This is a genomic window from Micromonospora marina, from assembly GCF_900091565.1.
GTDB classification, from domain to species: Bacteria; Actinomycetota; Actinomycetes; order Mycobacteriales; family Micromonosporaceae; genus Micromonospora; species Micromonospora marina.
This window is the reverse complement of sequence record NZ_FMCV01000002.1, coordinates 1-53,757: the sequence shown is the minus strand read 5'-3', so window position 1 is coordinate 53,757 and position 53,757 is coordinate 1. Positions and strand designations below refer to the sequence as shown.

Sequence of the window (53,757 nt, the reverse complement as noted above, 5' to 3'; positions counted from 1 at the left end):
TCGTCTGCTTGGCCTTAGCACGGCCGCGCCCCATGGCTCGACCCCCTCGCACAGAATGCGGGGCAGCCCGAAGGCGGGCCCCGATGACGTCAGGCATCTCTCGTGGCTCTTACGGTACATGGGGATGCCATCGTTCGGCACCTCGGGTCACCGTCGACCGGACCTGCGCGTCGCAGTGGTCCAGCCGTCACAAAGTGTACCGGGTAAGGGGTGAGACCCGGGGCTGGCCGTGACACCGGACAAACCGGCACGAAAAATCCCGAGGCTCAGCTTAACGCGTACCGCCTCCGAGGGAGGAGCGTCGCCCCGCCCCCGGAGGTGAGGTTCACCGCAGGTGGATGGCGCGCAGCCGGCCGACCTCGGCCATCCGCCGCTCGGCGAGCCGGTCCGCGGCGACCGCCGGAGGCACGCCCTCGTCGTCGGCGAGCCGGAGGATCTGCCGGGTGGTGTCGAAGATCCGGGTGGCGCGCAGCTTGGCGCGGTCGAAGTTGAAGCCCTCGATCTCGTCGGCCACCTGGATCACGCCACCGGCGTTCACCACGTAGTCCGGCGTGTAGAGGATGCCCCGGTCGGCGAGCACCTTCTCGATGCCCGGGTGGGCGAGCTGGTTGTTCGCCGCCCCGGTGACCACCTTCGCCCGCAGCAGCGGCACGGTGTCGTCGTTCAGCGCGCCGCCGAGCGCGCACGGGGCGTACACGTCGATGTCGGCGGCCACCAGCGCCTCGGTGTCGTCGACCAGGGTGACCTGCGGGTGGGTGGTGCGCGCCCACTCCCGGGCGCGCGGGTTGACGTCGGTCGCCACGACCTCGGCGCCGTCGTCGAGCAGGTGGGCGGTCAGGTACTTGCCGACCTTGCCCAGCCCTGACACGCCGACCCGGCGGCCGGACAGCGTCGGGCTGCCCCAGACGTGCTCGGCGGCGGCCCGCATCCCCTGGAACACGCCCCAGGCGGTGAGGATCGAGGAGTCGCCCGCGCCCCCGTGCTCCACGCTGCGGCCGGTCACGTAGCGGGTCTCCCGGGCGATCACGTCCATGTCCGCCACGTACGTGCCCACGTCGCAGGCGGTGTAGTAGCGGCCGTTGAGCGACTCGACGAAGCGGCCGTACGCGCGCAGCAGCGCCTCGCTCTTGATCTGCTCGGGGTCACCCCAGATGACCGCCTTGCCGCCACCGAGGTCGAGGTTCGCCAGAGCGTTCTTGTAGGCCATGCCGCGCGAGAGGTCGAGCACGTCGGCGAGGGCGTCGGCCTCGCTGGCGTACGGGTAGAACCGGGTGCCGCCGAGGGCGGGGCCCAGCGCGGTCGAGTAGATCCCGATGATCGCCTTCAGGCCGGACTGCTTGTCCTGGCAGAACACGACCTGCTCATGCCCCGTGGAGACGGGGTCGTCGGTACTGGCGAATACGCCCATGGCTGACTCCTGTGTCGGTGCGCCCTTGTGAGGCGCGGAACCCGGGTGGCACGCCGGCGGGATGCTGCCGGTGTCGTTGAGCCTAATATCGGCCCGAACCGTACTGTCGCGCATGTCACGCCACCGGCCCGAGGGCGGCGACGGGCGGTCCCGTCTCGTGGGAGGATCGCGCAGTGCCGTCGCTCTTCGCTTCATACCTGCGCGTGTACGAGCCGCTCACCGCCTTCGACCGGGACCGGCAGTCGTACTGGCGCCGGTACGTCAGCGAGGGCCGCGCGATCGCCCCGCTGGAAGGGCCGGTGCGGCAGCGGACGGCGGTGATCGAGGCGCTCGGCGCCGGCTGGACCCGGCTGCCCGACCTGCCCGACGAGGCGTACGTCCTGGAGTCCGACGACGCGTTGCTGGTCTGCCCCTGGAACCTGCGTATCCGGGTCGCCGAGGCGGCGCTGAGCGCCCGCGACGGCGTGCCGTCGGTGCTGGCCGACGCGTTCGTGCCGCCGGTGCTCGCCGGGCAGGCGAAGGCCGTGGTGGAGGACTGGCGCAGCGGCGCCCGCGTGCTGGAGCACGGGGTGCCCCGGGTGCACGAGCAGATCGCCACCTGGGGCGTGCCGTTGCGCTGGTTCGTGCTGTTCGAGGCCGGCGAGCGGCACCTGGTCACCGACCCGCAGCGGCGGGCGTTGCGCTACCGCACCGAGATCTCCAAGGCGCGCCGCCGGGCGTCCCGGGCGCTGTCGGTGCTGCGCAAGTCGATCGGCGAGGCGCCGATCACCGAGGCGGTCGAGGAGGCGGCCCGGTGGCTGGAGGAGTTCCACCCGCGTTCGGTGGTCGAGCTGGACTACGGCGGCCTGGTGCAACTGCTGCCGGACGAGACGCTCGAAGCCGACGACTCGACCGAGCTGGTGGCCACCGGACTGGCCGGACTGGGCCGGGGCGAGGCCGAGGAGGCGTCCGCCGCGTACGACAAGCTGGTCGCTCGCTGGCGCGCGGTGCAGCTGCTGGAGCGGTGCAACTGATGCCCGGTTTGACCCGCTAAGTGGTCTTGGACACGAGAGTGTCTCGTAGTTGATGCGTCACGAACCGTGATCATGAGTCCTAATAAGGTACTTTCTGCGGCATAAAAGTCGTAAAAATCGGGCATGGTTCATCCGTCCGTCTAGGGACCTTCAGCCGTTCGGCCCATGTCGGACATCGGGGACTAGCCGGACCATGGGAGACGCGTCGGCCGGCGGGACCCCGGCCGATGTCTATACATGTGGAGGAGTGACCCCGATGGCATCGCGAACGCACGAACCTGAGCCGCTGCTCACACCGGCCGAGGTGGCGTCGATGTTCCGTGTCGACCCGAAGACGGTGACCCGGTGGGCGAAGGCTGGCAAGCTCAGTGCCATCCGGACCCTCGGCGGCCACCGCCGCTACCGCGAGTCGGAGGTTCGGGCCCTGCTGCAGGGGCAGATCCCCCAGCAGCGCCAGGGAGACTGACGAACCGGCGTTCTCCGGCGTTCCGATCAAGGGCGGTGCCGTCGCGGCGCCGCCCTTAATCGCGTCCGGGGCCCGATCCGTCCAGCACGATCCGCAGCCCCACCGTGCCGCCCTCACCCCGGCGCAGCCGGCTGCCCAGCAGGCTCAGCCGCCCGATCAGCCGGTACTTCTGCTTGAGCAGCCCCCGGACCCGGTTCGTGCTCTCCGGGTCGGCGATCGTCGCGTGGCCCGGCACCGCCTCGCCGTGCGGCCGCCCGCGCACGTCGCACGGGGCCACCGTCACCCGGCCGTCGCGCCGGATGCGCTTCACCTTGCCGGAGTCGGCCACCGTCCACACCGCCAGCCCGTCGCCGTCGCGTACCGCCCACACCGGTGTCGCCACTGCCCGGCCGTCCTTACGGAACGTGGTGAGCAGGACGTACTTCTCCGCCGCCAAGCGGTCCAGGTCGGTCACGCCGCCAAGGATACGGCGGCGACGGCACCGCCGACCCCCGGATAGCGTGCTCACATGACCGGGGAACCCGAGATCGGCGACGTGTTCGGCGAGATGATCCGCGACGCGTACGCGGTCGCCACCGGGATCGGTCCGCGCCCGATGGCCGGCGGTCGCCTGCCCCGCCCGGTCATCGAGATCATCGAGCGCGACGACGGGCTGGTCAACGGCGCGCCCGCCGGGCACTACCTGGACCCGCCGCAGCGGTGGCAGCCGCACGACCACCGGGCCGTGGACCGGGTACGCGGGCACGTACTCGACGTCGGCGTGGGCGCGGGCCGGATCGCGCTGGAACTCCAGGAACGCGGTGTGCCGGTGACCGGGCTGGACACCTCCCTCGGCGCGCTGCGGGTCAGCCGCCACCGGGGCGTACGCGACCTCGTGCACGGCACCGTCGACGAGCACGCCGCCGACGGCCGCCGGTACGACACCTTCCTGCTGCTCGGCAACAACCTGGGACTGTTCGAGGGGCGGGAGCGCGCCCCGGCGATGCTCGCGGCGCTCGCCGCGCTGGCCCGCCCCGGCGCCCGGGTGATCGCCCACGGCACCGACCCGTACGGCACCACCGACCCGGTGCACACCGCCTACCACGAGCGCAACCGCCGGCGGGGCCGGTTCGGCGGGCAACTGCGGCTGCGGTTGCGCTACCGGCTGCTCGGGACCGAGTGGTTCGACTACCTGGTCTGCTCGCCCGGCGAACTCGCCGAGCTGGTCCACGGCTCACCGTGGCGACTGGCCGACGTGGACGACACCGACCACCCCTACTACCTCGCCACGCTGGAGCTGCGGCGTTAGGAAGGGCCCCTTTCAAGCGCCTACGCGTTATAAAGGGGCCCTTCCTTACATCTCAGACCTGGACGGTGGGGGTGGTCTGCTCCGGGGGCAGCCCGCCGTCGCCGTCGACCACCTCGTCCGGGGTGCCGTCCTCGTCGATGTCCACCATGGTGATGTCCACCTTGCCGTCACCGTCGGTGTCGAACTGGAACAGGTCGGCCTTGCCGTCGCCGTCGGTGTCCACGACCCAGACGTCGGTCTTGCCGTCGTTGTTGGTGTCCGCACGGAGCAGGTCCACCCGCTCGTCGCCGCGGGTCTCGACCGTCTCGGTGCTATCCGCGCTCTCCGGTGCCTGGCTCATCTCGTTCCTTCCTTCGGCGTCGAGGGCCGTTTTTACCCCGTCCGCTCCGCCCCCACGCATCCCCGCGGCCCGGCCATGCATAGGGTCGCATCCAGGAACGAGCGATGCGGACGGGCCCGGCGGCGGAGACCCCGCGCGCCCCCGCCGCGGCGAGGGGACGTCGATGAGTGGTCGTTTTGTGGTCGTCGGGGCCGGCACCATGGGCCTCGGCATCGCGTACGTGGCGGCCGGCGCCGGGTACGCGGTCGAACTGGTCGAGGTCGACCCCGCCCGGGGCGCCGAGGCCCTGCGCCGGCTCGGCGAGCTGTGGGACCGGGGCGTGCGGCGCGGCAAGCTGACCGAGGAGGCCGCCACCGCCAACCGCGAGCGCGTCACGCTCCGGGCCGGGCTCACCGAGGTGGCCGAGGGCGCCGACGTGATCGTGGAGGCGGTGCCCGAGCGGCTCGACCTCAAGCGCGCCGTCCTGCGCGAGGCGGAGAGCCGCCGGCCAGCGCTGCTGGGCAGCAACACCTCCAGCATCCCGATCGCCGACCTGGCCGCCGGGCTGGACCGGCCCGCCGAGTTCGTCGGGTTGCACTTCTTCAACCCGGTGTGGGCGATGGCGCTGCTCGAAGTCGTGGTCGGCCCGGCCACCGCCCCGCAGACCACCGAGGCGGCCGTCGCGCTCGCCGCCCGGCTGGGCAAGGACCCCGTCGTCGTACGCGACATGCCCGGCTTCGCCACGTCCCGGCTCGGCGTCACGCTCGGCCTGGAGGCGATCCGGATGGTCGCCGACGAGGTGGCGAGCCCGGCCGACATCGACAAGGCGATGGTCCTCGGCTACCGGCACCCGATCGGCCCGCTGGAGCTGACCGACCTGGTCGGGCTGGACGTGCGGCTCGACATCGCGCGCACGCTCCAGGCCGCGTACGGCGACCGGTTCGCGCCGCCGCCGCTGCTCGTCGAGATGGTGGCCGCCGGGAAGCTGGGCAAGAAGTCGGGTCAGGGTTTCTACACCTGGAAGGACGGCGTGAAGCAGTGAGCGCGAGGAGTGAGCTTGCGAGCCCCGCAGTCGCGAACGAAAGGCAGGCACGGTGAGCGCGAGGAGTGAGCTTGCGAGCCCCGCAGTCGCGAACGAAAGGCAGGCACGGTGAGCGCGAGGAGTGAGCTTGCGAGCCCCGCAGTCGCGAACGAAAGGCAGGCACGGTGAGCGCGAGGAGTGAGCTTGCGAGCCCCGCAGTCGCGAACGAAAGGCAGGCACAGTGACCGGGCTGCGGATCGAGGAACTGCCGGACCGGCTCGTGGTCACGCTGGACCGGCCGGAGAAGCGCAACGCCATCGACGCCGACCTGGTGGGCGAGCTGCACGCGGTCTGCGCCGACCTGGAGGCGCGTCCCCGGCTGCTGCTGCTCACCGGCGGGACGGCGGGCATCTTCGCCGGGGGCGCCGACATCGCCCAGCTCCGCGAGCGTGGCCGGCTGGACGCGTTGGCCGCCATCAACCAGGGCGTCTTCGCCCGCATCCGGGCGTTGCCGATGCCCACCGTGGCCGCCGTCGACGGGCCCGCGCTGGGCGGCGGCGCCGAGCTGGCGTACGCCTGCGACCTTCGGGTGTGCACGGACCGCGCGGTGTTCGGCCAGCCCGAGGTGCGGCTGGGCATCCTGGCCGGTGCGGGCGCGACCTACCGGCTGCCGGCGCTGATCGGCGAGGCCCGGGCCAAGGAGCTGCTGTTCACCGGCCGGCGGGTCGACGCCGGGGAGGCGCTGCGGATCGGGCTGGTGAACCGGGTGGTGACCGACCCGGCGGAGCTGCTGCCCACCGCGCACGGCCTGCTCGACGAAATGGCGAAGGGCTCCGCGCTGGCGCTGCGGCTGACCAAGATGGCGGTGGACGCCCCGGCCGCCGCGCACCCGCAGCTCGACCTGCTGAGCCAGGCGGTGCTCTTCGAGGACGAGGAGAAGCATCGACGGATGACCGAGTTCCTGGACCGGCGTCGGGCCCGCTGAGCCCGGGAGAGACGACGAGGGCCGCACCGGTGTTCCGGTGCGGCCCTTCGCGTCGGTACGGCTCAGCGCTTGATGTCGACTCCCGCGTCGTCCAGCGCGGTGATCGCCGGCGCGGACTCGGCGAAGCCGATGAGCAGCAGCGCCTCCGGCCCGAACGCCTTGATCTCCTTGGCGGTACCGCTGAAGTCGACGGGCGTCTTCGGATCGGCCGGCGGCTCATAGGTCAGCAGCTTGATCCGGTCCGCGCCGATCCCGGCCTTCTCCAGCTCCGAGCGGACGTTCTCCTGCAGGCCCTCGCCGTACGAGTCCTTACGGGCCAGGATCGCGATCTTGCGCGGCCCGTCCCGGAGCATCACGTCGGCCAGCGCCCGACCCTGGAGGCTGTCCGGCGGGGCGGTACGGAAGTAGAGGCCCTTGTCCTCCACCGCGCTCAGCCCCGCGTCGGTGTTCGACGGGGAGAACAGGATCCGGCCGGCGGCCACCACGTCCGGCAGCACGGCCCGGGAGATGCCGGAGCCACCCGCGCCGATGATGACCTGGACGCCCCTGCCGACGTGCGAGGCGACGGTGGCCTTGGCGACCTCCGGGTTGGTGCCGTCGTCACCCTCGATCCACTTCACCGGCTCGCCGAGCACACCACCGGCGGCGTTGACCTCACGGATCGCGAGCGCCGCACCGGCCGCCAGCGGCGGGTTCGCCAGCGCCAGGTCACCGGTCTTCGGCAGCAGCCCGCCGAGGACCAGCGGGGCGTCCTTCGCCTTCCCGTCGCGCAGCTTGCGGCCACGCGGTGGGGCCTTCGTGCTCGCCCCCGACTCCTCACCGGCGCCGACGAACTCGGTCTTACTGTCGTCGATCTTCTGGTTGTCGAAGTGCATGGTGCCGTAGCTCGCGGTGGCCGGCTCACCCGCGTCGGTGAACCCGGCGCGGGTCAGCGACACACCCCGGTACTCGATGTCCCGGCCCGCGCGGGCGAGCTGGAGGCAGGCCGTCACCTCGTCGCAGCGTTCACCGCCAGTGGTCACCCCGACGATCTGCTTGGCGATCTCGGCCGGAGCGGTGGTGCCGGCGAGCTGGGCGGCCAGCGCGCTGATCACCACCGCGTCGTACGACTCGGCGGAGTAGAGGAAGTCACCCAGCTTCGGGTCTACGGCGAGCAGTCGCTCCTTGAAGCTCTCGGCCAGCGGAGTGAGGGGCGTGGTGCCCTTCATCCCGTTCACCAGGTCCGCCCGGTCCTTGAGTTCCGCGGCGTACGAGTTGAGCATGTTGCCGTCGGTGCCGTAGAGGCGCACCTGGGTGGCAGGCGTCTCCTCCGGCTCGTCGCTCCCGCAGGCGCTCGTGGCGAGCAGGAGCGCCGCGCAGGCCATGGACAGGGCCGCGCGCGACGTGCGTGTTCTCAGCATGGTCGTCCTTCCTCCGGCGAAGGTCCGCTGCGCACCTTAGCGTGCTCGCGCCGCAGGCGGGACTGTGGAGTCGGCTCCGTCGGCACCCCGACTGCGGATATCACTCTGCGTGGTCGACGGGCTGTTTCCGGGTCACCGCTTGACCCCCGGCGATACTGTTCCGCGGGTGAACGACGAAGCACAGCAGACGCTCGACGACGCGACCGCCGTGCTCCGTTCCGCCCTCGCCGGTGACGGTGCCGGCGTGGTGGGCACGTTCGACGCGGTGGTGGACCGTTCCGGCCTCGCCGGAGCGTACGGAGTGGCGTGGTGCCTCGCCGCCACCATGCTCGGCGACGACACCCCGGGCGGCGGCGCCGCCCTCGACTTCCCCGGCATCGACCAGGCCGACTACGACACCCGCTGGGTGGCCCGCTTCGTCAGCGCGTGCGCCAACGACGACGCGGACACCGGCGAGGCGCTGTTCGGGGCGGCGGCCGCCGACGGGCTGCTGCCCGACTGTCTGCTCACGCTCGCCGGGTCGACCATCGCCACGCTGCGCAGCCGGTCGGACTGAGCCCGGCGCGCGGCCCCGCGCCCCGGCTGTGGTAGCTCTGGGTGCATGTCCGAGGCGATGCTCAGCAAGGTGCGCAAGCTGCTCGCCCAGGCCGAGGACCCGGCCTGCACGTCGGCCGAGTCGGCCGCGTTCATGGCCAAGGCCACCGAGCTGATCGCCCGCTACGGCGTCGACCGGGCGCTGCTCGCCGCCCGCGACCCGGCCGCCGACCCGGTCGGTGACCGGACCGTCGAGGTGGTCGCGCCGTACGCCCGGGACAAGGCCGGCCTGCTCGCGGCGGTCGCCGAACCGCTGCGGTGCCGATGCGTACGCCGCCGGGAGGGCGACGGCTTCGTCATGCACCTGTTCGGCTTCGCCAGCGACCTGGAACGGGTCGAACTGCTGTTCACCTCACTGCTGGTGCAGGCCGCGCACGGGCTCGCCGGTGCTGCCGTACCGGCCGGGGAGCATCCGGCGGCGTTCCGGCGTACCTGGCTGGCCGGGTTCGCGTACGTCGTCGCGGAACGGCTGCGTGCGGCCGAGAGCAAGGCGGTGGCGGAGTCGGGCGGGCCCTCCACCGCTCTGGTGCTCGCCGACCGCTCCGATCGCGTCCAGCGCCGGGTCGCCGAGGCGTACCCCCGGTTGCGCACCGCGCCGCGACGGCGGCTGGCGGGCGGTGGCTTCGGTTCCGGCGCGGACGCCGGCCGCCGGGCCGACCTGGGTGGCACCGGCGTGGCCGGGACCGGCGCGGCGCCCGGCATCACCGGCTGATCCTCGGTGTCCGGGCTGCCGACCGCGGCGCGTCCGCTCGGTGCGGGTCAGGCGGTGGTGCGGCCGACGGTCGCCAGGTAGCGGCAGAGCAGTTCGTGCCAGCCCGCGGTGAGCGCCTCGCGGTAGCCCTCGGCCGCACTGCCGTGCCGGTCGAAGTAGCGGTGCTCGACCTCCACCCGGGTCCGCTCCGGACCGTCGGCGTGGAACAGGACCTCCACCTCGCTGGCCCGTGCCGGATCCGGCACCGGCACCCGGTCCGCGCCGATCTGCCAGGTGAACACCAGGCGCCGGGGCGGATCCCAGGTCAGCACGCGGCCCCAGTCGTTGCGGAAGCCGTACGGCCCGATCTCGTAGAGCATGCCGCCGGCCCGTGGCTCGATGCCGATCGCGGCGAGCGCCTCCGGGCCGGACCAGGTGTATTCACGCACCCACCAGTCGGCGAGCGCGCCGGTGAAGACGGCGTACGCCCGCTCGGCCGACGCCGGGGCGGACAGTGTGCTGCGGAGGGAGAAGCGGTCGGATTCCTGCCGGACCTCATCCGGATCGTCGATCTCCTGTCCCATAGGTCCGGACCATACCGGCTCATGTCTCGGTGCGCAGCTTCCGTAGCGCCCGCTTCCGGACACCGGGAACTGCGCTTCCCGTCAGCGGCAGGCGGTGGGATCGGCGGTCCAGGGGAGACGCCGGCGACGCTCCCGTGACGTGCCGGCGGGTCGGGTGTCATCGATGGCCGGGGACGCGACGGATGCCGTACCGGAAAGCGGGTAACCGCGGGCGACCGATCGATGGGAGAGCGCGGAGCATGACCGACAGTCGAGCCACCGAACCAGTGCCGGACCCCGGCGACGAACCGACCGGCTCGCCGGCGGGTCCCGAGCCGGACGTCCTGCTCGACGTGCCGGAGCTGACCGTCGACGAGATCCGGCTCGCGGTGGACGGGCTCGACGCCGACCTGTCGCTGCGCGCCCGGCTGGCCAACCTGCTCCAGCTCGACGCCGGAGTCCGGGTGCACCTGGAGGGCGTCGAGCTGGACATCACGGGGGTGAGGGCCGAGGCGCTGCTCAAGGTGCGGCTGGAGAAGCTGGTGCAGATCCTGGACCGGGCGCTGACCACGATCGACCGCAACCCGGAGCTGATCGACGCGCTCGCCCGCTCGGCCGGTGCCACCCTGGACGACGTGCACCGGCTGGCCGCACCGGTGGTGGACCCGACCGGTCGTACGGTGGCGGCGCCCGGCGAGGTGGCCGAGCGCGCCACGGCGGTGGTCGACCGGGCGGGGCCGGCGGTGTCCGGTCCGATCGAGGCACCGGAGCCGCCCCGCAGCGCCCCGGAGCCGCCACCGGCTGCCGGTGGCGATCAACCGACGCCGCCACCGGCAGCCGGTGCCCGGCAGCCGAAGCCGTCCCCGGCGTCGGGTGCCGGGCGGGCGGAGCCGCCGCCCAGTTCCGGGCGGGCGGAGCCGTCCCCGGCGCCGGGCACCGGGCGGGAGGGCAAGACGGAGTCCGAGCGTGCCACCGGGTCGGGGCAGGATGCCGGGGCGGGACCGTCGGCGCAACGTCCCACCGGGAAGAAGCGCGGTCCGGAGCGCCCGGGCGAGACCGGCCAGCCGGCGAGCGCCGCCGCCGAGGCGGCGCAACTGGCGGGACAGGCCGGGCAGGCGCTCCGGCAGGCCGGCCGAAGCGTCTGGGAGGCGATCCAGGGCGGCCCCACCCAGAACCGCCGCCCTCCGAAGACCTGACCCACCCGCCGCCCGCCCCCACCCGCCGCCCGCCCCCACCCGCCCGCCCCCACCCGGCCGCCCCGCCCCGCCCCGCTCGGGTGATCAAGGGGTTTGTGTCCGGTTCACCGGCCCTGGAGGACACAAACCCCTTGATCACCGAGGTGAGGGCAGTGGGTGGGCGAAGGGGGGTCAGTCGGGACGGGTCTGCGGGTGATCGGGCGTGGCCTGCTGCTGGTGGTGGCGGCGGAGGAGTTCCTGGAGGGCGGCGATCTCGGCGTGCAGGGCCTGACGGCCCTCCCGGGTGATCCGGATCCACGTGCGCGGACGACGACCGTGGTAACCCTTCTCCACGTCGATCAGGCGTGCTTCCTCCAGCACGGTGAGGTGCCGGGACAGGTTGCCCGCGGTGAGTGCGAGGGCATCCCGGAGATAGGCGACCTCGACCCGTTCGCCTTCGGCGGCGATGGTCAGGATGCCGAGCCGGTGCCGCTGGTGGACGGTGTCGTCGAGGCCGTTCGTCGGGAATGGCCCGCTCGCGCGAGGGTCGTCCACGGTGCTCACGCGTACCCGGCGCGCAGCGGGGCCGGCTCCGCGGATTCGACGTACAGCGGTGCGGCCGCCGCGATGAGCACCCCGAAGAGCAGGAGCGGATGCCAGTACGCCTGACGGGCCGCCCGGGCCCGCCGGCGGAGGGTGGTCATGGAGGCGAGTAGGTCCCGGGCGTCGTCGTCGCGGGGTGACTCGGACGGCACGGTTCCTCCCGGCAGCCGAAGCGCTGTTACCCCAATAGATTTGCAGCACAAACCTATTGCCGCAAGGACTCGCCTGATGACGACTTGTTTCGACACCCGTCTAGGCTGACAGACTTCGAATCAAAGGGCAGAGTGGAGACTGCTTCGACAAACAGCTAAACAGGGAGTTGCCATGTCCCGCGTCCAGCTCGCCCTGCGCGTCTCCGACCTCGAAGGCTCCGTGGCCTTCTACCGCAAGCTGTTCGGCGTCGAGCCGGCCAAGCGCCGCCCCGGCTACGCCAACTTCGCGGTGGAGAACCCGCCGCTGAAGCTCGTACTCCTCGAAGGTGAGCCCGGCCTGCCGACGGTGATGGACCACCTCGGGGTCGAGGTGCCCACCACCGAGGAGGTCAACGCCGCGACCAGCCGCCTCACCGAGTCCGGCCTGATCACGCTGGAGGAGAACGACACCGAGTGCTGCTACGCGCTCCAGGACAAGGTCTGGGTACGCGGCCCGGGTGACGAGCCCTGGGAGGTCTACACGGTCAAGGCCGACTCGCCGGAGCGGGAGAAGGCGACCGAGAGCGCCTGCTGCACCTCGGACCCGGCGGCACAGCCCGCCGCGGTCTGAGCCGGATGCGGCACGGTCCCCACCGGCGAACACGCCGGTGGGGACCCCGTCGTGCACCGGCGACTACCGTGTTCCGGCGAATCTCAGCCGCTTGAAGTGTTCGACGTAGACGAACCGCTTGCCGTCCGGAGAAAAGCTCGGGTCGTACGCGCGGGCGCCGTCGGCGATCCTCGTCTTCTTCCCGGTGCCGACGTCGACCGACCAGACCCCGCCCGCGTGATCCGACGCGACGGCGGCGATCACCGACCGGCCGTCCGGCGACACCGCCAGGCCGGCGAGGCCGGGAAGCTCCGTGACGAACCTGGCCGTGGCCGATCCGACGTCCCATTCGGTCAGGTGCCAGGTGAGGTCGTCCGGGCTCACCTCGGGCGGCAGCGGCAACCTTCCGAGCGAATCGGGCGCGGTGATGAAGAACAGCCGTTCACCCAGCGCCGCGGGCGACCGCGCCAGCACCTTCGACTCGCAGGCCGTGTCACCGCCACTGAGGTTGAAGGTCGCCCCGCCCACCGTCACCGGAGAGCCGAACTCGTACGCCTTCCCGTCGGCGAGCAGCTGGATCCCTCCCGGACCGCACTCCCGGGGCGCCTCCACGAATCCCCCGCCGCCACCGTTTACGAGTACGGCGTCGACGAGGAAGCGGGCCGACGCCAGAGGCTCGAAGGTTTTGTCGGCCGGCGAGTAGCTCAGCAGTTCCGTCTCGTCCCAGCCGCATTCGAGGCCCATCCCGAGGTCGCCATCGGGGCCCGCGAAGAGAAAGCTGAACAAGCCCGCTCCGCAGGCGGACACCTGTGGGGCGCGCGCGAGGACGCGTTCCTCCTTGCTCCCATCGGGCCGTTGCCGCCACACCTCGGCCTGGCCCGAGCCCGAGGTCGAGGTCACCTCCCGCAGGTAGTAGACCCAGCCGTCGGCGGCCCAGACCGGATGGAACAGGGAGACATGGTCCAGGAGTCCCGAGATCCGGCCACACCCGCCGAGCAGGATCACGGCTAGTACGAGGACTGGCGTCAGAGCCGTACGCAGCGCACGCACACGTGGCCTTCCAGTGGGGCATCCTGTCCGCCACTCGGCGGGTCCGCTCACCCTAGACGCGGGACGCGTCGCGCGAGTGCCCGCTCCGCGTCGCGGTGCCGCCGTCGCGAGGCACCCGCAGAGGGAACCCCTGGGGCCGTCCGGACGTCGGTATCGGTGTGAAGCTGCGCGCCGCGACCCTGCTCGCCCTGCGAAGACTGCGGACGGGGCCCAAAGCAGAACGCCGACCCGCGTTTCCGCTGGTCGGCGCTCCTGTAGCCCGGCGAAAGGCTATGTGGCCAGGGGCGGGGTCGAACCGCCGACCTTCCGATTTTCAGTCGGACGCTCGTACCAACTGAGCTACCTGGCCGTGGTGCTCGACACATGCTACCGCACGGGCCGATACGCAGAACGCCGCGCATCGAGCTGCGCGGCGTCAGCGCTTGCGGTCCTGACGGGACTTGAACCCGCGACCTCCGCCTTGACAGGGCGGCGAGCACTCCAACTGCTCCACAGGACCTGGCTGGTGTTGCATCCGGCGCGAGCCGGACCGTGCCCCCAACGGGATTCGAACCCGTGCTACCGCCTTGAAAGGGCGGCGTCCTGGGCCGCTAGACGATGAGGGCGGCCCCGCCATCATTGCACACTCGCAACTTCAAGCGGACTTGCTCCCATCCGGCCCCGCCGGAGGCAGGAGAAGCATATGCCATGCCTGCGCGGACGGCCAAACCGGTATGGGCATGGCCGTGGGGCCGGACGTAACCGCAGGTCAGCGCGGTAGGGCGATGCCGTACCTCCGCTTGATGTCCGGGATCAGGTGCCGGCAGGCGGCCATCGTCTGAGCCCGGTCGCCGCCCGCGTCGTGCAGCAGCACGACCGAGCCGTGCCGGGTGGCGCCCTTCACCCGCTTGATGATCGTCTTTGCCGGTGGGTGGTCCCAGTCCTGCGGGTCCACGCTCCAGTGCAGCGGGCGCAGTCCCATCTGCCTGGCGATCGTGACCTCCTCGGCCGTCCAGCGGCCACCGGGCTGGCGGAACCAGGTGATCGGCGCCTTCGGTGCGGCGGCGTGGATGGCCTCGTTCGTCCGTTGCAGGTCGGATCGGATCTCGGCGGCGGAGCGCCGGCCCAGGTTCATGTCGTGGTGCCAGCTGTGGTTGCAGAGCTGGTGCCCCTCCCGGACGATCCGGGCCACCAGTTCCGGGTACCGCTTGGCCTGCTTGCCGACGACGCAGAAGGTGGCCTGCACGCGGGCCGCCCGGAGCTGGGCCAGGATCTGCGGGGTGAAGCGGGGATCCGGCCCGTCGTCGAAGGTGAGCGCCACCCCGTTGCTTCCGCTGGCCCGGTGCAGGCCCGCCGGCAGCTTCTTCGGCAGCGGGCGCAGCTTCGGCTTCGCGGGGGTAGGGGTCGGTGAGGGCTTCGTCACCGGCGACGGTGCCGGAGCCGCCGAGTCCGACGGCGGCGCGGCGGCCTTCTCGGGTGACTTCCCGGCTTCGCCGCAGCCGGTGACGAGCAGCACCAGGCCCAGGGCGAGCGCCGGCAGGGCGCGTGGACGCATTCGTCGCTCCCGGAGGGGTCGGGTCAGACGGACTTTCCGACCGTAGTGGACGTCGACCCGGAACGGGAGAGGCGCTCAGCTCGTCGTGGACTGGTCCAGCGAGTCCCGTACCGCCACGGCCAGTGACAACGCCTCGGCCAGGTCCACCGGCCGGACCACCCCGGCCGGCAGCGAGTCGGCCCGCCAGCCGGGCCCGGCGGCGAGCACCAGCAGCGGCCGACGCGGCGCCGCGAGCAGGGCGGTGAGCTGGCACGGGTCGGCGGTGGCGCGGATGTGCGACCAGAGCACCACGGCCGCCGGACCGGTCCGGTTGACGGCCTCGACCAGGGCCGGCACCGGTACGCGGGCGCCGAGCATGCGATAGCTCACACCGACCTCGGCCAGCGCGGCGGCGAGCGCCTCCAGCGGCAGCGAGTGCTGCTCCTCGTCGGCGCAGGAGAGCAGGATCCGGGGCGGACCGGTGGTGGGGTGCGCCCGCGCCACCGTGGCGAACGCCTCGGAGACGCACCGGGACATGAGGTGTTCCACCTCGATCAGCCCGGAGGTGGCGGCGTGCCGCTCTCCGATGCCGGCGAGCACCGGCCGCAGCAGCCCCTCCCAGGTCGTCACCACCCCGTCGGCGGCCAGCGCGTCGGCGATGGTCCGGCCGATGGTCACCGAGTCCAGTCGCATGGCGGCACGGGCCAGCCCGCGCGCCGCAGGCCCGGCCCGGCCGACCGGGATGGTGGTGCCGCCGCCGTCGCGTACCGCCGAGGCCCTCGCCTTGAGGCCGAGCCGCTCCGGGGGCGGCACGGCCGGCGCCTGCCGCGCCCAGCGGGCGGCCTCGGCGGGCGCGACCCCCTCCGTGGTCAGCCGGCGCATGATCTCCAGGCGGGCGAGGTCGGCCGGCGTGTACCGCCGGTGGTGGCCCGGAACGTGCTCACTGGGGCCGAGACCGTAGCGCTGGTGCCAGGTACGCAGCGTGGTGACCGCCACGCCCAGCCGGCGTGCGACGGCCCCCGCGCTCAGCGCCTCATCGGCCACCCGACCGCTCCGGTGCCTCGGTGGCCGGTACGCCCGGCCGGGACGCGTCGGTCGGGTGCAGCAGCCGGTTGACCACGCCGCCCAGCCACGGGGCGTACTCGCGGGGGTGGGCGTCCAGGTCGGCCACCACCGTGCCGGGGTCGACCCAGCGCAGGTCCGCCACCTCGTCCGGGTCGGGTCGCGTGACCAGGTCGGCGGGTACGTCGGCGCGCAGCACGTGGTCGTACTCGAACTCGACCCGTCCGGTCGCCGGGTCCTCGGCGTAGTAGAGGTAGACGCCGACCTCGGTGAGGTCGACCGGGTCGACGCCGAGTTCCTCGGCGAGCCGCCGGTTGGCGGCCTCGGCCGGGGACTGGCCGGGGAGCGGGTGCCCGCAGCAGGAGTTGGCCCAGCGCAGCGGGAACCGCGTCTTGACCGCGGCCCGCTGCTGCAACAGCACCCGCCCCTCGGGGTCGACGAGGAGCACCGAGAAGGCGCGGTGCAGCCGGCCTGGTGGCTGGTGGGCGGTCGCCACGGTGGTCTCGCCGATCACCCGGCCGTCGTCGTCGACCAGCTCGACCAGGTGCGTCTCCCGATCGCTCACGGCATCGTCCCGGTGACCCGGGCGGCGGCGATCTTGCCGCTGATCAGCACCATCGGCACCCCGACGCCCGGCTGGGTGCCGGAGCCGACGAAGACCACGTTCTCCAGCGTCCGGTGCAGGTTGGACGGGCGGAACGGGCCGGTCTGGAAGAGGCTGTGCGCGGCGGCGAACGGCGTGCCGGCGGCCATGCCCTGCGCGGCCCAGTCGGCCGGGGTGACGGGCCGCATCACCTCGATGCCGGCGCCGAAGCCGACGTATCCGCGCTCCTCGAGCGTGGTCACGAGCTGGTCGGCGTACCGCTGCGTGAGGTCGCCCGGCCAGTCGAACGGCGCCCGTTCCAGGTTCGGCACCGGGGCCAGCACGTAGTAGGTGTGCTTCCCGGCCGGCGCCACCGACGGGTCGGTGCGACTCGGGTTCGTCACCAGCAGGGACGGGTCGGACATCAGCTCGCCTCGCCGGATCACCTCGTCGAACGTCCCCTTCCAGGAACGTCCGAAGTGGATGTTGTGGTGGGCGATCTTGCCATAGCCCTGCGTCGAACCGATGTGCAGCACCACGCAGGACGGCGAGTAGGTGAGCTTGCGCCGGCGGCTGGGTGGCAGCAGGTCCTGGTAGGCGACCGGCAGGTCCGGGTTGAGCACGACCGTGTCGGCGGGGACGAAGTCGCCGTCGGCGGTGACGACGCCGGTGGCGCGGCCGTTGGCGGTCTCCACCCGGGTCACCGTCGTGCCGTACCGGATCTGCACGCCGTGCTTCTCGGCCGCGCCGGCCATGCCACGCGAGACCGCGTGGATGCCGCCGCGCGGGAAGCAGACCCCGGCCACCGAGTCGAGGTACGCGATGACCGTGTAGATCGCCAGCGCGTCGTGCGGCGACAGGCCCGCGTACATGGCCTGGAAGGAGAAGATCCGTTGGGTACGCGGGTCGCGGAAGAACTGGTTGATCTTCGTCTGGAGTCGCCGGAAGGCACCGTTGGCGAACAGCTTCAGCAGGTTGCCGGTGAGCAGGTCGGTCGGCGCGTCGAGGTTGCGCTCGATGAAGTCGGCCCGTTCCCACTGCCACAGGTTGCGGGCGTAGTCGACGAAACGCAGGTAGCCGTCGGCCTCCCGGGGACCGCAGACGCGGGCGATCTCGGCGGCCATCCGGGTGGTGTCGGTGATGACGTCGAGCGTCGACCCGTCCGGGTAGTAGGCGCGGTACGCCGGGTCGAGCGGGGTCAGGTCGAGCCAGTCGGTCAGCTCCTCGCCCACCGCGCCGAGCGCCTCGGCGATCAGGTCGGGCATGGTGAGGACGGTGGGGCCGGTGTCGAACTCGTACCCGTCGACGCCGAGCCGCCCGGCGCGCCCGCCGGGCACCGGCTCGCGTTCCAGCACTGTCACCTGCCGGCCACTGCCGGCCAGGTGCAGCGCGCAGGCCAGCCCACCCAGCCCGGCGCCGACCACTACCACTCGGTCAGTCCGTCCCTTGACTGTACGCATTCCGGCCCCCTTGCTCACGAAGTTGCTCATCATGCCCGCCGCGCCGTGGCGGCGGTGGCGAGACCGGTCAGCGCCGTGCGCGCGGTCTCGTCGATCGGTGCGGTGCCGAGCGCGGCGAGCGCCTCGGTCACCCGCTCGGAGATCATCCGCTCCACCTGGGCCGTGGCCCCGGTGTCCCGCACGACGTCGGCCAGCCGGTCCACCTCACGTGCGGAGGTGACCGAGCCGGCCCGCTCCAGGGCCCGCCGCTGCGCCGGGTCGGCGAGCTGCCGGGCCAGCATGAGCAGCGTGGTCGGCTTGCCGGTACGCAGGTCGTCCCCGGCCGGCTTGCCGGTGGTCTCCGGGTCGCCGTAGACGCCCAGTAGGTCGTCGCGGAGCTGGAACGCCTCGCCGACGGCCAGCCCGTACCGGGTGTACGTGGCGATGAGCGGGTCGTCCGCGTCGGCGCCGGCCAGGCAGGCACCGAACAGCAGCGGACGCTGGACGGTGTAGCTGGCGGTCTTGTACCGGGCGACCCGCAGTGCCCGGTCGACGGTCCAGCTCGCCGAGTCGTTCTCGCCGAGCACGTCCAGGAACTGCCCGGCGACGGTCTCCACCCGCATCTGGTCGTAGCAGCGGCGCACGTCGAGCAGCCGGTCCGCCGGGACCGCCGCGTGTGCCATGAGCCGGTCGGCCCACACCATGCAGAGGTCACCGATGAGGACGGCTACCGCTTCGCCGTACCGGTCGGGGTCGCCGGTGTGTCCGGCGGCCCGGTGCCGGGCGGCGGCGGCCCGGTGCGCGGTGGGCAGTCCGCGCCGGGTGTCGGAGGCGTCCATCACGTCGTCGTGCACCAGCGCGAACGTGTGCAGCAGTTCGAGCGCGGACAGGGCCGGGAGCACCGAGCACAGCGGTTCCTCACCGCCGACCGCGCCCCGCCATCCCCAGTACGCGAACGTGGGGCGGACGCGTTTGCCGCCGGCCAGCACGCAGTCACGTGCCGTGGCGGCGAAGCCACCCATCGCTGCGTCGATCTCGGTGAGCGATTCGACTTCGGCGGCCAGGAACGCCGCAAGCGTCTCATCGACCCCTTTGATCAGGTCTTTCGTGAACGCGGCCAGTACGCCGCGGACCGGATCGTCCGTCGCCCCGGGCTGAGCCGGCGCGACGCGGAGCGCATTACCCGCAACTGCGTCGTTGGCCATGTGGGGGAGCGTACCCTAGGGTTACGAGTTGCGTCGATTGCTGCGTCGAAACTGAGGAGGGCCGATGGACACGGATCTGACCGCTGCCTACGACCGTTGCCGCGAGCTGCACCGGCGTCACGGCCGTACCTACTATCTCGCCACCCGGCTGCTTCCCGCTTGGAAACGGCGGCATGTGCACGCCCTGTACGGCTTCACCCGGTACGCGGACGAGATCGTCGACCGCACCGAGGACCTGCCGCCGGCCGGGCGCGCGGCCCGGCTGCGCGAGTGGTCGGACCGGTTCGTCGCGGGCCTGCACGGTGCGTCGGTCGACGACCCGCTGCTTCCCGCCGTGCTGCACACCATCGCGGTGTTCGACCTGGACCGCGGCGACTTCGCGTCGTTCCTGCGCAGCATGGCGATGGACCTGACGGTCATGTCGTACCCGACCTACGACGACCTGCTCGACTACATGGAGGGCTCGGCCGCTGTCATCGGCACCATGATGCTGCCGATCCTCGGCAGTTCCGACCCGGCCGCCGCCCGCGAGCCCGCCCGTCAGCTCGGCTTCGCGTTCCAGCTCACCAACTTCATCCGGGACGTCGCCGAGGACCTCGACCGGGGCCGGACGTACCTGCCCGACGAGGACATGGCCAAGTTCGACCTCACCCGCGACGACCTGCTCGCCGCCAGGGCCGCCGGCCGTACCACGCCGCGCATCCGCGAGCTGATCGAGTACGAGGTGACGCGCGCCCAGGCCCACTACGTGGCCGCCGCGCCGGGCATCCCGCTGCTCGACCCGGCCTCGCAGGCGTGCATGCGCACCGCGTACGCGCTCTACGGCGGCATCCTCGACGAGGTGGCCGCGCAGGACTACGACGTCTTCGTCCGCCGGGCCCTGGTGCCGCAGCGGCGCCGGATGGCGGTGGCCGCGCGGGCGCTGCTCACCCCGTCCGGCACGCCGGTGCGGGTGCCCGGTCCGGCGCCGGAACCGGCCCTGGCCGGATGACCGCCCGGACGGCGGTGGTGCTGTTCACCCGTGACCTGCGGGTGCACGACCACCCGGCGCTCGCCGCCGCCTGCTCCGCGTTCGACCGGGTGGTGCCGCTCTACGTGCTCGACCCGGCGTTGCAGAAGCTCTCGCCGAACCGCACCCGGTTCCTGCACCAGAGCCTGGCCGACCTGCGCGAGGCGCTGCGCAAGCGCGGCGGCGACCTCGTGATCAGGCGCGGCGACCCGGTGGCCGAGACGGTGAAGCTGGCCCGGAAGGTGGGTGCCGAGGGCGTCGGGCTCTCCGCCGACGTGAGCCGCTACGCGCACCGCCGCGAGCGCCGCCTGCGCGCCGAGTGCGACCGGCACCGGATGTTCCTGCGCCTGTTCCCCGGCCTGACGATCGTCGAGCCCGGTGCGCTGCGCCCGGGCGGCGGCGACCACTACCGCGTCTTCAGCCCCTACTTCCGGGCCTGGCAGGGCGTGCGGTGGCGGGACGAGCTGGCCGCGCCGAAGCGGGTCCGGCTGCCCGACGGCGTCGACCCCGGCCGGCTGCCGGACCCGCCGAAGGGCGACAGCCCGGATGCCGCCGCCGGTGGCGAGACCGTCGCCAGGCGCCGGCTCACCGCCTGGCTGCCCACCCTCGACCGGTACGACGACATCCACGACGACATGGCCGGCGACGAGACCTCGCGGCTCAGCCCGTACCTGCGTTTCGGGTGCGTGTCGCCACTGGCGGTGGCGAACCGGGCCGGTGACCGGGACGGACCGTTCGTCAGGCAGCTCTGCTGGCGCGACTTCTACCACCAGGTGGTCGCCGGTTTCCCCGGCCTGTCCACTGTTGCCTACCGCCGCGGCGCGCGCGAGGACTGGCGCGACGACGCGCACGCGCTCGACGCCTGGGCCGAGGGGCGGACCGGCATGCCGATCGTGGACGCCGGCATGCGTCAGTTGCGCGCCGAGGGCTGGATGCACAACCGGGCCCGCCTGATCACCGCCGGCTACCTGACCAAGCACCTCGGGCTGGACTGGCGTCCCGGCCTGGAGGTCTTCTTCCACTGGCTGCTCGACGGCGACCGGGTCAACAACTCGGGCAACTGGCAGTGGGTGGCCGGCACCGGCAACGACACCCGGCCGTACCGCGGCTTCAACCCGGTACGGCAGGCCGAGCGCTACGACCCCGACGGCGCGTACGTGCGGCGCTGGGTGCCGGAGCTGGAGGCGGTGGCGGGCAAGGCGGTGCACCAGCCGTGGCGGCTGCCCGACGAGACGTGCCGCACGCTCGACTACCCGCCGCCGCTGGAGGTGCCCGGCGCCGATCCGGTCTGGCTCCGCTGACGCGGGCGCCGACGCGTCGGAACCACCGAGCGTGATGGCCGGTCAGAGGCAGGAGTGCAGCGCCTCCACCAGATCCTCCACCCGGTCGTGGTCGGCCAGCCGGGCGGTCGCGTACGCGAAGGTGTAGCCGCGCTGCGGGTCGGCCCAGGCGCTGCTGCCGCCGATCCCGCCCATGCCCCAGCTGCCGTCCGTCTCCCACTGCATGCCGAGCGTCCAGTCCACGGACCGGTCCAGCAGCAGGTCCGGGCCGGAGTACTGCACCCGCGTCGCCTCGGCGACCAGTTCCGGGCTGAACAGGCGTACCCCGTCCAGGGTGCCGCCGGCGAGCAGGCCCGCGTACAGCCGGGCGAGCCCGGCGGCGGTGGCGTGCAGGTTCACCGCCGGAATCTCGGCGGCCCGCCACAGGTCGCTGTTCACCATCGCGACGTCCCTTCCGCCCGGCGGGTTGTCCAGCGCCCGCGCCCGCAACGAGCCCGGCTCGCCGCGCATCCGGTCCGGCCAGGCCGGATCCGCGTACGACAGGTCGGCGCACCGCCGCCGGTCCGACTCACCCAGCCCGAAGGCCAAATCCAGGCGCCACGGACCGGCGATCTCCTCGGCCAGGAACCGGCCCACCGGCCGCCCGTCCACCCGGCGGACCAGTTCACCCACCAGGTGCCCGTACGTCCAGGCGTGCTCGGCCGCGACGGTGCCCGGCGTCCACTCGGGCTCGGCGGCCGCCAGATCGGCGCAGAGCAGGTCCCAGTCGGCGACGGCGTCGGCGGGCCGGGGCACCGGGAAGGCGGGCAACCCGGCGGTGTGGGCGAGCACCTGCCGCCCGGTGGCCGGGGCGCGGAACCCCGGCCAGTACGCCGAGACCGGCGCGTCCAGGTCGACCCGGCCCCGGTCGACGAGCAGCAGCAGGCAGAGCGCGACCACCGGCTTGCCGGCCGAGTAGACGTCGACGAGCGTGTCCGGCTGCCACTGGCGGTCCGCCCCGGCGGCCGGTACGACAGTGCCGGGCGGCACCGCGGCGGTGGTGCCGCCCACCAGATCGACCACCGGTACGCCGTCGTGCCACACCGACAGCGACGCGCCGGTCTCCCGGCCGGTCGTGAACAGGTCGTGGAAGCAGTCCCGGACCGGACCGAAGCGCGCGTGCATGCGGCCACCGTAGGGGGTCACCTCCGTTACCGGCGCGGGAATTCCGGGCCGGTGCGGTGGCCGGTGCCCCGGCGGTGCGGAATGCTTGCGGCATGGCGGAGCCGGAACAGGTGGACGTAGTGGTGGTCGGGCTCGGTGTCGGCGGCGAGGAGGTGGCCGGGCGGCTCGCCGAGGCCGGCCTCACGGTGGTCGGCGTCGAACGCGACCTGGTCGGTGGCGAGTGCCCCTACTGGGGCTGTGTGCCGAGCAAGATGATGATCCGGGCGGCGAACGCGCTGGCCGAGGCGCACCGGGTCAACGAACTGGCCGGGTCCGCCCAGGTGCGGCCCGACTGGGCGCCGGTGGCGAAGCGGATCCGGGCCGAGGCCACCGACACCTGGGACGACAAGGCGGCGGTGGACCGGTTCACCGGCAAGGGCGGCCGGTTCGTCAGGGGCAGCGGACGGCTCGACGGCCCGAACCGGGTACGCGTCGGCGACCAGGTGTTCCAGGCCCGCTACGGCGTGGTCCTCGGCACCGGCACCCGGCCCTCGGTGCCGCCGATCGACGGGCTGGCCGACACGCCGTACTGGACGAATCACCAGGCCGTCGAGGTGGAGGAACTCCCCGCTTCGCTGGTGGTGCTCGGCGGTGGCGCGATCGGGCTGGAACTCGCCCAGGTCTTCGCCCGGTTCGGCGTCCGGGTGACGGTCGTCGAGGCGGCCGACCGGGTGCTCGCCGTCGAGGAGCCGGAGGCGTCAGCGCTCGCCGCCGACGCGCTGCGCGCCGACGGGGTGGAGATCCACACCGGGGTCAAGGCCGGCCGGGTCAGCCACGACGGCAGCGCGTTCACCGTGCACGCCGACGGCGCCGAGTTCACCGGCGAGAAGCTGCTCGTGGTGACCGGCCGCAAGGCGCACCTGGAGGAACTCGGGCTGGACACCGTCGGGGTGGACGCCGGGCAGCGCTACCTGCCGGTCGACGACCGGATGCACGTCACGGACGGGATCTGGGCGGTCGGCGACCTCACCGGCGAGGGCGCGTTCACCCACATCGCGATGTACCAGGCCGGCATCGTGGTGGCGGACGTGCTCGACCACATGCGGCGCACCAGGGGCGGCCCCGATGCCAGCGGCACCTCGAGTGTGGTCGGCGGCGCGGCCGGGGTGGTCAGCGCGGTCGGCGGCGCGATGAGCGCGGGCGGGTCGACTGTCGCGCCGGGCAGCGTCCCGGTGGCCGACTACCGGGCACTGCCCCGGGTCACGTTCACCGATCCCGAGGTCGGCGTCGTCGGCCTCACCGAGCAGCAGGCCCGCGAGCGCGGTGTCAACGTCCAGGTCGGGTACGCCGACCTCACCTCGTCGGCCCGTGGCTGGATCCACAAGACCGGCAACGCCGGGTTCATCAAGCTGATCGCCGACGCCGACCAGGGCGTCCTCGTCGGTGCCACCTCGGCCGGACCGGCCGGTGGCGAGGTGCTCTCCGCGCTCGTCGTGGCGGTGCACGCGGCAGTGCCGATCAGCCAGCTCCGGCACATGATCTACGCGTACCCGACGTTCCACCGGGCGATCTCCGACGCCTTGCGCGCGCTGAAGTGACGCCTCAGCCGGCCGGCGCGCCGTGCCGGCCGACCCCGCCCGCGAACCGGCTTGCGCCGTGTACCCCGTCCACCGCCAGCGACTCCAGGCCGTAGGCCAGCTCGGCCGCCATCGCCTCCGGCTCGGGCAGCCCCGCACCGGTCAGCACCGCCGCCCGGTCGTTGCGCAGGCACGTCTGCGGGGACCGGGCGATCGCGGCGGCCAGCTCCTCGGCCGCCGTGCGGGCCTCACCCGGCGCGACCACCCGGTTGACCAGACCCGTCGTGTACGCCTCGTCGGCGCGCACCGGGCGGCCGGTGAGGATCAGATCCATGGCCCGGCTCTCGCCGATGAGCCGGGGCAGCCGGACCGTCCCGCCGTCGATCAGCGGCACACCCCAGCGCCGGCAGAACACGCCGAGCGTCGCATCCGACTCGGCGACCCGCAGGTCGCACCAGAGCGCCAGCTCCAGCCCGCCCGCCACCGCGTACCCGGAGATCGCGGCGATCACCGGCTTGGACAGCCGCATCCGGGTGGGGCCCATCGGCCCGTCGCCGTCGGGCTCGACGCGGTTGCCGCGCGGTGTGCCGACGGCCTTGAGGTCGGCGCCGGAGCAGAACGTGCCGCCCGCTCCCCAGAGCACGGCGACCGCTGCTTGCGGGTCGGCGTCGAACGCGCGGAACGCGTCGGCCAGGGCTCGTGCGGTGGGCCCGTCCACGGCGTTGCGGGCCTCGGGCCGGTCCAGGATCACAGTGGTCACGGCACCGGCGTGCTCGACGCGTACTCCCATGGGCCCAGCATGCCCGCGACGGCGCTGCCGTGACTACGGCCTATTTGATCGTGCCGGGCCGGGTCAGCCAGCGCATCGGCTGGCCGGTGACGGCGCCGACCTGTTCGATGTCCCGGTCGTAGTGCAGCAGCGAAAGCCCGTGGTATTCGGCGGTGGCGGCGATGAGCAGGTCGACCGAGCCCGCCGAACGGTGCGTGCCCCGGGCGGTCAGCTCGCCCTGGATCTCGGCGGCGCGTTCGTAGATCCGGTCCGGCATGACCACCCAGCTGAAGGCGGCCCGGAGCTGCTCCGCCAGTCGCGTCCGGTCGGCGACCGACCGCGCGGTGCAGAGGACCTCCAGCTCGACCAGCGGGCACACGGCGAGCAGGCCCGCTGTCACCTGCTGTTCCCAGCGAGCCAGCACGTCGGGGTCACGCGGCTCCCTATATATGGTCGGCCGCCCGGGTATATCCAGCGGGGGTTCCGTGCGAGGGAAATCCGGGGCGTCCGGTTTGGGGGCTCTCCTGCCGGGAAGTCGGAACAGGTGCGCGAACTACTGACGAAGATCGAACAGGCCACCGGTCTCGACCGGGTGGGCGACCGGTTGCAGCGCGCCGTCCAGGGCACGCTGCGTTCCCAGCGGGTACGCGACGCGCTGCACGGGGTGTGGCTCGGCCATCCGCTGCACCCCGCGATGGTGCAGGTGCCGGTCGGCGCCTGGATCTCCGCCGCCGTGGTGGACCTGCTCCCCGGCCAGCGCCGGGCCGCCACCGCGCTGGTGGGTCTCGGTACGGTCAGCGCGCTGCCCGCCGCAGCCGCCGGGCTCAACGACTGGGCCACGCTCACCCGCGACCAGCGCCGGATCGGGCTGGTGCACGCCGCCGCGAACACGGTCGGCCTGGTGCTGTACGCCGGCTCGCTGGCGGCCCGGCTCAACGGGCGGCACGGCCTCGGCCGGACACTGTCCTATCTGGGGCTGTCCGCCGCGGGCGGTGGGGCGTACCTGGGCGGGCACCTCGCGTACAAGCAGGGCGCCCAGGCCAGCCAGAGCGTCTCCGAGATGCACCTGATCAGCGACGGCTGGCACCAGGTCGGCGACCTGAGCAGCCTGCCCCGGAACGAATTGGTCACCAAGAAGATCGACGACGTCTCGGTGATCCTCTACCGGGACGGCGACGACGTCAGCGTGATGCTGGAGCGCTGCCCGCACCAGAGCGGCCCGCTCGGCGAGGGCACGATCGAGCAGATCGACGGCCACGCCTGCGTGGTCTGCCCCTGGCACGGCAGCGCGTTCCGGCTCGACGGGGGCGAGGTCGTGCACGGCCCGTCCGCCAACGACCAGGTCGTGCTGCCCAGCCGCGTGGTGTCCGGCCGGGTCGAGGCCCGGCTGCCCTGATTCAGTCCCGCCGGTGCCGCCCGCTCGGCAGCGCACGGGCGGGCGTCGGGCGCTTGCGCAACCCGAGCAGCGCGCCGATCTGGGCGCCCACGATGCTCGCCACGGCCAACACCGCCGAGATGGCGAGCGGACGGTTGATGCCCTCGTCGGCGGCCGGCCGGGACGCGCCCGCCGACATGGCCGGCGGCTGACCGACGGGTGCCTCCACGGTGGGCGTCGCGTCCCGCGGCGTGGGCTTGGGCTTCGCCTTCGGGGTGGTCGCGGAGGCGCCGTCGCCACCGGGCTTGACCGGTGCCGTCTCGGCCGCCTTGGTGACCACGATCCGTCCGGCGGCGTGCCGCCGGGCCCCCGCATCCGTCGCTCCGTCCGGCAGCGTGATGAGCTGCCCCGGACGGATCCGGTCCGGGTCGGCGAGCCGGTTCAGCCGGGCCAGTTCCTTGTACCTGTCGAAGTCGTCCAGGTAGCGGTCCGCCACCTCGCCCAGGTAGTCGCCCTTGGCGACCCGGTACACAACCGGTTCGCTCGTCTCCGCCGCGACCGGGGCCGGGGCCGCGACCCGGCTCGCGGCCACGGCCGGTGAGGTGACGGCGGCGACCGCCGGTTGCGGGGCGGTCAACGCGGCGGCGCTCGCCGCGGCCGGGCTCGCGACCAGGATCAGCGCCACCGAACCGACGAGCGCGGCGGCCGCCTTCTGCTGGCGGTGCATGCCGGGCAGCTTCGGTGCCGGTCGCCGTACCGCCGCCGCGAGTAGCTCAACCACCACGGAGAACGCGAACGTGGCCCAGCCGAACCAGCCCACCACGGCCAGCGCGCGCAGGAACAGCCGGCCGTCGTCACGGCTGGTCAGCGCCGTACCGACCTCGGCCAGCGTGGGCAGGTGATCCGGCAGCGGGTTGCCGGCGAACGCCAGCAGCGCGACCGGCCCGCCGGCCAGCACGCCGACGAGCACGACGAGGGCGCCGAGCCCGGTGACGACCTGGCCGGCGCGGCGGACGGGGGAGCGTCGGGGTGCGCCCATGGTGGCCTTCCCTTCCTACGGTGGTCCGGTGAGCGCCCGAGCGGTGGCCTCACCGGTGACGATGGCGGTGTCCTGTACGCCGAACAGACCCAGCAGGTCCCGGCTGTAGGTGATCTGCACGCGTACCCGGATCTGGGTCTCGGTGCCGACCACTGGGAAGTCGACCTCGTGGTCCTGGACGCCGCCCGCTGCGGCGAGGTAGCCGGCGACCGCGGCGCGAGCGGCGACCTGGTCGATGCGCTTCGGGCCGCCCTCGATGGCCCGTGCCCGGTCGATCATCTGGCCGCCGGCGCGGGCCGCCTCGGCGGCCAGGTTGTCCGCGCGCTGGAGCGTGCGCAGCTGACCGGCGCCGTCGTAGGCGAGGGCGATGATCGCGAGTACGCCGGTCATCGCCACGGCCAGGAACAGGCTCACCCGGCCGTTCTCCGCCTCGCGCCGCCCGGTCATCCGCGACTCCGGTAGGTGTCCAACGGCGAGGTGAATCTCGCCGAGACGGTCTTGCCGCCCGGCACGCCGGGCAGGCCGGGCGCGCTCAGGTCGTCGAAGGAAACGGTGCAGGTCACCGTGACCGTCACGGTCGCGGGAACGCCTGCGGCGCTCTGGTACGCGGCGGCGAAGCTCGTCGTCGTCCCGGCCACGGAGCCTGACAGATCGATCTGGGGTGGGCCGGCGCAGTTCAGCCCCGCCCAGCCGAGCTGGTCCTGGGCCGCCACCTCGGCTGCCTCCGCGCCGTCGTCGGCGGTGCGGGCGAGCGAGGCGGCCCGGGCGGCGTCGTGGGCGGCCGACTCCACCGCCTCGTCCGCGACAGCGGTCCGCCCGGCGACCCCGGCCAGCACCATCAGCCCGATGAAGGCGGGCGCGAGCACCGCCACCTCGATCGAGACGGAACCCCGGTCCCGCCGCGGCCCGGCGCTCATCCGATGGTCCAGCGTTCGGCCGGGCCGTGCGCGGTCTGCGTGACCTCGAACGAGACGCCCGGGATGACCGACAGGGAGCGGCCCTGCACCGTGCAGGTGACAGCGGTGGCGCTCTCGACGCAGGCCGGGCCGGTCTGCTCCCAGTCGACCAGCCAGTCCCCGGACTGTTGCAGGAAGCTGATCGCCCGCTGCCGGCCGGCGTCCGGCCCGGCGTCGATCGTGCGCTGGGCGTTCACAGCGGTCTGCGCGGCGTTCAGCGCGGTGGACCGGGCCACGAACCAGACGGCGACCTGAATCGAGCCGAACAGCATCACCAGGATCACCGGCATCACCACTGCGAGCTCGACCGGGTTGGCGCCCCGCTCGCCCTCGGCCAGGCGGGCGCGCAGGGCAGCGGCGAACCGCCCCGGACCGGGCGGGCCGGCGAGCCGGCCGGCGGACGCCGGCCGGCTCCGGACCGTACGGGCGGGGCGCTGCATCACGGGGCCTGCGGCGCCGTGTTGTTCGGGATGGCGTTCATCCAGTCGTTCGCCTTGGCCAGGGCGAGCCCGGTGACCGCCATGGCCACCGCGACCAGGCCGAAGATGATCACCGCGGTCGGTACCGGGCTGTCGCCGCGCTCGGAGTCCCGGCGCAGCTCGGCGAGGCGGGTGCTCACCGCCACGTACAGGTAGGCGTAGAGGTGCATGGTCGTCTCCTTCTCGGGTGGGTTCACAGACGGGCGAGGAACGGATAGACGGCGAAGCCGAGCAGGACGAACACCAGCAGCGAGCCGGGGATGTCCAACTTGCTGGTGACCCCCTCGGCCCGGGCCAGGTTGTCGGTGCGGATCTGGTCGCGCAGCGAGTCGGCACGGGACCGCAACGTCTCGTGCACCTGGGCACCCTCGCTGCCGGAGGAGCGCATGATGGCGCCCACGTCGCCCAGCTCCGGGATGCCGATGCGCTCGGCCAGCTCCTGCAACTCGTCCCAGGGCGAGTGCATCTGGAGCTGGGCGAGCCGCAGCGCCTCCCGGATCCGGTCGAAGACCCAGCCGTCGCAGACCGCCGCCGCGCGTTCCAGCGACTGCACCGGGCCGTGCGCGGCGGACAGCTGCAGCGCCACCAGGTCGAGGTAGGCGCATACCGCCTGCCGGAACTCGTCCCGGGCGGCGTCCGCCTTGGCCAGGACCGCGCGGTGCGCGAGCAGGCCGGCGCCGAGCGCCAGCCCCAGGCTGGCCACCACCGGTACGGCCACCGGCAGCGCCACCCCGCCGACGAAGAGCACCGCCGAGGCGACCGCCGGGGTGGCGAACCCGACGAGTGCGGACAGCAGCACGGACAGGGCGTACTGCTCGGGGGTGCGGTCGAGCAGGGCGAGCTGCCGGTGCGGCGGGCGCAGCCAGCGGGCGAACCCGCCGAGCCAGTCCGGCCCGGCTCCGGCGGCCGGGGCCTGGCCGGGCGGCTGGTGCAGCCGACGCAGCGCCGGGCCGAGTGCCGGGGTGGCCGGCAGGGCCTCGCGTACGACCAGGAACAGCCCGAGCCCGACCGCGCACCCGCCGAGCACCCCGATCGCCATCTGCCAGTTGAGCGCGCTCACGCGATCGCCTCCTCCGGGTCGGGCGCCGGCAGGAACCGCGCGGGCCGGGGCGGCTGGCTCATCGAGCGCACCCAGACCAGCAGGCCGACGAACGCCGCGCCGAGCACCGCCATCACGAGTTGACCGGTCACCGTCCCGTAGGGACGGATGTAGTCGCTGTTCACCAGCCCGTACGCGAGCGTCGCCAGCGTCATGCCGGTGAGGAAGCGGACCGCGAACCGGGGCTGGGTGCGCTTCGCCTCCACCTCGCGCCGGGTCGCCACCTCGGCCGAGGCGGCGGTGGCGATCGACCCGAGCACGTCGCCGAGGCGCTCACCCCGGTCGGTGAGGTGCAGGATCAGCGCGGCCACCACCTGGTCGGCGACCGGGTCGGCGATCTCGTCGGCGAAGGCGAGCAGGGCGGAGCGGGCCAGCCAGCCGGCCTGGAGGCGGGCGGCGAGCGTGCGTACCTCCTCCTGGATCTCCTCCGGCGCGGTGGCGATGGTGCCGATGATCGCCTGCTGGAGTCCCTGGCCGGTGGCCGAGATGTCCTTGAGCCGGCGGGCCCACTCGCCTACGGCTTCGACCCGGGCGATGGCCCGCTGCTCGGCCCGGCCGACAGCGAACAGCCACGGCACGCCCGGCACCGCGAGCGCCACCAGCAGGCCGACCACCGGCAGTCCGGTGAGCAGGAACGCCACCGCCCCGGCAACCACCGCGGCACCGAGCAGGAGCTGGTAGCGGCGCTGGTCGGCACGGCTCGCGCCGGAACCGGTCCAGAGCCGGCTCAGGCCCGGCCCGGCACCGGCCGCCGGGCCGGGCGGGCGGCGGGTGCCGACGAGCGCGACGACAGTCAGCACCAGCCCGGCCACGCAGGCCGCGCCGGAGACCAGGGCGATCAGTTCGATCTGCGTCACGCCGGGCCCCCGCTCGGCCGCGCCCCGAGGCGGGTGTGCCGGGGCCGCCGCCAGGCGCCCACACCTGCCTCGACGAACCGGGTGAGCAGGCGGGCGTCGTAGCCGACGCGCAGCAGCTGGTCGCGGATGCGTTCGGGCAGGTGGCGGGGGACCGCGCGGCCGTCCGGGCCGGGACCGAAGACGGTCGTCGTGGTGATCCGGTTGCCCTCGCCGACGCCGATGACCTCCTCGACGTGCGAGACGAAGCGGTGCTTGCGCCCGCCGATCGCGGTCTCGTCCTCGACCGTCACGTAGACGATCAGGTCGAGCGCGTTGCCGGCCATCCGGCGGGCCTGGTCGACAGTCATCTCCCGGCCGTGCGACAGCGCCAGCTCGATGATGCGTTCGCTCACCCCCGAGGGGGTACGCGCGTGGATGGTGCACATCGACCCGCGGCTGGTCGTCATCGCCTGGAGCATCGGCACGATCTCCCGGGACCGCACCTCGCCGACGATGATCCGCAGCACGCCCATGCGCAGCGACACCGGGATCAGGTCGGCGATGCTGATTTCACCCGCCGGCCGCCCGTCCGCGCCGCGCTCGCCGTGTCCCTCCCGGGACTCGAAGCTCATCACCGCCCGGTGTTTGTGCCCGCGCCGGGCCGGCAGGAGTTCCCGGCTCTCCTCCAGCAGCACGTACGGCTCGTCGGCCGGGATCTCGCCCATCAGCGCCCGGATGACTGTGGTCTTCCCGGCCCCGGCGAGCCCGGCCACCATGATGTTCAGCCCGGCCCGCAGGGACGCGCGGAGGAAGTCGCGCAGCAGCGGGTCGATCATCTCGTCCAGGTCGGGCCGGCCGCCCGCGATGTCCTCCAGGCTCACGTCGAGCGTGTTGTGCTTGCGGATCACCGCGTACGGGCGGTGGCTGACCAGGAACACGGCGGCGAGTCGGCTGCCGTCCGGTAGTTGCAGGTCGAGCGTGGGCTTCGAGGTGGACAGTGACCGCTCGGTGGCCCCGGCCCGGCGGGCCGCCGCCTGGAGGATCTCCACCAGCTCGTCGTCGGTCTCGGCGATCGGCTCGGCCCAGTCGACGCCGCCGCCGTGCCGGGTGATGCGTACCTGGTCGCAGCCGAGGATGTGCACCTCCTCGATGCTGTCGTCGACGAGCAGCGTCTGGAGCCGGCCCAGCCCGACGAGTTCGGCGGTGACCTGGTCGAGCAGCAGCCGTTCGGAGTCCGCCGCCATCGGCGTGCCGGCCCGGCGTACCGAGTCGGCGTACGCGGACACCACGGCGACCGCCAGCCGGGCGCGCTCGACCTCCTCGGCGTCGGCGTCGAACTCGCGTCCGCGCTGCCAGTGGGTGAGCCGTTCGCTCAGCTCCCGGCGCAGCTCGCGGACCACCGCGAAGTCGACCCGGGGGCGTGGTGGTGGCGCCGGGGGTGCGGCGGGCGCCGGGCCGGGGAGGTGGTGCCGCCCGTTCGGCGGGGCGAGCGGCGGGACCGTGGAGACGACGCCCGGCTGCTGCCCGCGTGGGTCGTGGGAGACCGGCTCAAACCGCACCTGACACCCCCGGCACGCTCGGCGCGGTCACCGCGCGCGGTGTGGTGACCCCGGGCCAGGCCAGCCGGGCGCGCCGCCGGTCCAGCAGCGCCCGGACCGGCACCTCCAGGGCACCGGCCGCGCGCATCAGCGGCCGGTTGGCCCGTACGGTGCCGCCGTGGGCGAGCACCTCGGCGGTACGCGGGTCGTGCGGCAGGCGGGCGATCACCGGCAGCCGCAGCGCCTTGCTGATCTCGCTGGTGCCGTGCCCGTCCCCGACCACGAGCAGTCGCAGCGTGCCGGGCGGTACGCGGTGCTCGGTGAGATCCCGCTCGACCGCGCGGGCGGTGGCCCGGGTGGCGGAGAGGTCGGGCAGGTGCGCGCGGGTGACCAGCAGTACCACCGCGGCGGCCCGCAGCAGCGGCCACGGTGTACCGCCCACCGCCAGCCGGCCACAGTCGACCAGCACGTCGTAGGGCGGCTCGCCCCGTTCCAGCCCGGTGAAGTAGTCGGCGAAGCGCTGCCAGAGCGGGATCACGCTGCCGGCCTGGGCCGGGTCCACCACCCCGGGCAGCAGCAGCCGTTCCCGGCGGGGCGCGTCCAGGTCGACCAGCTGGGACCAGAACGCATGCTCCAGGCTGCCGTCGCGCAACTCGCCCACCGCCAGCTCACCGATGCCGCGCGGACCGTCGAGCGCCCCGCCGAGGTAGCCGGCGAGGATCGAGCCGCCCGCCGGGTCGCACTCGGCCAGCACGAGCCGCCGGTGCCAGCTCAGCGCGGCGGCGAGCGCGGCGGTGGTGACGCCCGGCGACCCCTTCGCCGAGACCAGGGCGATGATCGCCATCAGGCCGCCTCGGTGAGGACGAGCGCGATCCGGTCGTCCGCGGCGAGCGCCACGACCGCCGGCACGTCCCGTACGGCCAGCGCCAGGTAGACCACCACGTCACCGTGCTGGGGCGCGGCGGTGTCGATCACGGTGCCCTCGAACCGGGTGCCGCCGCCGCGGGACGCCTCGGAGCCGCCGCCGGTCGCGTTCGAGGGCGTGCTGACCAGCAGCACCTTGTCGCCGGGGTTCAGCTTGCGGGCCGGCACCTGCTCGGGTTCCAGCCCCAGTGCGATCTGCTGCTGCCCGGAGCCGAGCAGCGGGGCCTCGGTGAGCTGCGCCGGGGTGAGCAGCGTGCCCGGGGTGAGCCGGACGGCCGCCCGCAGCGCCAGCACCTCGTCCATCCGGTCGGCGGGTACCGGCTGGAGTTCCCGTCCGCCGGAGACGCGTACCGGCACCAGGTCGTCGGCGGTGAGTTGCTGTCCCACGTCGACCGGCCGGGCCACCGCCAGGTACGTGCCGGTGGAGCGGACCGAGGTGACCGCGAACGCCGCGCCCAGCCCGCCGAGGGCGATCAGCAGAACCGCCAGGCCGAGCAGGCCGGGGCGGACGCGTCGTTGCCGGACCACCTTCGGCGGCGCGACGGGCGCCTCCACCGGGGTTCCGTTGCGGGCTGCCACGACACTCATCGGGTCACCACCTGAAGCTCGTTGATCTGTACCGGGACGACGCCGCTGGACCGGCTCTGGGCGATGACGCCGCTCTCCCCGCCGCCGGACCACTCGACGGTCCAGAACGTCGTGGCGCTCACCTCGTAGGTGCCGGCCTCCGGATAGCCCTGGTCGAGGCCGCAGTCGGGCGAGGTGGAGCCGGCCCTCGGCCCGTCGGCCCGGTACGGCGTGCCCGGTCCGTCGCAGGTGACGTCGATGTCGTCGGACATGTGCCAGACGATCCGGTCCACCTTCGCCGTGATCTCCACGGTCAGCCCGCGGTCGGAGGCGGACGCGGACAGCGGCCCGAAGTACGAGGCACCCGGGCTGGCCCACATCCAGACCGGCAGTCCGACCAGACCGGGGCCCTGGCTGCGCCGGGGCGCCACGGCGGCCCGGGGCGGGAGCAGCGAGATCGAGGCCAGCGCGCGGCGGGCCAGTTCCTCCGGGTCCGGCGGCGCGCCGTAGCCGTCCGGCGGCGCGTCCAGAGGGACCCGACGGATGCTGCCGAGGTCGCCGCCGTTGCAGGTGAGCTGGTACCACTGTTGGCCGGGAGGCGCCTCGCCCTGCGGCTCCTCAAGCTTGTAGTAGCAGCCGTCGGCGTTGTTGAACCAGCCGAGCACCGGGTGGTAGCAGGGGATGGCCCGGCCGTTCCACTGGCACTTCGGCGTGCCTCCGCCATTGCCGCCCCCGCCGCCACCCGGGCCGCCCGTTCCGCCGGGGATGCCGGGGTCGTCGTCCCAGACGTCGCAGTCGGTCTGTTCCGGCGGGCACGCGCCGCCCGGGTCGGCGGCACGGGCGGGTGCGCCGGTGAGCGTCAGCAGCGCGGCCAGGCCGGCGGCGAGCAGCAGCCGGCGGGGTGTCCCGGCCCGGTCGGGCCGGGCCGGGACACCCCTTCCTCCCCAGGTCAGCACGGCTGGTCCTGATGTGCGGCGCCGCCGTTGACCAGCCACCGGCCGTCCGGGTACCGGACCGCTGTCGCGGTGGCCAGGTAGCGCCCGCCGCGGGTGCCGGGTACGGCCTTGCCGTTTCTGGCGTAGACGAGCCGGTAGCCGCTCGCGTCCAGGCAGTCCTGGATCTCGACGGTGGGTGGGCGGGCGGCCAGGTCGACCGACACGACCTCGGGGTCGGAGAGCAGTTTCCCGGTACGCATCGCGCCGTGCTCCTTCGCGTCGAGAATCGCCATTCGCACCCGAGTCAGCAGTGGATCAGCCAGAAAACGGGTCAGAGCGGGATGGGACGGATCGCTGCGCGCGCTGGCTGCCCGGGACGCGTCGAGATAGCCGGAATAGGCGGCCAGAGCCGCTTTTCCAGCCGCCTTCTCCTCGGCGCTGGAATGGGTGGCGGGTGCGGCGGCGCGGCCGGTCAGCGGACCGGTGGCCGCCTCCGGCTCGGTGCCGCAGCCGGCGGAGCCGACCACCAACGCAACGCTGAGCAGGAAGATTTCCCATCGGCGGGATTGCCGTGTGCGCAACGTCGATCCCTCCTCGGTGCCGACCCGGGGCGATCACGCCGAACCGCTCCGGGCATGCGGAAGCGCGCCCGGAACTGTCACCCCGGGCCCCGTCGCCGCCACTTGTATTGACCTCTACTGATCGCTGTGGATGCTGTTCCCTCGTGCCTCCGACGCCCATTGATCCGGGGGTTGCGTCGTACCCAAGGGGCGAGCATAGGCTCACGTCCGCCGATGCAACAGAGGCAATTCACGTGAACACGGTGAGTGAAGACGGGAGGTGGTGGCCGGTGTGTGTCACCACGATGACGAGCGGGCTTCGGCGGGGCTCCGGGCCGGCGGGCGTGTGCTCACCCGTACACGCCACGACGGCGGTGACGAGCCGCCGCGAAGCCGCCGGTATGGGTGGCAGACGTGCCGCTCGTCCGATCCGTCCCGCCGGTCCGCCGCGGTGCACGCCCCGCCTCGTTTCCGGCCGCCGCCGCGTCGGATCAGACTTCCCCGCGCGCCCCGGCCGTCACATGCGCACCACCGATAAATCACTCTGCGTGCTCCGCGATGGAACGCGCGGCGACCGGACGGAGGAGCCGGCATGACGGCTGAACGGGTGCGGCGTACCGGACCGGTGGCCGATGCCCGCCGTCCGAGCGCCCGGCTGGTCGCGGCCCTGACGGTCGTACCCCTGCTCCGGCTGGCGGTGGCGCGCTACGCCGTACCGCAGGGGTGTCCGGACCGGACGGCGTGCGACGGCTGCGGCGCCCCGATCGGGCTGGACCGGCCGCTGCCGGCGCTCGGCCCCGCCGCCCGCTGCCCGGTCTGCCGGGCCCGGGTCGGCGCGGCGCCCGCGGTGGTGGAGGCCGCGTTGCTGCTCGCGGTGGCGGTGCCGGTGTTCGCCGGCGGTGCCCCCGCCGCGCGCCTGGCGCTGGCCTGGTGGCTGGTCTGGGCGGTGCCGATGACGATCGTGGACGCGATGGCGCACCGGCTGCCCGACCGGCTCACCTGGCCGTCCGCCGCCGGCGCGTGGACGCTGCTCGGGGTGGCCGCGCTGGCCGGTCCGGGCGCGGACCCGCTGGTACGCGCCGCACTGGCCGGTCTGGCGCTCGGCGGCGGCTTCGCCGCGACCACGCTGCTGTTCGGGCGGCGCGGGTTCGGCCTCGGCGACGCCAAGCTGGCGCTCGGCGCGGGCGCGCTGCTCGGCTGGCTCGGCTGGCCGGTGCTGGTGGCCGGGCTGGTGCTCGCGCTCGTCCTCGCCGGGCTGGCCGGCGTGGTGCTGCTCGCCGCCCGGCGGGTCCGCTGGTCCGGGCACCTGCCGTTCGGGCCGTTCCTGGTGCTCGGCACCGCCGCCACGCTGATGCTCGTCAGCGTGTGATCGGCCACCCCCAGGTGCGGGCGGCGGCACCCACGGGTACCTCAGTTTCAGCCACCTCCCAGCCGGGTCTGGTTCGGTGGCGGTCCAGGCTTCGGACTCGGGAGGGGCACGTGTCGCACGGCGACGACGGATGGCGGATCCGGCGTACCAGCGCGGACCTGGACCGGCTGGGCGAGACGGAATCCGTCTTCACACTCGCCAACGGCTGGGTGGGCTGGCGGGCGACGCTCGACGAGGGCGAGCCCTGCGGCATGCCCGGCAGCTACCTCAACGGGTTCCACGAGCAGCACGAGCTGATCTACCCGGAGAGCGGGTACGCGTTCCCGGAACGCAGCGACACCGTGATCAGCGCGCCGAACGCCGCCCTGATCCGGCTCTGGGTCGACGACGAGCCACTCGACCTGCGCACCGGCACGATCCGGCGGCACCACCAGGAACTGGATCTGCGCGCCGGGGTGGTCCGCCGGGAGACCGAGTGGGTCTCGCCGGGCGGCCGGGGCGTGCGGATTCGCAGCACCCGCCTGGTCTCGCTCACCCGCCGTCCGGTCGCCGCGCTCGACTGGACGGTCGAGCCGCTGGACGAGCCGGTCCGGCTGCGGGTCGGCGCCGACCTGCTCGCCAACCAGCGGGTGCCGGAACGCGCCGACGACCCCCGGGCCGCCTCGGTGATCCACGACCCGCTCACCGGCGAGATCCGCCGCGACGACGGCCTCGACGGTGTGCTCGTGCACCGCACCGGGCGCAGCCGCCAGCGGGTCGCCGTGGCGGTCGCGCACCGGGTCGAGGCGGCCGACGAGGTCGCCACCGACACCGAACTGACCGCCGACCGGTTCCGGCTGGCGCTGTCCGGCCCGGTACGCCCCGGCGAGCGGATCCGGGTCACCCGGTTCGCCGCCCACGAGTACACGGGCGTCGACGGCACCCCGGCCGGCGAACTGGCCGAACTGGTCGTCGCGGAGGCGGCCACGGCCCGCGACGACGGGTTCGACGCGCTGCTCGCCGAGCAGCGCGCCGCGCTCGACGCGGCATGGGCCACCGCCGACGTCGAGCTGGACGGCGACCCGGAGCTGCAGCTCGCGGTGCGGTTCTCCGTGTTCCACCTGCTCCAGTCCGGCCGCGCCGACGGCGACCGGACCATCCCGGCCAAGGGGCTGACCGGCAACGGCTACGACGGGCACGTGCTCTGGGACACCGAGGGCTACGTGCTGCCGGTGCTGACGTACCTGGCACCGGAACTGGCCCGCTCGGCGCTGCGCTGGCGGCACGCCCACCTGCCCGAGGCCCGCGACCGCGCGGCCGAGCTGCGCCTGACCGGTGCCACCTACCCGTGGCGGACGCTCAGCGGCCGGGAGTGCTCCGGCTACTGGCCGGCCGGCAGCGCGGGCCTGCACGTCAACGCCGACATCGCCGACGCGGTGCTGCGGTACGTCGCCACCACCGGCGACACCGCGTTCCTCGCCGAGTGCGGGGCCGAGGTGCTGATCGAGACCGCCCGGCTGTGGCACGGCTACGGCCACTTCGACGACGACGGCGCGTTCCACCTGACCGGCGTCACCGGCCCGGACGAGTACTCCGCGCTGGTGGACGACAACGTCTTCACCAACCTCATGGCCCGGCGCAACCTGCGCGGCGCCGCCGACGCCGTCCAGGACTGCCCGGAGGTGGCCGCGCGGCTCGGCGTCGACGCCGCCGAGGTGGCCGGCTGGCGGGCTGCCGCCGACGCGATGTCCGTCCCCTACGACGGCAAGCGCGGCGTGCACGAGCAGTCGGCCGGATTCACCGCACAACCGGAGTGGGACTTCGCCGGCACCGGTGAGGACGACTACCCGCTGCTGCTGCACTTCCCCTACCTGGAGCTGTACCGCAAGCAGGTGGTCAAGCAGGCCGACCTGGTGCTGGCCATGCTGCGCTGTCCGGGGGATTTCACCGCCGAGGAGAAGACGCGCAACGTCGCCTACTACCAGGCGCGGACCGTCCGGGACTCGTCGCTGTCGGCGTCCGCGCAGGCGATCCTCGCCGCCGAGGTCGGGCACCTCGACCTGGCGTACGACCTGTTCGCCGAGACGGCGTTGCAGGATCTCGCCGACCTCGGCGACAAGACCGCCGACGGGCTGCACCTCGCGTCCCTGGCCGGCGCCTGGCTGGTGGTGGCGCAGGGCTTCGGCGGGCTGCGCGACGACCGGGGTGTGCTCTCCTTCGAGCCGCGGCTACCCGGGCCGATCGCCCGGCTGGTGTTCCACCTGCGCCGGCACGGGCAGCGGCTGCGGGTCACGCTCACCGGGCGCCAGGCCCGCTACGAGCTGCCGGACGCCGGTCCGGGCGACGCGGTGGAGCTGTGGCACCACGGCGAACAGCTCCGCGTCACCGGCGACGGGCCGGTCACCCGGCCGATGCCACAGGTGCCCGACCCCGGTCCCGAGGCGCAGTCCCCGCCCGGCCGACGTCCGCAACGGCGCGCTCAGGACACGGCGGGCGACGACTGAGCCCGGCCGGCCGGACATCCGGGCGACGACCCGCCGTCGTCAGTCCAGGCCGCCGTGCGCGGCCCACAGCGCGGCGGCCCGGTCGGCCGCCGCCGCCACGAGCGCGGCCAGCTCCGGCCGGTCAGGCACCCGGAACGACACGTACGCGCCCCGTCCACCCGCAGTGGGCCGACCGTACGCCTTCGCGGCGAGGCGACCGTCCGGCAGCAGCCTGATGTTGAGCGTGGTCAGGGTGAACTCCTCGCCGCGCCGGGTGTCGGTCCAGCGCAACTCCTCCGGCACCGTCACGTTGATGGCGAGGGCACTGACGCCTGGGGAGGTGGCGCTGCTCATCCGGCGATCGTCTCACAATCGCTGGCTCACCGACTTCACCTACGTCGCCGACGCGATGTCCGCGCAACTCGGCAGCGACGCCGTCGCACTCCTGCCGCCGGCGGCCGGCACCCTGCTGCTGACCGGGTACGCGCTGGCCGCCGCCGCGATCGCCGTGGTCGTTCCGATGCGCCGCGACGTCACCTGACCGTCGCCAGCTGGACGATCTCCTCGGCGGTCAGCGGGCTGCGGGGATGGTGGGTCAGGCACATCGGCGCCTGCATCTTGACGAACCGGGCACCCTCCACGGTGGCGTAGAACTGGCCGGTACGCAGCTTGCCGATTTCCGGGACGTCGGTGCCCTTCGCTCTGGCCACGTCCCGGGCGGCCTCGATCTGCACCGGCACGGTGAGTAGGCCGAAGAACTGCGTGGCGGCGTTGCCGGGGATCTGGTTGTGCAGTGCCTTCGGCGCCTGGGTGGCGAAGACCAGCCCCAGCCCGTACTTGCGGGCCTGCGAGGTCAGCGCGAGCGTGCTCTGGGTGCAGGCGGTCACGGCACCGGACGGGGCCAGTGTCTGCGCCTCGTCCATGACGAAGAGTCCACCGAGTGGCCGGTCCCCGGCCGGATGGCGTTTGATCCAGGTGAACAGGGCGAGCTGCAACTGGTTGACGAAGCTCTGCCGCTGACTCTCCTCGGACAGCCCGGCGAGGTTGATCACCGAGACCCGGGCACGGCGACCGGGTGGCGGGGTGAGCAGTTCGCCCGGGTCGACAGGCTCTCCGACGCCGCCCAGGAGAGGATCGTTTATCAGGGCGGCCTTGAGCAGCTGTGCCATGCCGGCGGCCAGCTTGGGCGCGCTGTCGAGCTGACTCACCCCGTCCGGGAGGTCGTTGAGGACGTCGGTGAACTCACGCAGGTCGCTTGCGCCGCTGCGGGCGTAACCGATCAGCGCCTCGCGCAGCACGGCGCGGCCTAGCCGGGCCTTGTCGGTCCCGCCGTCCACCCGGGCGTGCGGGGCGAGCGTGGCGACGGCGGCGTTTACCGCCGAGGTGAACCCGTCCGGGTCGTCGAGCACGTCGGCGAAGGCCGGCAACGGCTGGAAGGTCAGCGGCCGACCGGCCTGCCGTCCCGGCGTCCAGACGACGACGTCGGTGCCGGCCAGGTATTCCGCCGCGCGGCGGGCGTCGTCGGCGCCCCAGCCCGGCGGCGGCTCGGGCCAGGCCTCGCCGAGCCGGGCCAGGTCGTTGTTGGGGTCGAGCACGATGGCCGACACGCCGCGCAGGGCGCACTCCTCGATCAGGCGGCGGATCAGGACGGTCTTGCCGGAGCCGGAGCCGGCGAAGATGACAGTGTGCCGGCGCAGCGCTTCGAGGTCGATGCCGACCGGGTCCGGCCGCCCGGTGACCGTGCCGATCTCCATCCGCTCCGGGTCGATGCCCGCCACCGGCGGCAGGGGGGCGATCATCGGTGGAACCGGCCCGGAACCGGCGGAGCGCGGCGCGGGGACGGGACCGGCGGAGCGCGGCGCAGCGGTGACCGGCGGCGGCGTCCCGACCGGGGGCCGCTCCGGCATCTCCTCTGGCCGCTCCTCGGTCCGGACGGCTTCCGGTGCGCCCGGCCAGTCGCCCAGCGCCTCCCGCAGACAGGTGATGTCGGACGCCGGCCGGCGATCGGCGAACCAGGGCCGCAGCGTCTCCCGCCCGTAGTCCTGGACGAGTTGTTCGAGCGCGGCCAGCCGGGCGACGTCTGGCGCGTCCAGGGGAAGCCTCCGACCGCCGGCCCGCTCGAACGCGTCCAGCACCTCCCGGGTACGGGCGCCGGTCGACCAATCCGCGCTGCGCAACAGGAAGAGCCGTCGTTTGGCGACCCCCTCGGTGAGTCCGGCGGTCGTGATCGCGTTGCGGATCCGGTTGAGCACCGCGATGTGATGCGGTGCGGAAATGGCCCGGAACGACCAGTGCTCCTCGTCCTCGCTGTCCTCACTCAGGCTGTGCCGTAGCCGTGCGTGCAGCGCCGGCTTGGTCCCGGCGGGGATCGGGTCGAGGCTGAACGCCTCGACGGCCGCGCCCTGCGCGGCGATCCACGCGGTCAGGCCGGCTTCGAGCAGGCGCGGGACGCGGACATCCTCCGACTGCGGGGACAGGGCGGAGGCGGTGTCGGCGGCGGCGACCAGCTCCGCGTACCGGGCGTCGATCTTGGTGAACCCGTTCGCCCGGTTCTCCGGCGGCGGCCCGGTGACCGGGGCGTGGACGAGCCCGTCGGCGGCGCGATCGCCGCTCGCGTGCAGCAGGTGCCGCAGCTCCCGCGCCTCGCCGTCGGCCAGGCAGGCCCGGACGTGGGTGTCGATCCGCCGCAGCAGTTCACGCGGGGTGAAGCCGACGACCTCCTGGAACGCGTCCGGGTGGACCGGCCAGGTGGGATGGGGCGGCGTGAACCCGAGGCCGTCGAAGAGCACGGCGAACCGCTTCTCGACCAGCTCGCGGCCCACCTCGACGGACGGGATCTCCTTGAGCGGGGCAGCCTCCCGGAACCGGTCCTGGACGGTGTCAGTCGCCTGCTGCTGGATGCTGCGCCACGTCTGCGGGAGGCAGGAGACGACGGACAGGGTCCGGCGCGTGGTTTCGCGCAGCGCCATCAGGCCGCTGGCGACCTGTTCGAGCAGGAGCGACGTCTGCCAGTCCGCCTCGCCCCGGGCGTCCTGGTTGGTCGCCTTCACGGACTGGGCGATCATCAGGTCGATCTGGTCCACCGCGATCACCGTCGGGCCGACGACGGCGAGCAGCCGGGAGATGTCCCGTACCACCTCCTGGGGAGCCCGTCGGTTGCGCCGCAGCCCCCACCCGGCCCGCTGGCCGGGCTCCTCCTCGTCCATCGAGGACAGGAAGTCGTAGCCGATGTCCTGCACCGCGGACTGCTCGGCCGCGTAGAGCACCAGTGCCCGAGCGGTGTCCTGACACTCCGTGCCGATCTGCCGGTCCTTCTTGCGGATCAGGTCGGCGAACGCGTCGAGCGTCGGACGGCTGAGCTCGGTCTCGCCGGCGACCGCGCGTCGTACCGTCCGGGGTGCCCCCACCTCGTCGGCCAGCCGGCGCAGGAACGTCCGTAGCTGGGTCGTCTCGTCCGGCATCGGCCGGACCAGGCCCTCCAGCATCGAGATCGCGGTGCGTTGCCAGAACGTCCGGGCCTCGAGCAGCTCGACCAGGAAGAAGAACCCGCCGCGGCCCTGTACCTGCTGGCGGACCGTACCGATGAGGTGGGTCTTGCCGGTGCCGCGCTGGCCGAGGACGGCCACGCCCACCGGACTGGAGTCGGTGCTGGCCTGGGCCTCCGCGAAGCTGTCCAGCACCGTCGTGACGACGTCGCGGTGCAGGCCCGCCACGTGGAACGGTGTGGGTTTCCAGACGTCGTCCGGGGTCGGCGCCCAGTTGAACCTCAGCGCCGTCAGGGCGCGGCGTTGCTCGTCACCGATCATGACGAGATGGCGACCAGATGCTTGTCCTGGTTGCCGATGGTCACCGCCGCCGCCCGCTCCTGCGGCTTCAGCACCTTCTGGTTGGACTCGGGCACGAGGTGCACGCCGCGCTCCCGGTTGAGCGTCAGGAGCGCGGCGTCGAACTCGGGGCGGGACAGGTCGGAGAGGGCGTCGCGAAGATCGGCCAGCATGACGTAGTCACCGGGCTTGGCGGCCAGATCGTGGTAAGCCTGCCGGATCAGCGTGACCGCGTCCGCGGCCGGGGACGCCGACGACGCCACCGGCGGTGCGACTACCTCGTCCCGGTTGATCTGCATCCGGAACAGGTCGTCGGCGCGGGTTCCGGAGTGGTCGATCAGCCGGCGCAGGAAGTCGAGCGCGACGTAGAGGGTGCCGCCGGCGGTACCGGCGCCCTTCGGCGGCTCCGCGCCCAGCTCGCCGGTGGCGCGATCCCATCCCTTGTCGGTGAGCGCCAGCGTGATCGGCTTCTCCGTGACCTCGATCAGGCCGAGCGACTGAAGTCGACGGCGGTGATCCGCTTTCAGCCCGATGCCGGCGACATTGGTGAAGTAGGTCTGCGGCAATGGCGCCGCCTTCACCATCAGCGTGACAAGAATGCACCGGTCGACGAGGGTCAGTTCCTTTTCCGGCATGCGGATGCTCCTCTGCGGCACGAGCTCTCACCGCGTCGACGGTGTGATCGAAGGCTCGGAAGGGGTGGCCATGATCGAGGTGAGCAACGGGGACGGCCCCGGCGCACGGGCCGATTCTGCCGACGGCGTCCGGCTCGCGCAAGGTCACCGATCCGGCTGACGAAAGCCGACACGGCCGGACGGTGGATCTCCAATGGTCCTGCGTGGACCGTCCGATTGAAACGCATGTTCGGCCGCTTCGGCTCGGTTCGTGGACCTGACCATTGCGAAGTGACAAGGACAACGGGCAGCATGGCAGACCGGCGAGAGGGCCGGAGTTTCTGCTCCGCCGCGACCCTCCCGCCTGTTCTCCTGAAATACGTCACGGAGGTGACCGTGCAGTCTGAGGTGGTCCGCTACCAGGTCGACGACGAAACGGTTGCCCTGATCGAAGTCGAACCGACGCCCGGATTCCAGCCCGCCGGCTTCGGCGACGTCGCCGGCTGGGTACGCGAATCCGCGGCGCCGGCGGTCGCCGCCGCCCGGGAATTGCTGGAACAGGTCAAGACCGTCTCTCCCGACGCGGTGGAGGTGCGCTTCGGGATCAAAGCCACCGGTACGGCGAGCTGGGTGGTGGCAAAGGCGACCGGAGAGGCGAACTTCGAGGTCACACTCGCCTGGCAGCCGGAGGGCCCCACCGACCGCGGTGCCGGCCCACGGCGCTGACGGACGGATCGGCCCGTGACAACGGCCCCGGACGAGTGCTCGTGGGCGGTGGCCCTGCACCGTGAGGCGGACCCGCACAAGGCGCTCGGCACCGGCATCGTCATCGCCACCAACCTGGTGCTCACCTGCCACCATGTGGCGTTCACCGCCGACGGCACCCTCCGCGCCGATCTCACCGTCGCCTTTCCGCGCGCACCCAAGGTCGCCTACTTCGACCGGCGCAAGGTCCGGCAGTGCCGGCACGACGGCATGCGGGAGGCGTACGTCGATCTGGTCGTCCTCGAACTGGTCGAGCCGGTGCCGGCGACCGTCACGCCGGCCCGGCTGCGCTGCCTCGCCCCCCAACCGCTGCTCGACCGTCCCTTCTGGGCGTACGGCTTCCCGGCCGGAGTGGTCGGCGGCCTCCAGGCGACCGGCTCCGTCGTCGAAGCCGGCGGGTACGGCCTCGTGACCATCGACAGCGGCGCCGCCGGGCCGCTCAGCAAGGGGTTCAGCGGCGGCGCCCTGTGGTCCCCGGAGTATCAGGCGGTGGTCGGCGTCGTCGTCACGGCCGACGGCAAGGGCAAGGGTCAGGCCGTCACCCTGCACCACGCCGACGAGCAGGTGCCGGCCATGACGTTGGGCGCGTTGTCGGCCTGGCGCGTCGAAGACGCCGACGACGCCGCCCTCTCGGCCTGGGGGTGGACGTTGAGCACCGACGGTGAGGCCGGCCGGCACTGGCTGCCCCGGGCGCGGGGCGTCGCCGTGGACACCGAGGGTGGTGCGCGGTTCCGGGGGCGTTCGGCCGCGCTCCGGCGGATCGTCGACTTCATCGACGGGGAGGCGCCCGTGACCGGGCCGCTGATCGTCACCGGCTCACCCGGGGTCGGTAAGTCCGCCGTCCTGGGACGCGTCGTGACGACGGCCGACCAGCAGATCCGGGACAGCCTGCCGGGCGGCGACACCGCCGTCCGGGCCACCGTCGGCTCGGTGTCCTGCGCCGTGCACGCCAAGGGCAAGACCGCGCTCGAGGTGGCGGTGGAGATCGCACGGGCCGCCGCCGTCGACCTGCCGGCCGCGCCGGCCGACCTGATGCCGGCGGTACGTGACCGGCTGGCGAGTCGTCCGGCTCGCTTCGCGCTCGTCATCGACGCGCTGGACGAGACGGCCGACCCCGGCCAGGCGCGGCAGGTCGTCGACGACCTCCTGCTGCCGCTGGCCCGGGAGTGCGGCCGGTACGGCGCCCGGGTGGTCGTCGGCACCCGGCGCGGCGACGACCGGGGCGACCTCATCTCCTGCTTCGGTGGCCCCGTCGAGCTGGTGGATCTGGACACGCCCGAATACTTCGCCGAGGCCGATCTGGTGAACTACGCCCTGGCGACCCTGCGGCTGCTCGGCGCGGAACGGCCGGGCAGTCCGTACAATGATCCGGCTGCGGCTGCCCCGCTGGCCCGCCGCATCGCCGAGCTGGCGAAGGGAAACTTCCTGGTGGCCGGTCTCGTCGCCCGGGCACACGCGCTGCGCGACATCGCGCCGGTCGACCCGGCCTCGGTGTCGTTCACCGCCACAGTGGCCCATGCGCTCGACTCCTACCTGGCCGGGTTGCCGGCCGCCGGCTCGGCCTCCGCCCGGCTCGCTCTCACCGCCCTGGCGTACGCCGAGACGCCGGGGCTGCCGCTGCCGCTCTGGCGGACCGCGGTGACGGCGCTCGGCGGCGGCGCGGTCACCGAGGACGAACTCCTCGCGTTCGCCCGTACGTCGGCGGCGAACTTCCTGGTCGAGACCGGTGGCGGCAGCCAGCCCGCGTACCGCCTGTTCCACCAGGCCCTCAACGACGCGTTACTGGCCGGGGTGACCCGCCGGGACGACCAGCGACGGCTGGTCGCCGCCTGGACGGACCTGGCGGCCGAGGTGGGATGGGCCTCCGTGCCGGACTACCTGCGGCGCTCGCTGCCCCAGCACGCCTCCCGGGCCGGGCTCGTGGAACGGCTCCTCGCCGACGAGGGCTACCTTCTGCACGCGCACCTGGAGCGGTTGCTCTCGGTCGTCGACGTGGAGAGACCGCTGGGACCGCTGTCCCGATCACGGGTGCGGCTGCTGCACCGCACGCCCCTCGCGGTCGCGGCGGCGCCGGCGGAGCGCGCCGCTCTCTTCTCGGTGGTCGACCGGCTCGACGGGTTGGACAGCGGGATCGAGGCCGACGCCGCGCCGTACCGCGCACGCTGGGCGCACACCCCGCCCCGGCAGGAGCGCAGCGTGCTGGACGGGCATTCGCAGGCCGTCTACGACGTGGCGGCCGTCGAGCTGGAAGAGCGGTGGTTGCTCGCATCCGCCGGGGACGACGGCACGGTCCGGCTCTGGGATCCGTTGACCAACCAGGCCGTGGCGGTCTTCACCTGTCACGACGACACGATCCGCGGGCTGTGTGCCGTCCGCACCGGGGCCGGCGAAACGCTGATCGCCACCGCCAGCCACGACGGGACCGTCGGCCTCTGGGATCCGCGTACCGGTCAGCGCCGGCACGAACTGCGCGGGCACGACGACTGGGTCCGCAACATCTGCGTCATCCCGTTGCCGGACGGCGACCTGCTCGCCTCCGCAGGCGACGATCGGACGGTCCGGATCTGGGATCCGGTGACCGGGACGCAGCGCGGTGCGTTGACCGGGCACTCGGGCTGGGTGACCGCCGTGACGTACGTCCCGGCGGGCGGCCGGCACCTGCTCGCCTCCACCGGTTTCGACGGTGTGGTACGGGTCTGGGAGCCGACATGCGACACGCGCCCGACGCTGACCCTCACCGGACACGTCGGCTGGGTGACCACCCTCTACGCCGTTCGTGCGCCGGGCGGCACGTTGCTCGCCTCGGCCGGCTACGACGGAACGGTCCGGCTCTGGGATCCACAGAGCGGCGAATGCGTCCACGTCCTGGAAACCGGCGGACCCGTCACCGATCTCTGCACGGTCGAGGTCGACGGGGGCTGCCTGCTCGTGTCGACGGGTGAGGACGGGCTCATTCGTGTCTGGGACGTGCCGACCTGGACCAGCCGGCCGAGCCTGCGGGGACACGCGAGCTGGATCCGTGCGGTCTGCGAGCTACGTACGGCGAAGGACCGGATGTTGGCGACGGCGGGTGACGACGGCACGGTGCGGCTGTGGGACCCGGCCGGCGGCCGACCCGACACGGTCGCCGAGCGGGCCCGGCTCGGGCCCGTGCACAGCCTCTGCCCGGTCCCTGACGAGCGACCGGGTCTGGTCGCGTCCGGCGGTGCCGACGGCCGGGTGCGGATCTGGGACGCCGCCACGGGCGAGCGTGTGGAGGAGATCCCGACTCCCGGAGGGCCGGTCAACGCGATGTGCGCGGTCGACGACGTCGAGGAGCCACTGCTCGTCACCGCGCAGGACGACAACACGGTCGGGACGTGGAGTGTGCGGCACGGCGCTCAGCTGGGGTCGATGACCGAGCACCACGCCCCGGTGGCGGCGGTCTGCCCGATCGTCATCGGTGGTGAGACGCTCGTCGCGTCGGCCGGCGACGACCAGGCCATCCGGCTCTGGCACCCGCAGACCGGTGTCGTCCGGGCGGTCCTGCTCGGGCACGTCACCCGCGCCTGGGTGACCGCCCTCGCGACGGTCCGGTGGCCCAGCGTGGCGGCGCTCGCGTCGGCCGACAAGAGCGGCACGGTGATGCTGTGGGGCGGCGGTGACACGCCGGTGTGGACCCGGCAGGGACACCAGGATGCGGTCACCGCGCTCTGCGGCCTCGTCGTTACGGGTCGCCGGATGCTGGCGTCGGCCAGCGCCGATCACACGATCCGTCTGTGGGACGCCGAGTGGGGCGAGCCTGTGGGCGTGTTCACCGGCCACACGGCTGCGGTCACCGGGTTGAGCCTGGTGCACGTCGGTGGCCGGGATCTGCTCGCCTCGACCAGCCGGGACCGGACGGTGCGGATCTGGGATCCGTCCACCGGGCGGGCAGTGCACACCATCCCCGTCTATCACCCGGCGCTCACCTGCTGCACGGTCGGCGGAATGTTGCTGGTCGGCCTTGACCAGGGCCTGCTGGCGTTGGACGTGGGTGGTCAGAGCGACCTGCCACCCGAGGCCGCAGACCGTGCGGCCGCTCGGGTGGCGGTGCGCTGCTGATCGGCGTCGCCGCTGGTCAGGGGCGCAGTACGTCGCGCCCGTGTCGGCGAACTTCGCCCTCGGGCTCGGCGAGTCGGGATAGGCCCAGCTCTTCAGCGAGACATCCTCAAGCGGCGGCCGAGGCCGGAGATCCGGCGGTGAGCCCAGCGGCCAGGACGGCGAGGACCGTGAACGGGACAGCAGCGTCGAGGCGTTCATCCGGATGCTTACCTCCCCGTGGCGGCACCCGTGTCGGCACCGGCGGGCGTCAACGTAGCGATGGGAACGCCTGCCGCGGGAACCCGTTTCGCCGTGCCAAAGTCCCGTCGGTCGGGTACGGGTAGAGCATGATCTCCGCATACAGGCCGACTACCGGCGGCAACTCGTGACGGCCGCCGGCACCTGGCCCCTCGTGCCCAGCGTGATCGCGCTGCTCGCCGCGCTGGTGGCGATTCTGTTCGCCGGCGGGGCGCTGGCCCGGACGGCAGACGAGCTGGCGGACCGGACCGGCATGGGCGAGGCGGTGGCCGGTGCCCTGCTGCTCGGTGCGGTGACCTCGCTACCCGGCATCGCCACCACGATCATCGGTTCGGTGCGACAGGACGCCGAGTTCGCCCTCGCCAACCCGATCGGTGGCATCGCGGTGCAGACGGTGTGGCTGGCCATCGCCGACCTGCTCTACCGCCGGTCCAACATCGAACACGCGGCCGCGTCACTGGAGAACGTGCTGCAGTCACTCGTCCTGGTGGCGTTGCTCTGCCTGCCTGTGGTGGCGTACGCGACGCCCGACCTCACCGTCCTGTGGGTGCACCCGGCGTCCCTGTTGATACCCGTGATCTACCTGTACGGTCTGGTGCTGCTTCGCCGCCTCCGCCGCGAACCGATGTGGATCGCCCGCCGCACCGCGGACACCCGGCAGGACGTGCCGGCCCCGACGCCGTCGGACGTGAGCCTCCGCCGGCTGTGGTTCCGGCTGGCCGCACTGGCTGCCGTGGTGGCCGCCACCGGCTACCTGATCGGCCAGGGCGGACTCGGCGTGGTCGCCGCCTCAGGGCTGCCCAGCGGCTTCGTGGGCTTCACCCTGACCACGGCGATCACCTCACTACCGGAGTTGATCACCCTCATCGCGGCGATCCGCATCGGGGCGTTGACCCTCGGCATCGGCAACATCCTCGGCGGAAACGCCTTCGACTCCTTGATGATCCTGTTGGCCGACGGCACCTACCGGTCCGGGTCGATCTATTCCGAGGCGAATCTGTCGGGGTTGCTGTTCACCGGCATGACGACACTGATGACCGCCACCCTGGCGGCCGGGTTGATCATCAGAGAGCGCCGGGGAGTCGGCTTCGAGGGCATCGCCATTCCGGCCATCTACGTGGCCACCGTGGCCCTGCTGCTGATCCGGCCCGGCTGAGGCTGCGCGCGTTCGGGGCGATGGACGAGGCGGCCCTACCTCAGGACGCGGCGACCAGCGTGCTGCTGGCTGCGTCGCCGCTGCTCGAGGGTGTCACCGGCCGCTACGTCGACGACAACCAGGAGGTCGAGGTGGTGGCCGGCGGCCCGGAAGCCACCGGAGGGGTCGCCGCGAACGCGGTGCCGGTGCCCCGTTACCCCTGCCGCGAAGAGGAGCGCTGGCAGGTAGGGCTGCCGGATCGGCGGTCGCAGCGTTCAGCCTTTCTCGCCGCCGCGAACCAGAGTGAACAGCATGCGAGCCGCCATCCCTCACCTGAGCCCGGCGGTTCGCATGCAACATGAAAGTGGGCCGGAGGTACGACCATGCGAACCACCCCGCGACGATCGCCGGTGACCCGCTTCCACTCAGGTTGGCGCACCGAGCGCCACGAGGACGGCCAACGACCCCATCTATGCTGATCTCTCCCGTGTTGAGTAAACGGTGTGTGATGTTGACGTCGGCGCCGCGGCGGTGTCACCAGGTGTCGGGGTGGTCGAGGTCGAGGGCCGGCTGGTACCCGCTCAGAACTGTTAGGCCCTCCGGCTCGGTGTAGCCGTTCCCCCGACCCTTGAGGAACGCCTCGACGACGCATGGCTTGACGAGCATCTCCAGCACGTCACTGCCCTGCCGGCGTGCCCGGTAGGGCCCTGCAACGAGGTCGCCGGCCATGGGGTCGCCGCCCGGCACGCGTTGTGCCCGAACCGTCAGCCAACGACCGGATTCGTCACCTACTACCAGTGAGGCCTGATCGAAGGAGCCACGCTCCGGCCGGAGAAGCGTGACCGAGCATCCGAGCAGCCGCCCACCTGGCGGCAGCGACTGCAGGCGGAACGGCACCACGCAGCGGTGGGCGCCGTCGAACCGGACGCGACTCGCCGTGTCTGTCGCCTCGTCGTGGCCGGTCGCGTAGATGTCGAGCTGAGCCCAGAGCCCATCAACGGGTCGCCAACGAACGAACCACAGTTTCGTGTCGCCTGACGGATCGAACCAAGCAACCCCCGGGCGGCCTCCGACCCGCACATCGGTCGGCGGCTGCGGTCGCCCCGCCGACGACAACGTCTGCTGCAGCCCGTCCAGCGTCGCGGCGCTGCGCGCCAACACGAACCGGGCCTGCCCGGCTGTGCCTCGGAACTCAACGCTCTCGACCCCGCGCCCGGCGCTCCAGGTCGCGGACCAGGCACCGCTGACCAGGCTGTCGGTCGTGAAGTGCACCACGCCGGGATCGGCCCCCACGACGTCGGGCCGTGCGATGGCGCCGGGCTCGCCCGGTGCGTCCGGAAGTACGAGTGCCGTGGCCGGCATGGCCGCGCCATCGGGTGCCCGACCGGCGGGAATCACCATGACCGCCGTGGCTAGGAAGGCGCACGCTGCTGCCGCCCCCCCGGTGATCAGCCAGCGGCGACGCAGTCGAAGGCGGTGGCCGCGACGCCGGGCGTGTTCCACGATCGGCGCGGGGTCGATGTTGCCGCCCGCGTGGTGCTTGAGCGTCGTGGCGAGCTGCTGATCGAGGTCGCTGAACATCAGAGTTCTCCTCCTGTCCGGGCGGAGGCGAATGCTTCCTGCCGCTTGCGGAGTGCTGTCAGGGCCCGCTTCGCGTGGGTACGAACTGTGCCGGTCGAACAGTCCAGGATCTCGGCGATCATCGCGTCGTCAAGATCCTCGTAATAGCGCAGGACGATGACAGTGCGTTGACGCATTGGCAGAGCGCAGACGAGCCGCCACAGTGCGTCACGTTCGGTGACACCGGCGGCCTCGTCCGTAGCGTCCGGCCGATCGTCGACATCGGCGACCGAGATCTCTTGGCTGCTACGTCGGCGCCACCACGAGTGATGGGCGTTGACGAGCATCCGACGGACATACGCATCGGGTCGATCCGTTCGGGAGATACGCGTCCAGCGGACGTACGCCCTGGCGAGGACATCCTGAACCAGATCCTCGGCCCGGTGCTCGTCACCGGTAAGCAGCCGGGCGAGCCGCACCAGCGCCGAAGTGCGGGCGAACGCGTAATCCTCGAACGTCACGCCCTATTAACGCCGCAAGCCGGCCAACCCGTAGACATCCAGGGAGCACCTTGTGAAGGGAAAACCTCGGAAGGTTCGGACGCCGGGGCAGGTGTCCACTGCCTGCGCCGAGTTGTTGCTGACTACCGCGATTCGCAGGTGTAGCCGGCGCGCGGCCGCGATGACCTAGCGCCCGAGACACAACCGCCCGGCCCCAAGGGAGGGCCGGGCAGCGTGTTTCAGGAAGAGTTGGCTGTACGAATGGCTGCACTTGCAGCAAGATCAGCCAGTGTTGGTGCTGGGGGGCCGGAGGTACCACCAGGCGAACCACACCGCCACGATCGCCGGTGAGCTGTTGCCGCTGCGTTCGCGGCGTTCCCGCGCGGCGCGGGAAGCCCGATGACGGAGCTACGAGTCCTCGAAGACATCGTCGAGCACGAGTCTCGCCCGGCCTGGGATCTCCTCCTCCGGAAAGATCTCCGCGCACAGAGCGAGGACCTGCTCCGCGCTGGTCAACCCGAGGTGGTTAACCAGGAAGTGGATATCCTCGGCGTCCCTCCGTCGTGCGGCAAGCACCTTCATGGCCAACAGATGTTCCGGCGAGGCCGCCGCCACTCGCAGCCCTGGGTGGTCGAATACGCGTGGAGCCGTCGCGTCGCCTCCCGGAGCGACATAGGCGCTCGCCTGTTCGTTGAGCCACCAGTGCGGCAGGCCGAGTTCATCCGCTACCGAACGAGCCTCATCGAGCACAATGCCATGGGGTTGGAACACCGCGTCGATGTCACGGGTAGCCCGGCGGGCGTCGTAGGCCAACGCCATGGCCGCCCCGCCGAAGATGTAAAGGTCCGCGACCACACCTCGCCTCGACAGCCGGTCCCCGAGCCGGCGGAAGGCATCCTCGATCGCCGCGCGGTCCAACAGTGGATCATCAAGGCTCACGCGACGTTCAACTCCTGCGCCGACACGTACACGCCCCGACGACGGAATGCTGCTGGCGCGTGTACCACCGCATCGACACGGGCGGCACGGCTGTTGAAGGGGAACCAGAACCGCCGGAGCGACCGCGTCTCGACCCACGGCGGCGCACCCCGCCCGTCCTTGGCCGCCAAGTGCTCGGTCAATGCCGCGAGGAACACATCCCAGTGCTCGTCACCGGTGGACGCCGGTTCCTGGTCCAGCAGACCGGCGCGCATCTCGGCTGGTTCCCATCGGTACTCCTCAAGGAACTCTGCCACCAGCCGCCACCGGCGCGTCTCGTCGGATCCAACGAGCAGAGCCCCTAGGCGTGCCACCGTCAGTGGCTCGTACCTCGCGGCGCGATCCTTCATTCCCTTGACGCTAGCGCATTCGGCGGCGGATCCGTGGCCAGCCAGCCGCGTCGGGCAGCCAACCAGAGCGTCACGACGCGCTGCGATCGCCTGGTTCGCTAACAAAGATCAACTGAGTGGGCAGCCAGGGACTCGAACCCTGAATCCTGCTCGCGGCGAATGGATCATGGCGAAGCGGGCGGATCGGCGCGCTGAGCTGGGCGAACTCTGCCGTTACCTGACAGCGTTTGACGGCTCTTGTCGACCTCGTTTGTGCCCAATCTGTGCCCAACGATCTTGAGCGCTCGCGCCCGCTCAAGGCACGCCCGTCTCGGCCGTTGCGCATGACCCCCTGTAGTCGCAATGCTGCGTAGCTTAAGTTGATCTTGGGGTGTGGTCTGCGGTTGTGTGGATGCTGTCGGGTGGTGCGGCGTGGCGGGCTGCGGGCCGACGGGGTTGGCTGTTCTGATTCCGGGTCATGTCGGTGGATGCGGTGGTGCGGCCGGACCAGGTCACGCTCGGGGTGTTGATCTCGCGGGTGTCGCGGGAGGAGGTCGACGCCGCGGTCGAGGTGTGTGGGGTGCGGGAGCGGCGGTCGGACGGGAAGTTGCCGGCGCATGTGGCCGTGTATCTGACGTTGGGGCTGGCGTTGTTCCCCGATGATGACTACACCGAGGTGGCGGCCCGGGTCACGGG

The 53,757-nt window shown here is 72.8% G+C and carries 58 protein-coding genes and 3 tRNA genes (1 of these 61 only partly in view); 22 read left to right on the top strand and 39 right to left on the bottom strand.

What is annotated here, in order from left to right; all coding sequences use genetic code 11:
• Positions 1 to 34, bottom strand: the 5' end (the start) of a protein-coding gene (locus GA0070215_RS02795) for a DUF3073 domain-containing protein (RefSeq protein ID WP_013283429.1). 182 nt of this gene lie to the left of the window's left edge; the window shows 34 of its 216 coding nt (coding positions 1-34); the start codon lies at positions 32 to 34; its stop codon lies off the left edge, out of view.
• A 291-nt stretch (positions 35 to 325) separates the two neighbouring features.
• On the bottom strand, positions 326 to 1,408 hold the full coding sequence (locus tag GA0070215_RS02790) for a Glu/Leu/Phe/Val family dehydrogenase (RefSeq protein ID WP_091041426.1): 1,083 nt from the start codon (positions 1,406 to 1,408) through the stop codon (positions 326 to 328).
• A 173-nt stretch (positions 1,409 to 1,581) separates the two neighbouring features.
• On the opposite strand from GA0070215_RS02790, the gene GA0070215_RS02785 reads away from it, so the two are divergent.
• A complete protein-coding gene (locus GA0070215_RS02785; protein ID WP_018785463.1) occupies positions 1,582 to 2,421 on the top strand; it encodes a DUF8083 family protein in 840 nt (279 codons plus the stop codon).
• A 256-nt stretch (positions 2,422 to 2,677) separates the two neighbouring features.
• Complete coding sequence (locus tag GA0070215_RS02780) at positions 2,678 to 2,887, top strand: BldC family transcriptional regulator (RefSeq protein ID WP_007073996.1); 210 nt, start codon at positions 2,678 to 2,680, stop codon at positions 2,885 to 2,887.
• A 55-nt stretch (positions 2,888 to 2,942) separates the two neighbouring features.
• Here GA0070215_RS02780 and GA0070215_RS02775 read toward each other — a convergent pair whose 3' ends face one another.
• A complete protein-coding gene (locus tag GA0070215_RS02775; protein WP_018785462.1) occupies positions 2,943 to 3,341 on the bottom strand; it encodes a PPOX class F420-dependent oxidoreductase in 399 nt (132 codons plus the stop codon).
• 54 nt (positions 3,342 to 3,395) lie between these two features.
• Here GA0070215_RS02775 and GA0070215_RS02770 point away from each other — a divergent pair, with 54 nt between their 5' ends.
• Positions 3,396 to 4,175 carry a class I SAM-dependent methyltransferase gene (locus GA0070215_RS02770; RefSeq protein ID WP_091041424.1) on the top strand — a complete coding sequence of 260 codons (780 nt, stop codon included), beginning with the start codon at positions 3,396 to 3,398 and terminating at the stop codon, positions 4,173 to 4,175.
• Between the two features lie 52 nt (positions 4,176 to 4,227).
• Here the strand turns inward: GA0070215_RS02770 and GA0070215_RS02765 are convergent, their stop codons facing one another.
• Complete coding sequence (locus GA0070215_RS02765; RefSeq protein WP_091041421.1) at positions 4,228 to 4,515, bottom strand: hypothetical protein; 288 nt, start codon at positions 4,513 to 4,515, stop codon at positions 4,228 to 4,230.
• Between the two features lie 163 nt (positions 4,516 to 4,678).
• Between GA0070215_RS02765 and GA0070215_RS02760 the strand changes: the two genes are divergently transcribed.
• Positions 4,679 to 5,536 carry a 3-hydroxyacyl-CoA dehydrogenase family protein gene (locus GA0070215_RS02760; protein WP_026267890.1) on the top strand — a complete coding sequence of 286 codons (858 nt, stop codon included), beginning with the start codon at positions 4,679 to 4,681 and terminating at the stop codon, positions 5,534 to 5,536.
• Between the two features lie 220 nt (positions 5,537 to 5,756).
• On the top strand, positions 5,757 to 6,500 hold the full coding sequence (locus GA0070215_RS02755) for an enoyl-CoA hydratase/isomerase family protein (RefSeq protein WP_018785459.1): 744 nt from the start codon (positions 5,757 to 5,759) through the stop codon (positions 6,498 to 6,500).
• 62 nt (positions 6,501 to 6,562) lie between these two features.
• On the opposite strand, the gene GA0070215_RS02750 is transcribed toward GA0070215_RS02755, so the two are convergent.
• Positions 6,563 to 7,900 (bottom strand): ABC transporter substrate-binding protein, encoded by a 1,338-nt coding sequence (locus tag GA0070215_RS02750; RefSeq protein WP_091041420.1) that lies wholly within the window; start codon positions 7,898 to 7,900, stop codon positions 6,563 to 6,565.
• A gap of 166 nt (positions 7,901 to 8,066) precedes the next feature.
• On the opposite strand from GA0070215_RS02750, the gene GA0070215_RS02745 reads away from it, so the two are divergent.
• Positions 8,067 to 8,456, top strand: coding sequence for a hypothetical protein (locus GA0070215_RS02745; RefSeq protein ID WP_013283438.1), 390 nt, complete (start codon positions 8,067 to 8,069; stop codon positions 8,454 to 8,456).
• Between the two features lie 45 nt (positions 8,457 to 8,501).
• Positions 8,502 to 9,206, top strand: a complete 705-nt coding sequence (locus tag GA0070215_RS02740) for a DUF2786 domain-containing protein (protein WP_018785457.1) — start codon at positions 8,502 to 8,504, stop codon at positions 9,204 to 9,206.
• A gap of 47 nt (positions 9,207 to 9,253) precedes the next feature.
• On the opposite strand, the gene GA0070215_RS02735 is transcribed toward GA0070215_RS02740, so the two are convergent.
• Complete coding sequence (locus tag GA0070215_RS02735; RefSeq protein WP_091041417.1) at positions 9,254 to 9,769, bottom strand: SRPBCC family protein; 516 nt, start codon at positions 9,767 to 9,769, stop codon at positions 9,254 to 9,256.
• A gap of 239 nt (positions 9,770 to 10,008) precedes the next feature.
• Here GA0070215_RS02735 and GA0070215_RS02730 point away from each other — a divergent pair, with 239 nt between their 5' ends.
• Positions 10,009 to 10,944 (top strand): hypothetical protein, encoded by a 936-nt coding sequence (locus tag GA0070215_RS02730; protein ID WP_091041414.1) that lies wholly within the window; start codon positions 10,009 to 10,011, stop codon positions 10,942 to 10,944.
• Between the two features lie 171 nt (positions 10,945 to 11,115).
• On the opposite strand, the gene GA0070215_RS02725 is transcribed toward GA0070215_RS02730, so the two are convergent.
• Together GA0070215_RS02725 and GA0070215_RS02720 are read right to left on the bottom strand one after the other, a co-directional pair.
• Positions 11,116 to 11,487, bottom strand: a complete 372-nt coding sequence (locus GA0070215_RS02725) for a winged helix-turn-helix domain-containing protein (RefSeq protein WP_018785455.1) — start codon at positions 11,485 to 11,487, stop codon at positions 11,116 to 11,118.
• Positions 11,484 to 11,627, bottom strand: coding sequence for a hypothetical protein (locus GA0070215_RS02720; RefSeq protein WP_244166840.1), 144 nt, complete (start codon positions 11,625 to 11,627; stop codon positions 11,484 to 11,486). The genes GA0070215_RS02725 and GA0070215_RS02720 overlap by 4 nt, the downstream gene beginning before the upstream one ends.
• A gap of 223 nt (positions 11,628 to 11,850) precedes the next feature.
• Here GA0070215_RS02720 and GA0070215_RS02715 point away from each other — a divergent pair, with 223 nt between their 5' ends.
• On the top strand, positions 11,851 to 12,288 hold the full coding sequence (locus tag GA0070215_RS02715) for an ArsI/CadI family heavy metal resistance metalloenzyme (protein WP_018785453.1): 438 nt from the start codon (positions 11,851 to 11,853) through the stop codon (positions 12,286 to 12,288).
• Positions 12,289 to 12,351: 63 nt separating this feature from the next.
• Here GA0070215_RS02715 and GA0070215_RS02710 read toward each other — a convergent pair whose 3' ends face one another.
• The 9 genes from GA0070215_RS02710 to GA0070215_RS02670 all read right to left on the bottom strand — a co-directional run bounded on the left by GA0070215_RS02710 (position 12,352) and on the right by GA0070215_RS02670 (position 19,119).
• Positions 12,352 to 13,272 (bottom strand): TolB family protein, encoded by a 921-nt coding sequence (locus GA0070215_RS02710; protein WP_244166839.1) that lies wholly within the window; start codon positions 13,270 to 13,272, stop codon positions 12,352 to 12,354.
• A gap of 320 nt (positions 13,273 to 13,592) precedes the next feature.
• A tRNA-Phe gene (locus GA0070215_RS02705) sits at positions 13,593 to 13,666 on the bottom strand.
• Between the two features lie 76 nt (positions 13,667 to 13,742).
• Positions 13,743 to 13,816, bottom strand: a tRNA-Asp gene (locus tag GA0070215_RS02700).
• 33 nt (positions 13,817 to 13,849) lie between these two features.
• A tRNA-Glu gene (locus GA0070215_RS02695) sits at positions 13,850 to 13,922 on the bottom strand.
• A gap of 143 nt (positions 13,923 to 14,065) precedes the next feature.
• Positions 14,066 to 14,851, bottom strand: a complete 786-nt coding sequence (locus GA0070215_RS02690) for a polysaccharide deacetylase family protein (protein ID WP_091041408.1) — start codon at positions 14,849 to 14,851, stop codon at positions 14,066 to 14,068.
• A gap of 75 nt (positions 14,852 to 14,926) precedes the next feature.
• Entirely contained in the window at positions 14,927 to 15,874 is a 948-nt protein-coding gene (locus GA0070215_RS02685; protein ID WP_091041406.1) for a MerR family transcriptional regulator, read from the bottom strand.
• Positions 15,864 to 16,457 (bottom strand): isopentenyl-diphosphate Delta-isomerase, encoded by a 594-nt coding sequence (idi, locus tag GA0070215_RS02680; RefSeq protein WP_091041404.1) that lies wholly within the window; start codon positions 16,455 to 16,457, stop codon positions 15,864 to 15,866. Before idi ends, GA0070215_RS02685 begins: the two co-directional genes overlap by 11 nt.
• A complete protein-coding gene (crtI, locus tag GA0070215_RS02675) occupies positions 16,454 to 17,935 on the bottom strand; it encodes a phytoene desaturase family protein (RefSeq protein ID WP_018785448.1) in 1,482 nt (493 codons plus the stop codon). The genes idi and crtI overlap by 4 nt, the downstream gene beginning before the upstream one ends.
• A gap of 29 nt (positions 17,936 to 17,964) precedes the next feature.
• Positions 17,965 to 19,119 (bottom strand): polyprenyl synthetase family protein, encoded by a 1,155-nt coding sequence (locus GA0070215_RS02670; RefSeq protein ID WP_091041402.1) that lies wholly within the window; start codon positions 19,117 to 19,119, stop codon positions 17,965 to 17,967.
• A gap of 64 nt (positions 19,120 to 19,183) precedes the next feature.
• Here GA0070215_RS02670 and GA0070215_RS02665 point away from each other — a divergent pair, with 64 nt between their 5' ends.
• Positions 19,184 to 20,110, top strand: coding sequence for a phytoene/squalene synthase family protein (locus GA0070215_RS02665; protein WP_091041400.1), 927 nt, complete (start codon positions 19,184 to 19,186; stop codon positions 20,108 to 20,110).
• Positions 20,107 to 21,429, top strand: coding sequence for a cryptochrome/photolyase family protein (locus GA0070215_RS02660; RefSeq protein WP_091041397.1), 1,323 nt, complete (start codon positions 20,107 to 20,109; stop codon positions 21,427 to 21,429). The genes GA0070215_RS02665 and GA0070215_RS02660 overlap by 4 nt, the downstream gene beginning before the upstream one ends.
• Before the next feature lie 42 nt (positions 21,430 to 21,471).
• Here the strand turns inward: GA0070215_RS02660 and GA0070215_RS02655 are convergent, their stop codons facing one another.
• On the bottom strand, positions 21,472 to 22,572 hold the full coding sequence (locus GA0070215_RS02655) for a serine hydrolase domain-containing protein (RefSeq protein ID WP_091041395.1): 1,101 nt from the start codon (positions 22,570 to 22,572) through the stop codon (positions 21,472 to 21,474).
• Positions 22,573 to 22,664: 92 nt separating this feature from the next.
• Between GA0070215_RS02655 and GA0070215_RS02650 the strand changes: the two genes are divergently transcribed.
• Positions 22,665 to 24,149 carry a dihydrolipoyl dehydrogenase family protein gene (locus GA0070215_RS02650; RefSeq protein ID WP_091041392.1) on the top strand — a complete coding sequence of 495 codons (1,485 nt, stop codon included), beginning with the start codon at positions 22,665 to 22,667 and terminating at the stop codon, positions 24,147 to 24,149.
• Between the two features lie 4 nt (positions 24,150 to 24,153).
• On the opposite strand, the gene GA0070215_RS02645 is transcribed toward GA0070215_RS02650, so the two are convergent.
• Together GA0070215_RS02645 and GA0070215_RS02640 are read right to left on the bottom strand one after the other, a co-directional pair.
• The gene (locus tag GA0070215_RS02645; protein WP_091041390.1) at positions 24,154 to 24,918 is read right to left on the bottom strand and encodes a crotonase/enoyl-CoA hydratase family protein; all 765 of its coding nucleotides are present in this window, start codon (positions 24,916 to 24,918) and stop codon (positions 24,154 to 24,156) included.
• Positions 24,919 to 24,958: 40 nt separating this feature from the next.
• Entirely contained in the window at positions 24,959 to 25,321 is a 363-nt protein-coding gene (locus tag GA0070215_RS02640; protein WP_208600273.1) for a PIN domain nuclease, read from the bottom strand.
• 120 nt (positions 25,322 to 25,441) lie between these two features.
• Between GA0070215_RS02640 and GA0070215_RS02635 the strand changes: the two genes are divergently transcribed.
• Positions 25,442 to 26,293, top strand: coding sequence for a Rieske (2Fe-2S) protein (locus GA0070215_RS02635; protein WP_091041385.1), 852 nt, complete (start codon positions 25,442 to 25,444; stop codon positions 26,291 to 26,293).
• Position 26,294: 1 nt separating this feature from the next.
• On the opposite strand, the gene GA0070215_RS02630 is transcribed toward GA0070215_RS02635, so the two are convergent.
• From GA0070215_RS02630 to GA0070215_RS02575, 12 genes are read right to left on the bottom strand one after another with little or no spacing between them, the layout of a single operon-like run.
• A complete protein-coding gene (locus tag GA0070215_RS02630; RefSeq protein ID WP_091041382.1) occupies positions 26,295 to 27,311 on the bottom strand; it encodes a LysM peptidoglycan-binding domain-containing protein in 1,017 nt (338 codons plus the stop codon).
• 15 nt (positions 27,312 to 27,326) lie between these two features.
• Positions 27,327 to 27,758, bottom strand: a complete 432-nt coding sequence (locus GA0070215_RS02625; protein WP_018785438.1) for a hypothetical protein — start codon at positions 27,756 to 27,758, stop codon at positions 27,327 to 27,329.
• Positions 27,755 to 28,228, bottom strand: a complete 474-nt coding sequence (locus GA0070215_RS02620) for a TadE/TadG family type IV pilus assembly protein (protein WP_091041380.1) — start codon at positions 28,226 to 28,228, stop codon at positions 27,755 to 27,757. Before GA0070215_RS02620 ends, GA0070215_RS02625 begins: the two co-directional genes overlap by 4 nt.
• Positions 28,225 to 28,707, bottom strand: a complete 483-nt coding sequence (locus GA0070215_RS02615) for a TadE family protein (protein ID WP_091042082.1) — start codon at positions 28,705 to 28,707, stop codon at positions 28,225 to 28,227. The genes GA0070215_RS02620 and GA0070215_RS02615 overlap by 4 nt, the downstream gene beginning before the upstream one ends.
• On the bottom strand, positions 28,707 to 28,916 hold the full coding sequence (locus GA0070215_RS02610) for a hypothetical protein (RefSeq protein WP_026267884.1): 210 nt from the start codon (positions 28,914 to 28,916) through the stop codon (positions 28,707 to 28,709). Before GA0070215_RS02610 ends, GA0070215_RS02615 begins: the two co-directional genes overlap by 1 nt.
• Positions 28,917 to 28,939: 23 nt before the next feature.
• Positions 28,940 to 29,785, bottom strand: a complete 846-nt coding sequence (locus tag GA0070215_RS02605; protein WP_036345429.1) for a type II secretion system F family protein — start codon at positions 29,783 to 29,785, stop codon at positions 28,940 to 28,942.
• Positions 29,786 to 29,802: 17 nt separating this feature from the next.
• Positions 29,803 to 30,756: a type II secretion system F family protein gene (locus GA0070215_RS02600; RefSeq protein ID WP_377469012.1), complete on the bottom strand. Its 954-nt coding sequence runs from the start codon at positions 30,754 to 30,756 to the stop codon at positions 29,803 to 29,805.
• Positions 30,699 to 32,240 (bottom strand): TadA family conjugal transfer-associated ATPase, encoded by a 1,542-nt coding sequence (locus GA0070215_RS02595; protein ID WP_026267883.1) that lies wholly within the window; start codon positions 32,238 to 32,240, stop codon positions 30,699 to 30,701. The genes GA0070215_RS02600 and GA0070215_RS02595 overlap by 58 nt, the downstream gene beginning before the upstream one ends.
• Positions 32,230 to 33,063 carry a CpaE/TadZ family protein gene (locus GA0070215_RS02590; protein ID WP_018785431.1) on the bottom strand — a complete coding sequence of 278 codons (834 nt, stop codon included), beginning with the start codon at positions 33,061 to 33,063 and terminating at the stop codon, positions 32,230 to 32,232. Before GA0070215_RS02590 ends, GA0070215_RS02595 begins: the two co-directional genes overlap by 11 nt.
• The gene (locus tag GA0070215_RS02585) at positions 33,063 to 33,731 is read right to left on the bottom strand and encodes an SAF domain-containing protein (protein WP_026267882.1); all 669 of its coding nucleotides are present in this window, start codon (positions 33,729 to 33,731) and stop codon (positions 33,063 to 33,065) included. The genes GA0070215_RS02590 and GA0070215_RS02585 overlap by 1 nt, the downstream gene beginning before the upstream one ends.
• A complete protein-coding gene (locus GA0070215_RS02580) occupies positions 33,728 to 34,666 on the bottom strand; it encodes a hypothetical protein (protein ID WP_091041377.1) in 939 nt (312 codons plus the stop codon). The genes GA0070215_RS02585 and GA0070215_RS02580 overlap by 4 nt, the downstream gene beginning before the upstream one ends.
• Positions 34,660 to 35,226, bottom strand: a complete 567-nt coding sequence (locus GA0070215_RS02575; protein WP_026267880.1) for a hypothetical protein — start codon at positions 35,224 to 35,226, stop codon at positions 34,660 to 34,662. Before GA0070215_RS02575 ends, GA0070215_RS02580 begins: the two co-directional genes overlap by 7 nt.
• Before the next feature lie 571 nt (positions 35,227 to 35,797).
• Here GA0070215_RS02575 and GA0070215_RS02570 point away from each other — a divergent pair.
• Together GA0070215_RS02570 and GA0070215_RS02565 are read left to right on the top strand one after the other, a co-directional pair.
• Complete coding sequence (locus tag GA0070215_RS02570; RefSeq protein WP_091041375.1) at positions 35,798 to 36,574, top strand: prepilin peptidase; 777 nt, start codon at positions 35,798 to 35,800, stop codon at positions 36,572 to 36,574.
• Between the two features lie 110 nt (positions 36,575 to 36,684).
• Complete coding sequence (locus tag GA0070215_RS02565) at positions 36,685 to 39,057, top strand: glycoside hydrolase family 65 protein (RefSeq protein WP_091041372.1); 2,373 nt, start codon at positions 36,685 to 36,687, stop codon at positions 39,055 to 39,057.
• Between the two features lie 39 nt (positions 39,058 to 39,096).
• On the opposite strand, the gene GA0070215_RS02560 is transcribed toward GA0070215_RS02565, so the two are convergent.
• Positions 39,097 to 39,390 carry a hypothetical protein gene (locus GA0070215_RS02560; protein ID WP_026267878.1) on the bottom strand — a complete coding sequence of 98 codons (294 nt, stop codon included), beginning with the start codon at positions 39,388 to 39,390 and terminating at the stop codon, positions 39,097 to 39,099.
• Between GA0070215_RS02560 and GA0070215_RS02555 the strand changes: the two genes are divergently transcribed.
• Positions 39,377 to 39,577, top strand: a complete 201-nt coding sequence (locus GA0070215_RS02555) for a hypothetical protein (protein WP_018785424.1) — start codon at positions 39,377 to 39,379, stop codon at positions 39,575 to 39,577. The two genes, GA0070215_RS02560 and GA0070215_RS02555, sit on opposite strands and share 14 nt — an antisense overlap.
• On the opposite strand, the gene GA0070215_RS02550 is transcribed toward GA0070215_RS02555, so the two are convergent.
• Both GA0070215_RS02550 and GA0070215_RS02545 read right to left on the bottom strand, forming a co-directional pair.
• Positions 39,570 to 42,842 carry a helicase HerA domain-containing protein gene (locus GA0070215_RS02550; RefSeq protein WP_091041370.1) on the bottom strand — a complete coding sequence of 1,091 codons (3,273 nt, stop codon included), beginning with the start codon at positions 42,840 to 42,842 and terminating at the stop codon, positions 39,570 to 39,572. The genes GA0070215_RS02555 and GA0070215_RS02550 overlap by 8 nt on opposite strands.
• A complete protein-coding gene (locus tag GA0070215_RS02545) occupies positions 42,839 to 43,495 on the bottom strand; it encodes a hypothetical protein (RefSeq protein WP_091041367.1) in 657 nt (218 codons plus the stop codon). The genes GA0070215_RS02550 and GA0070215_RS02545 overlap by 4 nt, the downstream gene beginning before the upstream one ends.
• Between GA0070215_RS02545 and GA0070215_RS28335 the strand changes: the two genes are divergently transcribed.
• The 5 genes from GA0070215_RS28335 (at position 43,494) to GA0070215_RS28620 (ending at position 50,056) form a co-directional block, all read left to right on the top strand.
• Positions 43,494 to 43,655 carry a hypothetical protein gene (locus tag GA0070215_RS28335; protein ID WP_018785421.1) on the top strand — a complete coding sequence of 54 codons (162 nt, stop codon included), beginning with the start codon at positions 43,494 to 43,496 and terminating at the stop codon, positions 43,653 to 43,655. The two genes, GA0070215_RS02545 and GA0070215_RS28335, sit on opposite strands and share 2 nt — an antisense overlap.
• A gap of 65 nt (positions 43,656 to 43,720) precedes the next feature.
• Complete coding sequence (locus GA0070215_RS02540; RefSeq protein WP_231394747.1) at positions 43,721 to 44,200, top strand: CU044_2847 family protein; 480 nt, start codon at positions 43,721 to 43,723, stop codon at positions 44,198 to 44,200.
• Positions 44,201 to 44,215: 15 nt separating this feature from the next.
• Positions 44,216 to 48,322, top strand: a complete 4,107-nt coding sequence (locus tag GA0070215_RS02535; protein WP_091041365.1) for a trypsin-like serine protease — start codon at positions 44,216 to 44,218, stop codon at positions 48,320 to 48,322.
• 391 nt (positions 48,323 to 48,713) lie between these two features.
• Entirely contained in the window at positions 48,714 to 49,715 is a 1,002-nt protein-coding gene (locus tag GA0070215_RS02530) for a sodium:calcium antiporter (RefSeq protein WP_196806700.1), read from the top strand.
• Between the two features lie 20 nt (positions 49,716 to 49,735).
• The gene (locus GA0070215_RS28620) at positions 49,736 to 50,056 is read left to right on the top strand and encodes a hypothetical protein (protein WP_091041362.1); all 321 of its coding nucleotides are present in this window, start codon (positions 49,736 to 49,738) and stop codon (positions 50,054 to 50,056) included.
• Between the two features lie 172 nt (positions 50,057 to 50,228).
• Here the strand turns inward: GA0070215_RS28620 and GA0070215_RS02520 are convergent, their stop codons facing one another.
• The 4 genes from GA0070215_RS02520 to GA0070215_RS02505 all read right to left on the bottom strand — a co-directional run bounded on the left by GA0070215_RS02520 (position 50,229) and on the right by GA0070215_RS02505 (position 53,082).
• A complete protein-coding gene (locus GA0070215_RS02520) occupies positions 50,229 to 51,275 on the bottom strand; it encodes a hypothetical protein (RefSeq protein ID WP_018785415.1) in 1,047 nt (348 codons plus the stop codon).
• Entirely contained in the window at positions 51,275 to 51,775 is a 501-nt protein-coding gene (locus tag GA0070215_RS02515) for a SigE family RNA polymerase sigma factor (protein ID WP_018785414.1), read from the bottom strand. The genes GA0070215_RS02520 and GA0070215_RS02515 overlap by 1 nt, the downstream gene beginning before the upstream one ends.
• Positions 51,776 to 52,162: 387 nt before the next feature.
• Positions 52,163 to 52,693 (bottom strand): DUF6036 family nucleotidyltransferase, encoded by a 531-nt coding sequence (locus tag GA0070215_RS02510; RefSeq protein ID WP_036345383.1) that lies wholly within the window; start codon positions 52,691 to 52,693, stop codon positions 52,163 to 52,165.
• On the bottom strand, positions 52,690 to 53,082 hold the full coding sequence (locus GA0070215_RS02505; protein WP_051090462.1) for a hypothetical protein: 393 nt from the start codon (positions 53,080 to 53,082) through the stop codon (positions 52,690 to 52,692). The genes GA0070215_RS02510 and GA0070215_RS02505 overlap by 4 nt, the downstream gene beginning before the upstream one ends.
• 457 nt (positions 53,083 to 53,539) lie before the next feature.
• Between GA0070215_RS02505 and GA0070215_RS02500 the strand changes: the two genes are divergently transcribed.
• On the top strand, positions 53,540 to 53,757 hold a 218-nt coding region (locus GA0070215_RS02500; RefSeq protein WP_208600272.1), incomplete at its 3' end, for a transposase domain-containing protein.

Excerpts from the sequence above, each read along its gene's own strand:
- GA0070215_RS02790 (WP_091041426.1), bottom strand. The coding sequence starts at position 1,408 with ATGGGCGTATTCGCCAGTACCGACGACCCCGTCTCCACGGGGCATGAG.
- GA0070215_RS02780 (WP_007073996.1), top strand. The coding sequence starts at position 2,678 with ATGGCATCGCGAACGCACGAACCTGAGCCGCTGCTCACACCGGCCGAG.
- GA0070215_RS02770 (WP_091041424.1), top strand. The coding sequence starts at position 3,396 with ATGACCGGGGAACCCGAGATCGGCGACGTGTTCGGCGAGATGATCCGC.
- GA0070215_RS02765 (WP_091041421.1), bottom strand. The coding sequence starts at position 4,515 with ATGAGCCAGGCACCGGAGAGCGCGGATAGCACCGAGACGGTCGAGACC.
- GA0070215_RS02760 (WP_026267890.1), top strand. The coding sequence starts at position 4,679 with ATGAGTGGTCGTTTTGTGGTCGTCGGGGCCGGCACCATGGGCCTCGGC.
- GA0070215_RS02750 (WP_091041420.1), bottom strand. The coding sequence starts at position 7,900 with ATGCTGAGAACACGCACGTCGCGCGCGGCCCTGTCCATGGCCTGCGCG.
- GA0070215_RS02740 (WP_018785457.1), top strand. The coding sequence starts at position 8,502 with ATGTCCGAGGCGATGCTCAGCAAGGTGCGCAAGCTGCTCGCCCAGGCC.
- GA0070215_RS02735 (WP_091041417.1), bottom strand. The coding sequence starts at position 9,769 with ATGGGACAGGAGATCGACGATCCGGATGAGGTCCGGCAGGAATCCGAC.
- GA0070215_RS02730 (WP_091041414.1), top strand. The coding sequence starts at position 10,009 with ATGACCGACAGTCGAGCCACCGAACCAGTGCCGGACCCCGGCGACGAA.
- GA0070215_RS02720 (WP_244166840.1), bottom strand. The coding sequence starts at position 11,627 with ATGACCACCCTCCGCCGGCGGGCCCGGGCGGCCCGTCAGGCGTACTGG.
- GA0070215_RS02715 (WP_018785453.1), top strand. The coding sequence starts at position 11,851 with ATGTCCCGCGTCCAGCTCGCCCTGCGCGTCTCCGACCTCGAAGGCTCC.
- GA0070215_RS02690 (WP_091041408.1), bottom strand. The coding sequence starts at position 14,851 with ATGCGTCCACGCGCCCTGCCGGCGCTCGCCCTGGGCCTGGTGCTGCTC.
- crtI (WP_018785448.1), bottom strand. The coding sequence starts at position 17,935 with ATGCGTACAGTCAAGGGACGGACTGACCGAGTGGTAGTGGTCGGCGCC.
- GA0070215_RS02670 (WP_091041402.1), bottom strand. The coding sequence starts at position 19,119 with ATGGCCAACGACGCAGTTGCGGGTAATGCGCTCCGCGTCGCGCCGGCT.
- GA0070215_RS02665 (WP_091041400.1), top strand. The coding sequence starts at position 19,184 with ATGGACACGGATCTGACCGCTGCCTACGACCGTTGCCGCGAGCTGCAC.
- GA0070215_RS02660 (WP_091041397.1), top strand. The coding sequence starts at position 20,107 with ATGACCGCCCGGACGGCGGTGGTGCTGTTCACCCGTGACCTGCGGGTG.
- GA0070215_RS02655 (WP_091041395.1), bottom strand. The coding sequence starts at position 22,572 with ATGCACGCGCGCTTCGGTCCGGTCCGGGACTGCTTCCACGACCTGTTC.
- GA0070215_RS02650 (WP_091041392.1), top strand. The coding sequence starts at position 22,665 with ATGGCGGAGCCGGAACAGGTGGACGTAGTGGTGGTCGGGCTCGGTGTC.
- GA0070215_RS02645 (WP_091041390.1), bottom strand. The coding sequence starts at position 24,918 with ATGGGAGTACGCGTCGAGCACGCCGGTGCCGTGACCACTGTGATCCTG.
- GA0070215_RS02630 (WP_091041382.1), bottom strand. The coding sequence starts at position 27,311 with ATGGGCGCACCCCGACGCTCCCCCGTCCGCCGCGCCGGCCAGGTCGTC.
- GA0070215_RS02625 (WP_018785438.1), bottom strand. The coding sequence starts at position 27,758 with ATGACCGGGCGGCGCGAGGCGGAGAACGGCCGGGTGAGCCTGTTCCTG.
- GA0070215_RS02620 (WP_091041380.1), bottom strand. The coding sequence starts at position 28,228 with ATGAGCGCCGGGCCGCGGCGGGACCGGGGTTCCGTCTCGATCGAGGTG.
- GA0070215_RS02615 (WP_091042082.1), bottom strand. The coding sequence starts at position 28,707 with ATGCAGCGCCCCGCCCGTACGGTCCGGAGCCGGCCGGCGTCCGCCGGC.
- GA0070215_RS02610 (WP_026267884.1), bottom strand. The coding sequence starts at position 28,916 with ATGCACCTCTACGCCTACCTGTACGTGGCGGTGAGCACCCGCCTCGCC.
- GA0070215_RS02605 (WP_036345429.1), bottom strand. The coding sequence starts at position 29,785 with ATGGCGATCGGGGTGCTCGGCGGGTGCGCGGTCGGGCTCGGGCTGTTC.
- GA0070215_RS02590 (WP_018785431.1), bottom strand. The coding sequence starts at position 33,063 with ATGGCGATCATCGCCCTGGTCTCGGCGAAGGGGTCGCCGGGCGTCACC.
- GA0070215_RS02585 (WP_026267882.1), bottom strand. The coding sequence starts at position 33,731 with ATGAGTGTCGTGGCAGCCCGCAACGGAACCCCGGTGGAGGCGCCCGTC.
- GA0070215_RS02570 (WP_091041375.1), top strand. The coding sequence starts at position 35,798 with ATGACGGCTGAACGGGTGCGGCGTACCGGACCGGTGGCCGATGCCCGC.
- GA0070215_RS02560 (WP_026267878.1), bottom strand. The coding sequence starts at position 39,390 with ATGAGCAGCGCCACCTCCCCAGGCGTCAGTGCCCTCGCCATCAACGTG.
- GA0070215_RS02550 (WP_091041370.1), bottom strand. The coding sequence starts at position 42,842 with ATGATCGGTGACGAGCAACGCCGCGCCCTGACGGCGCTGAGGTTCAAC.
- GA0070215_RS28335 (WP_018785421.1), top strand. The coding sequence starts at position 43,494 with ATGCGGATGCTCCTCTGCGGCACGAGCTCTCACCGCGTCGACGGTGTG.
- GA0070215_RS02545 (WP_091041367.1), bottom strand. The coding sequence starts at position 43,495 with ATGCCGGAAAAGGAACTGACCCTCGTCGACCGGTGCATTCTTGTCACG.
- GA0070215_RS02540 (WP_231394747.1), top strand. The coding sequence starts at position 43,721 with ATGTTCGGCCGCTTCGGCTCGGTTCGTGGACCTGACCATTGCGAAGTG.
- GA0070215_RS28620 (WP_091041362.1), top strand. The coding sequence starts at position 49,736 with ATGGACGAGGCGGCCCTACCTCAGGACGCGGCGACCAGCGTGCTGCTG.
- GA0070215_RS02520 (WP_018785415.1), bottom strand. The coding sequence starts at position 51,275 with ATGTTCAGCGACCTCGATCAGCAGCTCGCCACGACGCTCAAGCACCAC.
- GA0070215_RS02505 (WP_051090462.1), bottom strand. The coding sequence starts at position 53,082 with ATGAAGGATCGCGCCGCGAGGTACGAGCCACTGACGGTGGCACGCCTA.